47 protein-coding genes (2 of these 47 only partly in view) are annotated in these 57671 nt (G+C 67.4%); 22 read left to right on the top strand and 25 right to left on the bottom strand.

Translation table 11 applies throughout. From position 1 onward, the window contains the following. On the top strand, positions 1-976 hold the 3' portion of the coding sequence (galE, locus tag ACP2AH_RS05405; RefSeq protein WP_425104877.1) for a UDP-glucose 4-epimerase GalE. The gene continues 41 nt to the left of window position 1, outside the view; 976 of the gene's 1017 nt are visible here — the last part of the coding sequence; the start codon falls outside the window, past its left edge; it ends in the stop codon at positions 974-976. Between the two features lie 33 nt (positions 977-1009). Here the strand turns inward: galE and ACP2AH_RS05400 are convergent, their stop codons facing one another. Further along, entirely contained in the window at positions 1010-1480 is a 471-nt protein-coding gene (locus ACP2AH_RS05400; RefSeq protein WP_425104876.1) for an Lrp/AsnC family transcriptional regulator, read from the bottom strand. Between the two features lie 129 nt (positions 1481-1609). Here ACP2AH_RS05400 and ACP2AH_RS05395 point away from each other — a divergent pair, with 129 nt between their 5' ends. Next, positions 1610-3979, top strand: coding sequence for a transketolase (locus tag ACP2AH_RS05395; RefSeq protein WP_425104875.1), 2370 nt, complete (start codon positions 1610-1612; stop codon positions 3977-3979). A 99-nt stretch (positions 3980-4078) separates the two neighbouring features. After that, positions 4079-5098, top strand: coding sequence for an NAD-dependent epimerase/dehydratase family protein (locus tag ACP2AH_RS05390; protein WP_425104874.1), 1020 nt, complete (start codon positions 4079-4081; stop codon positions 5096-5098). A 130-nt stretch (positions 5099-5228) separates the two neighbouring features. On the opposite strand, the gene wecB is transcribed toward ACP2AH_RS05390, so the two are convergent. From wecB to ACP2AH_RS05340, 10 genes are all read right to left on the bottom strand, one after another. Beyond that, complete coding sequence (gene wecB / locus ACP2AH_RS05385; RefSeq protein WP_425104873.1) at positions 5229-6374, bottom strand: non-hydrolyzing UDP-N-acetylglucosamine 2-epimerase; 1146 nt, start codon at positions 6372-6374, stop codon at positions 5229-5231. A 4-nt stretch (positions 6375-6378) separates the two neighbouring features. After that, positions 6379-7542 carry an NAD-dependent epimerase/dehydratase family protein gene (locus ACP2AH_RS05380; protein ID WP_425104872.1) on the bottom strand — a complete coding sequence of 388 codons (1164 nt, stop codon included), beginning with the start codon at positions 7540-7542 and terminating at the stop codon, positions 6379-6381. Beyond that, positions 7520-8383 (bottom strand): dTDP-4-dehydrorhamnose reductase family protein, encoded by an 864-nt coding sequence (locus ACP2AH_RS05375; RefSeq protein WP_425104871.1) that lies wholly within the window; start codon positions 8381-8383, stop codon positions 7520-7522. Before ACP2AH_RS05375 ends, ACP2AH_RS05380 begins: the two co-directional genes overlap by 23 nt. Before the next feature lie 31 nt (positions 8384-8414). After that, positions 8415-9437, bottom strand: a complete 1023-nt coding sequence (locus ACP2AH_RS05370) for a polysaccharide biosynthesis protein (RefSeq protein WP_425104870.1) — start codon at positions 9435-9437, stop codon at positions 8415-8417. A gap of 61 nt (positions 9438-9498) precedes the next feature. Further along, the gene (locus tag ACP2AH_RS05365) at positions 9499-10677 is read right to left on the bottom strand and encodes a glycosyltransferase (RefSeq protein WP_425104869.1); all 1179 of its coding nucleotides are present in this window, start codon (positions 10675-10677) and stop codon (positions 9499-9501) included. A 28-nt stretch (positions 10678-10705) separates the two neighbouring features. Beyond that, on the bottom strand, positions 10706-11830 hold the full coding sequence (locus tag ACP2AH_RS05360) for a glycosyltransferase (protein ID WP_425104868.1): 1125 nt from the start codon (positions 11828-11830) through the stop codon (positions 10706-10708). A gap of 64 nt (positions 11831-11894) precedes the next feature. Further along, complete coding sequence (locus ACP2AH_RS05355) at positions 11895-13196, bottom strand: O-antigen ligase family protein (protein ID WP_425104867.1); 1302 nt, start codon at positions 13194-13196, stop codon at positions 11895-11897. Positions 13197-13388: 192 nt separating this feature from the next. After that, the gene (locus ACP2AH_RS05350) at positions 13389-14519 is read right to left on the bottom strand and encodes a glycosyltransferase (RefSeq protein ID WP_425104866.1); all 1131 of its coding nucleotides are present in this window, start codon (positions 14517-14519) and stop codon (positions 13389-13391) included. A 65-nt stretch (positions 14520-14584) separates the two neighbouring features. Then, positions 14585-15832 carry a hypothetical protein gene (locus ACP2AH_RS05345; RefSeq protein ID WP_425104865.1) on the bottom strand — a complete coding sequence of 416 codons (1248 nt, stop codon included), beginning with the start codon at positions 15830-15832 and terminating at the stop codon, positions 14585-14587. Next, the gene (locus ACP2AH_RS05340; RefSeq protein WP_425104864.1) at positions 15829-17664 is read right to left on the bottom strand and encodes an ABC transporter ATP-binding protein; all 1836 of its coding nucleotides are present in this window, start codon (positions 17662-17664) and stop codon (positions 15829-15831) included. The genes ACP2AH_RS05345 and ACP2AH_RS05340 overlap by 4 nt, the downstream gene beginning before the upstream one ends. 272 nt (positions 17665-17936) lie before the next feature. Between ACP2AH_RS05340 and ACP2AH_RS05335 the strand changes: the two genes are divergently transcribed. Further along, positions 17937-18695 carry a class I SAM-dependent methyltransferase gene (locus ACP2AH_RS05335; protein WP_425104863.1) on the top strand — a complete coding sequence of 253 codons (759 nt, stop codon included), beginning with the start codon at positions 17937-17939 and terminating at the stop codon, positions 18693-18695. A gap of 12 nt (positions 18696-18707) precedes the next feature. On the opposite strand, the gene ACP2AH_RS05330 is transcribed toward ACP2AH_RS05335, so the two are convergent. Further along, positions 18708-20672, bottom strand: a complete 1965-nt coding sequence (locus ACP2AH_RS05330; protein WP_425104862.1) for a polysaccharide biosynthesis protein — start codon at positions 20670-20672, stop codon at positions 18708-18710. A 151-nt stretch (positions 20673-20823) separates the two neighbouring features. Next, positions 20824-22107: a glycosyltransferase family 4 protein gene (locus tag ACP2AH_RS05325; RefSeq protein ID WP_425104861.1), complete on the bottom strand. Its 1284-nt coding sequence runs from the start codon at positions 22105-22107 to the stop codon at positions 20824-20826. 53 nt (positions 22108-22160) lie between these two features. On the opposite strand from ACP2AH_RS05325, the gene ACP2AH_RS05320 reads away from it, so the two are divergent. Beyond that, entirely contained in the window at positions 22161-23075 is a 915-nt protein-coding gene (locus ACP2AH_RS05320; RefSeq protein WP_425104860.1) for an NAD-dependent epimerase/dehydratase family protein, read from the top strand. On the opposite strand, the gene ACP2AH_RS05315 is transcribed toward ACP2AH_RS05320, so the two are convergent. The 3 genes from ACP2AH_RS05315 to ACP2AH_RS05305 all read right to left on the bottom strand — a co-directional run bounded on the left by ACP2AH_RS05315 (position 23062) and on the right by ACP2AH_RS05305 (position 25727). Continuing rightward, positions 23062-23643: a sugar transferase gene (locus tag ACP2AH_RS05315; RefSeq protein ID WP_425104859.1), complete on the bottom strand. Its 582-nt coding sequence runs from the start codon at positions 23641-23643 to the stop codon at positions 23062-23064. The genes ACP2AH_RS05320 and ACP2AH_RS05315 overlap by 14 nt on opposite strands. A 114-nt stretch (positions 23644-23757) precedes the next feature. Continuing rightward, positions 23758-25254, bottom strand: a complete 1497-nt coding sequence (locus ACP2AH_RS05310) for an O-antigen ligase family protein (RefSeq protein WP_425104858.1) — start codon at positions 25252-25254, stop codon at positions 23758-23760. A 56-nt stretch (positions 25255-25310) separates the two neighbouring features. Further along, positions 25311-25727, bottom strand: a complete 417-nt coding sequence (locus tag ACP2AH_RS05305; protein ID WP_425104857.1) for a hypothetical protein — start codon at positions 25725-25727, stop codon at positions 25311-25313. 394 nt (positions 25728-26121) lie between these two features. On the opposite strand from ACP2AH_RS05305, the gene ACP2AH_RS05300 reads away from it, so the two are divergent. The 7 genes from ACP2AH_RS05300 to ACP2AH_RS05270 all read left to right on the top strand — a co-directional run bounded on the left by ACP2AH_RS05300 (position 26122) and on the right by ACP2AH_RS05270 (position 34020). Continuing rightward, positions 26122-26967, top strand: a complete 846-nt coding sequence (locus ACP2AH_RS05300; protein WP_425104856.1) for a tyrosine-protein phosphatase — start codon at positions 26122-26124, stop codon at positions 26965-26967. A gap of 163 nt (positions 26968-27130) precedes the next feature. After that, a complete protein-coding gene (locus tag ACP2AH_RS05295) occupies positions 27131-27715 on the top strand; it encodes a polysaccharide biosynthesis/export family protein (protein WP_425104855.1) in 585 nt (194 codons plus the stop codon). 48 nt (positions 27716-27763) lie between these two features. Then, positions 27764-30136, top strand: coding sequence for a GumC family protein (locus ACP2AH_RS05290; RefSeq protein ID WP_425104854.1), 2373 nt, complete (start codon positions 27764-27766; stop codon positions 30134-30136). A 2-nt stretch (positions 30137-30138) separates the two neighbouring features. After that, positions 30139-30903 carry a hypothetical protein gene (locus ACP2AH_RS05285; protein ID WP_425104853.1) on the top strand — a complete coding sequence of 255 codons (765 nt, stop codon included), beginning with the start codon at positions 30139-30141 and terminating at the stop codon, positions 30901-30903. Beyond that, on the top strand, positions 30900-32549 hold the full coding sequence (locus ACP2AH_RS05280) for a hypothetical protein (protein WP_425104852.1): 1650 nt from the start codon (positions 30900-30902) through the stop codon (positions 32547-32549). Before ACP2AH_RS05285 ends, ACP2AH_RS05280 begins: the two co-directional genes overlap by 4 nt. A 139-nt stretch (positions 32550-32688) precedes the next feature. Continuing rightward, positions 32689-33489 carry a polyphosphate kinase 2 gene (gene ppk2, locus ACP2AH_RS05275; protein WP_425104851.1) on the top strand — a complete coding sequence of 267 codons (801 nt, stop codon included), beginning with the start codon at positions 32689-32691 and terminating at the stop codon, positions 33487-33489. A 42-nt stretch (positions 33490-33531) separates the two neighbouring features. After that, positions 33532-34020 (top strand): hypothetical protein, encoded by a 489-nt coding sequence (locus ACP2AH_RS05270; protein WP_425104850.1) that lies wholly within the window; start codon positions 33532-33534, stop codon positions 34018-34020. 72 nt (positions 34021-34092) lie between these two features. Here ACP2AH_RS05270 and ACP2AH_RS05265 read toward each other — a convergent pair whose 3' ends face one another. Next, the gene (locus ACP2AH_RS05265) at positions 34093-34872 is read right to left on the bottom strand and encodes a DeoR/GlpR family DNA-binding transcription regulator (protein WP_425104849.1); all 780 of its coding nucleotides are present in this window, start codon (positions 34870-34872) and stop codon (positions 34093-34095) included. A 518-nt stretch (positions 34873-35390) separates the two neighbouring features. Between ACP2AH_RS05265 and ACP2AH_RS05260 the strand changes: the two genes are divergently transcribed. The 6 genes from ACP2AH_RS05260 to ACP2AH_RS05235 all read left to right on the top strand — a co-directional run bounded on the left by ACP2AH_RS05260 (position 35391) and on the right by ACP2AH_RS05235 (position 42604). Continuing rightward, positions 35391-35918: a TRAP transporter small permease subunit gene (locus ACP2AH_RS05260; RefSeq protein WP_425104848.1), complete on the top strand. Its 528-nt coding sequence runs from the start codon at positions 35391-35393 to the stop codon at positions 35916-35918. After that, complete coding sequence (locus ACP2AH_RS05255; protein ID WP_425104847.1) at positions 35918-37255, top strand: TRAP transporter large permease; 1338 nt, start codon at positions 35918-35920, stop codon at positions 37253-37255. The genes ACP2AH_RS05260 and ACP2AH_RS05255 overlap by 1 nt, the downstream gene beginning before the upstream one ends. A gap of 44 nt (positions 37256-37299) precedes the next feature. Next, a complete protein-coding gene (locus tag ACP2AH_RS05250) occupies positions 37300-38427 on the top strand; it encodes a C4-dicarboxylate ABC transporter (RefSeq protein ID WP_425104846.1) in 1128 nt (375 codons plus the stop codon). Between the two features lie 135 nt (positions 38428-38562). After that, entirely contained in the window at positions 38563-39978 is a 1416-nt protein-coding gene (locus tag ACP2AH_RS05245; RefSeq protein WP_425104845.1) for an NAD(P)/FAD-dependent oxidoreductase, read from the top strand. After that, complete coding sequence (locus ACP2AH_RS05240) at positions 39975-41210, top strand: NAD(P)/FAD-dependent oxidoreductase (RefSeq protein WP_425104844.1); 1236 nt, start codon at positions 39975-39977, stop codon at positions 41208-41210. Before ACP2AH_RS05245 ends, ACP2AH_RS05240 begins: the two co-directional genes overlap by 4 nt. Continuing rightward, complete coding sequence (locus ACP2AH_RS05235; RefSeq protein WP_425104843.1) at positions 41210-42604, top strand: FGGY family carbohydrate kinase; 1395 nt, start codon at positions 41210-41212, stop codon at positions 42602-42604. The genes ACP2AH_RS05240 and ACP2AH_RS05235 overlap by 1 nt, the downstream gene beginning before the upstream one ends. A 6-nt stretch (positions 42605-42610) precedes the next feature. On the opposite strand, the gene phnF is transcribed toward ACP2AH_RS05235, so the two are convergent. Then, complete coding sequence (gene phnF, locus ACP2AH_RS05230) at positions 42611-43387, bottom strand: phosphonate metabolism transcriptional regulator PhnF (RefSeq protein WP_425104842.1); 777 nt, start codon at positions 43385-43387, stop codon at positions 42611-42613. Positions 43388-43391: 4 nt separating this feature from the next. After that, the gene (locus ACP2AH_RS05225; protein WP_425104841.1) at positions 43392-44570 is read right to left on the bottom strand and encodes an alpha-D-ribose 1-methylphosphonate 5-triphosphate diphosphatase; all 1179 of its coding nucleotides are present in this window, start codon (positions 44568-44570) and stop codon (positions 43392-43394) included. 118 nt (positions 44571-44688) lie between these two features. Here ACP2AH_RS05225 and ACP2AH_RS05220 point away from each other — a divergent pair, with 118 nt between their 5' ends. The 4 genes from ACP2AH_RS05220 (at position 44689) to ACP2AH_RS05205 (ending at position 48305) form a co-directional block, all read left to right on the top strand. Then, on the top strand, positions 44689-45546 hold the full coding sequence (locus ACP2AH_RS05220; protein ID WP_425104840.1) for a PhnD/SsuA/transferrin family substrate-binding protein: 858 nt from the start codon (positions 44689-44691) through the stop codon (positions 45544-45546). A gap of 69 nt (positions 45547-45615) precedes the next feature. Next, a complete protein-coding gene (locus tag ACP2AH_RS05215; protein WP_425104839.1) occupies positions 45616-46479 on the top strand; it encodes a phosphonate ABC transporter ATP-binding protein in 864 nt (287 codons plus the stop codon). Continuing rightward, a complete protein-coding gene (gene phnE, locus ACP2AH_RS05210; protein WP_425104838.1) occupies positions 46472-47284 on the top strand; it encodes a phosphonate ABC transporter, permease protein PhnE in 813 nt (270 codons plus the stop codon). The genes ACP2AH_RS05215 and phnE overlap by 8 nt, the downstream gene beginning before the upstream one ends. 70 nt (positions 47285-47354) lie before the next feature. Continuing rightward, on the top strand, positions 47355-48305 hold the full coding sequence (locus tag ACP2AH_RS05205; RefSeq protein WP_425104837.1) for a dicarboxylate transporter/tellurite-resistance protein TehA: 951 nt from the start codon (positions 47355-47357) through the stop codon (positions 48303-48305). Positions 48306-48312: 7 nt separating this feature from the next. Here the strand turns inward: ACP2AH_RS05205 and treY are convergent, their stop codons facing one another. From treY to ACP2AH_RS05175, 6 genes are all read right to left on the bottom strand, one after another. Continuing rightward, positions 48313-50829: a malto-oligosyltrehalose synthase gene (gene treY / locus ACP2AH_RS05200; protein WP_425104836.1), complete on the bottom strand. Its 2517-nt coding sequence runs from the start codon at positions 50827-50829 to the stop codon at positions 48313-48315. Further along, positions 50826-52601 (bottom strand): malto-oligosyltrehalose trehalohydrolase, encoded by a 1776-nt coding sequence (gene treZ / locus ACP2AH_RS05195; protein WP_425104835.1) that lies wholly within the window; start codon positions 52599-52601, stop codon positions 50826-50828. Before treZ ends, treY begins: the two co-directional genes overlap by 4 nt. After that, positions 52598-54661 (bottom strand): glycogen debranching protein GlgX, encoded by a 2064-nt coding sequence (glgX, locus tag ACP2AH_RS05190; protein WP_425104834.1) that lies wholly within the window; start codon positions 54659-54661, stop codon positions 52598-52600. The genes treZ and glgX overlap by 4 nt, the downstream gene beginning before the upstream one ends. Before the next feature lie 88 nt (positions 54662-54749). Further along, positions 54750-54998 (bottom strand): hypothetical protein, encoded by a 249-nt coding sequence (locus tag ACP2AH_RS05185; RefSeq protein WP_425104833.1) that lies wholly within the window; start codon positions 54996-54998, stop codon positions 54750-54752. Positions 54999-55190: 192 nt separating this feature from the next. Continuing rightward, on the bottom strand, positions 55191-56666 hold the full coding sequence (locus tag ACP2AH_RS05180; protein WP_425104832.1) for a methyl-accepting chemotaxis protein: 1476 nt from the start codon (positions 56664-56666) through the stop codon (positions 55191-55193). Between the two features lie 58 nt (positions 56667-56724). Then, on the bottom strand, positions 56725-57671 hold the 3' end of the coding sequence (locus tag ACP2AH_RS05175; protein WP_425104831.1) for an ATP-binding protein. Its footprint extends 1228 nt past the window's final position; only the last 947 of its 2175 coding nucleotides appear in the window; the start codon falls outside the window, past its right edge; the stop codon is at positions 56725-56727.

The raw sequence follows: 57671 nt of genomic DNA, 5'->3' as shown, positions 1-57671 counted from the left end.
GCATGTCCTCTTCGCCTGCCTCGCGGCGGGCCATGAGGTGGTGGTGCTGGACGATTTCTCGAACAGTTCACCCGCAGCGGTGACGCGTGTGCGGGAACTGGCCGGTGGCGAGATCACCCTGTACCGGGGCGACGTGCGCGACGGCAAACTCCTGGCGGACATCTTCGCCCGTCACGCCATCACGGCCGCCATGCATTTGGCCGGCAAAAAAGCCGTGAATGAGAGCGTGGCCGACCCGCTCGACTATTACGGCGTCAATGTCGGCGGCGGCATGAGCCTGATGCGCGCCATGGCGGCGGCGGGCGTGTTCCGTCTGGTGTTCAGCTCCACCGCCTCGGTCTATGGCGAGCGGGTCGAGATGCCCCTCACGGAAACGAGCCCGCTCGGCGAGCCGGCAAATCCCTATGGACGCTCGAAAATGATGGTCGAGCGTGTGCTGACCGATCTGTGCCGGGCCGACCCGCGCTGGTCCGTCGGGGTGCTGCGCTATTTCAACCCGGCCGGCGCGCATCCGAGCGGGCGGATCGGCGAAGACCCGCTGGGGCCGCCCTCCAACCTGATCCCCTACGCCGCGCAGGTCGCAGTGGGGCGGCGGCCGGAGCTTCTGGTGTTCGGCAACGACTACCCCACCCCCGACGGCACGGGGGTGCGGGACTATATCCACGTCATGGACCTCGCGCAGGGGCATCTCGCCGCCCTGGACTATCTCCGGACCCGGACGGGGCATCATGTCTGGAATCTCGGCGCTGGCCGCGGCCATTCGGTGCTCGAGGTCATCCACGGCATTGAGCGCGTGACCGGACGGCCTCTTCCATGGGCTGTGGCGCCGCGCCGCGCCGGCGATATCGCCCAATACTGGGCCGATCCGAGCCTGGCAGAACGCGATCTTGGCTGGCGCGCGACGCGCGGCCTCGACGACATCCTGGCGGATCATCTGCGCTGGCAACAGCAGAATCGCGAGGGGTATGCCGGCTGAGCATCAGAGAGTGAGAGCGGTGCCCCCGGCCCCTCACTCCACCGGTAGCGCCTGCGCGTGTTTCACCTGGCTCAGCGCGAAGCTCGATTCGATGGAGGCGACGCCGTCCAGCCGCGTGAGCGTCCGCTTGAGGAAAGCCTCATAGGCCGGCAGGTCCTTGACCACGATGCGCAGGAGATAATCCCGCTGCCCGGTCATCAGATAGCACTCGACAATTTCCGGCCAGCGGGCGATGGCCTTGGCGAAACGGTCGAGCTCGTCCTCGCGCTGGCGCTCCAGCCGGATGGAGGCGAAGACGCTGACCGGCAGGCCGGCCTTGTCCTGGTCGACCACCGCGACATAGCGCTTGATGACGCCCGAGGCTTCAAGGTTGCGCACCCGCCGGGCGCAGGGCGAGGGCGAGAGCCCCACCGCCTCGCTCAGCTTCTCCATCGTCATATGCGCGTCCTGCTGCAACAGGGCGAGGATCTTGCGGTCGATGGCGTCTATTTTCGCCTCTGGCATGAATTACCCTTTGTGGGCCTTAACTCAGCGATTTCAGCCACAATAGGCTTCCCGAACGATCCAGAATAGCTCCAAACACCTGCATTCCGTGCCTAGGCTCGATCCATGGATGAGCCCGGAGCGCCGACCATGGCTGCAAGCGCCGAACGCCGTGCCGACGACCTCACACTTCTCGCCGAGCTGGAGCGCAAGATTCTCTGGCTGGCGACCTGGACCATTCACAACGCCAACCATGTGCGCCCCAATGCGGACGGGCTGAAGGTGGGCGGTCATCAGGCTTCCTCCGCCTCGCTCGCCACCATCATGACCGCGCTCTATCTCAAGGCGTTGCGGCCGCAGGACCGGGTGGCGGTGAAACCGCATGCGAGCCCGATCTTCCACGCCATCCAGTATCTCTTCGGCAGGCAGACGCGGGAGAAGCTGGAGAATTTCCGTGGCTTTGGCGGTGCGCAGTCCTATCCCTCCCGCACCAAGGACATTGACGACGTGGATTTCTCCACCGGCTCGGTCGGCCTCGGCGTGGCGCAGACCTTGTTCGCCTCGCTGGTGCAGGACTATCTCGCCGCCAAGGGGCTGGGGAAGGGTCCCGAGGGCAAGATGGTCGCCCTCGTCGGCGATGCCGAGATGGACGAGGGCAACATCTTCGAGGCGCTGCTGGAGGGGTGGAAGCACGGGCTGCGCAACACCTGGTGGATCGTTGACTATAACCGCCAGAGCCTCGACGCCGTGGTGCGCGAGGGGTTGTGGGAACGGTTCGAATCCATCTTCCGCAGCTTCGGCTGGGATGTGGTGATCCTGAAATATGGCCAGTTGCAGCAGGCGGCATTCAAGGAGCCGGGCGGCGCGGCGCTCAAGCGCTGGATCGACACCTGCCCGAACCCGCTCTATTCGGCGCTGACGTTCCAGGGCGGCAAGGCCTGGCGCAAAAGGCTGATGGACGAGATCGGCGACCAGGGCGAGGTCACCGCGCTGATCGAGCGGCGGACGGACGCGGAACTCGCCGCACTGATGGGCAATCTCGGCGGGCATGATTTGCCCTCGCTGATCGAGGCTTTCGAGCAGGCGCGCACGCATGACCGCCCGGTCTGCTTCATCGCCTACACCATCAAGGGCTTCGGCCTGCCGCTCGCCGGCCACAAGGACAACCATGCCGGGCTGATGACCCCGGCGCAGCTGGAGGGCCTGCGCGCCAGCCATGGCGTGCGCGAAGGCCATGAGTGGGAGCGTTTCGAGGGCCTCACCCCCCCGCCGGCCCACTTGCAGGCCTTTCTCGACGCCGTGCCGTTCCGCGCCGGGGGCACCCGCCGCCATGAACCGCCCAAGATCGAGGTGCCGACGACGCTCGACGTGCCGTTGCAGCCCGCCATGTCCACCCAGCAGGGCTTCGGCCTGCTGCTGAACGAGATCGGCAAGCGCGAGGATGATTTCGCCCGCCGCGTCGTCACCACTTCGCCGGATGTGACCGTCTCGACCAATCTCGGCGCCTGGGTCAACCGGCGCAAACTGTTCGCGCGCGAGGAACTGGCCGACACCTTCAAGAAGGAGCGCATTCCCTCGACCTATAACTGGGAATTCGGCCCCGCCGGCCAGCACATGGAACTCGGCATCGCCGAGATGAACCTGTTCACCCTGCTCTCGGCGCTCGGCCTGTCGCATTCGCTGTTTGGCGAGCGGCTGCTGCCTATCGGCACGCTGTACGATCCCTTCATCGAGCGCGGGCTCGATGCGCTGAACTATGCCTGCTACCAGGATGCCCGCTTCATCCTCGCCGCCACCCCTTCCGGGGTGACGCTGGCGCCGGAAGGCGGCGCGCATCAGTCCATCGCCACGCCGCTGATCGGCATGGCGCAGGACGGGCTGGCGAGCTTCGAGCCGGCCTTTGTCGACGAACTCGCGGTGATCCTGCGCTTCGCCTTCCAGCATGCGCAGGCGGAAGATGGCGGCTCGACCTATCTGCGCCTCTCCACCCGGACCATCGAGCAGCCGCGCCGGACGATGGATGCGGCGCTGGCGGCGGACATCGTCAGCGGCGGCTATTGGCTGCGCCGGCCGGGACCGAATGCGCAGGTGGTGATCGCTTATGCCGGTGCGCTGGCGCCGGAAGCGATCGAGGCGGTGGGGCTGATCGCCGAGGACCGGCGCGATGTCGGCCTGCTCGCTGTCACCTCGGCCGACCGGCTTCATGCCGGCTGGACGGCGGCGCAGCGTGCCCGCGAAGGCGGCAATGCCGGCGCGAAGGCACATGTGGAAACGCTGCTCGATGCCGTGCCGCCGGGCTGCGCGATCATCTCCGCCGTTGACGGTCACCCGGCGGCTCTGGGCTGGCTCGGCTCGGTGCATGGCCACCGCGCCCGGGCGCTCGGCGTGGAGCATTTCGGCCAGACCGGCACCATCGCCGATCTCTACCGGCATGTCGGCATCGACGCGCAGGGCATGGTGCGGGCAGTGCAGGCCATGGTGCCGGGCCGGCCGATCCGCCATCTGCGCGCGGTGGGCTGATACCCTCTCGCCGCCTGCGCTTCCCATCCCCACCGACGCGGCGTAACAAGGCGACCGGGCAACGCCGCGACCGCCCTGTCGCGGCAGCGGGGAACGGGCGTGGCGCAGCGGCGCATTTTCATAACGGGTACCGCCGGCTTCATCGGCTTCCACCTCGCGCGCCTGCTGCTGGCGCAGGGGTGGCGCGTCCATGGCTATGACGGCCTGACGGACTATTACGATGTCCGCCTCAAGCAGCGCCGCCACGCGATGCTGGCGCAGAACGAAGCCTTCGCCGCCACCGAGGCGATGCTGGAGGATGTCGACACGCTCCAGCGCACGGTCGAGGCGTTCCAGCCGGATGTCATCGTCCACCTCGCCGCCCAGGCCGGCGTGCGTTACAGCCTGGAAAACCCGCGCGCCTATATCGAGGCCAACATCCTCGGCACCTTCAATGTAATGGAATGCGCGCGGGCGGTGCCGGTGCAGCATCTGCTCATGGCCTCGACCTCCTCGGTCTACGGCGCCAATGAGGATATGCCGTTCCGTGAGACCGACAAGGCCGACACGCCGCTGACCATCTACGCCGCCACCAAGAAGGCGACGGAGGCGATGGGGCATTCCTATGCCCATATTTACGGCCTGCCGACCACCCTGTTCCGCTTCTTCACCGTCTATGGCCCCTGGGGCCGGCCGGACATGGCGCTGTTCAAGTTCACGCGCGGCATTCTCCAAGGCACGCCGATCGACATCTACAACCATGGCGACATGTGGCGGGACTTCACCTATGTCGACGACCTCGTGCGCGGCATAAGCCTGCTGATCGACACGGTGCCACCGCTGCCCGGCGCGCGCGGCGAGCCGATCCCCGGCGACAGCCTGAGCCCGGCGGCGCCGTTCCGCGTGGTCAATATCGGCAATTCCGACAAGGTGCGGCTCAGCGATTTCGTCGAGGCCATCGAGGCCGAGATCGGCACCAAGGCGATCCGCAACTATCTGCCGATGCAGGCTGGCGACGTGCCCGCCACATGGGCCGATGCCAGTCTTCTGCACGCGCTCACCGGCTTCCGCCCGCACACCCCGTTCCGCGAGGGCGTGGCGCGGTTCGTCGCCTGGTACCGGGAGTATTACGCGGTGTGAACCGCCCATGCCGGGTGAGAAGGGCGCGGGCTACCCGTCGTTGCGACGCGCGGCACTGGCGCACGCAGGACCTCGGCAAAGGCCTGCGAATAGCAGACGCGGCCGGTGCGGCGGCGAACACGGAACGCACTCACAACAGATCATTCCCGCGGATGCCGTCCCATGCATTCGAGAGCGGCGCGGTGCCCAGGATGAGGCTCGCCACACGCTCGGAAGTGTTGGTCACCTGATAATCCTCCGGCACCGGCGTGGGCAACCCCTGCTCGGCGCGCGCCGCGAACAGGCGGGTGGCGACCTCGACGCCGCGCAGGATCGCCGCGCGGGAGAGGCCGGTGACCATGATCGAGCCCGTATCCAGCGCCTCCGGCCGCTCGATGGCATCGCGCGGGGTGATGGCGGGAAAGTCGAGCAGCGAAGCTTCCTCGGCGATGGTGCCGCTGTCGGAGATGGCGCAGAAGGCGTTCTTCTGCAGGTGATTGTAATCATGGAAGCCGAAGGGCTTCATGAAGCTCACCCGCTCATCCGCCACCAGCCCGGCCGCTTCCAGCCGCTTGCGGGTGCGCGGATGGGTGGAGACGATCACCGGACGGTCATAGCGCACCGCCAGCTCCGACAAGGCGCCGACCAGTTCGCCAAGGCGTTCGCGGCTGTCGACATTCTCCTCGCGGTGCAGCGAGACGATGAAATAGCCGCGCGGAGCAAGCCCCAGCCGCCGCAGCACGTCGGAGGCCTCGATGCGCGGGCGGTAATGCTCCAGCACTTCGCGCATTGGCGAGCCCGTGAGATAGATGCGCCGGTGCGGCAGGCCTTCCGAAATGAGATGCCGGCGGGCATGCTCGGTGTAGACGAGGTTGAAGTTGGCGATGTGGTCGACCAGCCGACGGTTGGTCTCTTCCGGCACATTGCCGTCAAAGGAGCGGTTGCCGGCTTCCATGTGGTAGACGGGAATCTTCATCCGCCGCGCCATCAGGGCGGAAATGGCGGAATTTGTGTCGCCGAGGATCAGCACCGCGTCCGGGCGCTCGGCGGCGAGCACCTTCTCGCTCTCGATCAGGATCTTGCCCAGAGTCTCGCCCAGCGAGCCGCCGCCGGTGCCGAGGAAATGGTCGGGCCGCCGCACGCCGAGATCCTCGAAGAACACCTCGTTCAGTTCGTAGTCGTAGTTCTGGCCGGTATGAACGAGGCGATGGTCGCACAGGCCATCCAGCCGCGCCATGACGCGCGAGAGCCGAATGATCTCGGGCCGCGTGCCCAATATCGTCATGACCTTGAGCATCGTCTCACCCCAGAACCGGATCGGCATAGGTATCGGGCGCGGCGGGGTCGAACACCGCCTGCGTCCAGAACAGCGTCAGCAGCGGCTTGTCGCCGACATTCTCGATGCTGTGCGTGTGCAAGGTGGGCATGTCGACGGCCGCCGGCTGGCGCCCGTCGACGCGGTACTCCCACACGGGGCCATCCGGCACGCGGCGGATGCGGATGACCGCCTCCCCCTCCAGCACCAGAAAGCGTTCCACCTTGTCGAGGTGGAAGTGATTGCCGCGGGTGATGCCCGGCTCGGTCCAGCTGAGAAAGGTCTGCCCGCCGCCGCCGCCCTTGGCCGCCTCGAAAAGAACGCCGCGCGCATCGGCGTTAAGCGTGAGCGGGCGGGGAAATCCCTCGGGGTAGAGTGCGGTTCGGTAGCTGTTGAACAAAGCGAGATCGAACGGGTCCGACAGGTCCGGGAACAGGTTGGCGCCATAGGCGGTGTGCATGTCCTGCAGCCGCGCCAGCAAGTCGCCGACGCCCATCGGGCGCGGCGCCGGCCGAAGCTCCCCGGTGACACCCTCGGCGACGGCGGCGATCGCCGCTTCCACCGCCGCGCCGGCGTGCAGAAGCTGCACCCGCCCTTCCGGATTGACGCTCGGCGTCTCGCCGCGCATCACCTGGTGGATGAAGGTGGCGGTCACATTGTTATAGAACGGCCGCGCGCCCTCGCCGAAAATGTGCGGCAGCACGAGATCGGTGAAGCGCGGCGCGGCATTGGCAAGAATGTCGCCGGCCCGGCGCTTGGAGCGGCCATAGGGCGTGTCGGACGCCGCATGGGTGGAATTGGCGTAGACGATATGGGCCGTGCTGCCGCTCGCGCGGCAGGCCTCGGCAAGGCGGGTGGCGATGTCGACATTGCCGGCCTCGACTTCCGCCTCGGGGCCTCGATTGACCCCGGCGAAATGGTACACAGCCGCCGCACTCTCCAGCGCCCCCGCGAGGCGGGCCGCATCGTTGAACGCCGCGCGGTCGAGGGGCACCAGATCATAGGGCGCCGGCTCGCCGCGGCACCGGGCCGCGCAGTTGCGGGCGTGGAGACGGACAAGGCAGTGCCAGCCGAGCAGCCCGCCGGCGCCGGTGACGACAACGCGCCGGGCTCCCCCCGCCAGGGCATCAGCCGCGCTGTGCATAGACATCCCGCAACTCCCGCACCATTGTTTCCCAGTCGGGGGGCGTATAGCCCGTCGCCGCACGAAAACGATCCGACCGCAGCGAGCGGTCGAGCACCGGCTCATCCTTCGGCAGGATCGCGGTCGACCTGCCATAGACCTCGGCGACGATGCGCAGCAGCGCGTCCTTGCTGATCGGCTCGGCCGAGAGGTGATAGAGCCCGCGCAGCTCCGGATTCGGCAGAACATGACGCGCCAGGACCCGCGCGAACTCCACGGTCGTGACCCCGGAAAAGATCGCGCGGGTGAAGCCGTAGACCGGCCCCTCCTGCGCGAGGAACCAGTCGATCAGCGAATGACAGCTGGCGAGTTCATGGCCGACCAGGGAGGTGCGCAGGGTGATCGCATGGGGGTAGTCCACCTCGCCGAGCAGCTTGCTGCGCCCGTAAAGATCGGTCGCATCGGGCCGGTCGGCTTCGGTGTAATGGCCGCGCGCGCCGTCGAACACACAATCCGTGCTGACATGGACCAGACGCGCGCCGGTTTCCCCGCACAATTGCGCCAGCTGATGCGGCAACAGCGCGTTGATCGGCAGGGCCACCAGCGGGTCATCCGCTTCGGCGAGCTGCTTCACCACGCCGACGGCATTGATCACCGCAGCCGGCCGCAGCCGGGCAAGCAGCGCGCGCAAAGCGTCGAGATCCTGCACATCGGCGATGCGCACATAATGATCGGGGGAAAGACGCGGGAAACTCTCGGCGGAGAACGGGGGGCGGGCCACTCCGTAGACCTCCATACCCTCGGCCGGGAGCACCCGCGCCAGCGCATTGCCAAGCATGCCGCTTGCGCCGACGACGAGAACCTTCATCGGCAACTCGCCCCCCACGCCTTTGCGCTCCTCACGCCGTCCATGCCTCGATCTCGGCCTCGACCTCGGGAAGCGTCAGCAAGAGTTTCTTCACCTCGGCGACGCTGAGGCGGTCCGTGTTGTGGGAATGGTAATCCTGCTGGTCGACGGTCTCGGTGTCGCCCTCGACGAAATAATGCCGGTAGTTCAGGTCGCGCCCGTCCATGCTGACGCGGAAATAATCGCCCATATCCTCGCTCTTGATGAGCTCCTGGGCGCTGACCAGCGTCTCGAACAGCTTTTCGCCATGCCGCCAGCCAATCACCTCGACCGGGTGGTCGGGACGGCCGAACAGTTCCGTCAGCGCGGTGACCAGATCGGCGATGGTGGACGCTGGCGCCTTGCGCACGAACAGGTCGCCCTGGCGGGCATTCTCGAAGGCATGGTGCACCAGCGCCACCGAGTCGCGCAGCGGCATCAGGAAACGCGTCATGCTGGGTTCGGTGACGGTGATCGGCAGGCCCGCCTTGATCTGGCGGATAAACAGCGGGATCACCGAACCGCGCGAATACATGACATTGCCATAGCGCACGAGCGAGATGGTGGTCGGCGCCTCCGGGCCGATGGAACGGGCGAGCGCCTGCGCCAGCTTTTCCATCATCGCCTTGGAGATGCCCATGGCGTTGACCGGGAACACCGCCTTGTCGGTGGACAGGCAGACCACGGAACGCACCCCCGCCGCCACCGCCGAACGCACCACATTCTCCGAGCCGAGAATGTTGGTGCGCACCGCTTCCAGCGGAAAGAACTCGCAGGAGGGCACCTGCTTCAGCGCCGCCGCATGGAAGACGCGGGTGGCGCCGGCCATCGCACGGTCGACACTGTCCCGGTCGCGCACATCGCCGATATAGAAGCGCACATTGCCGCTGCGCAGCGTGCCGCGCAGCATGTCCTGCTTCTCCTCGTCCCGGCTGAACACGCGGACTTCCGGACAGCCCCGACGCAGCAAATCCTGCAGCATCGTCCGCCCAAACGAGCCGGTGCCGCCGGTGATCAGGATACGCTCATTCTGCATGCCGCCGCCTTTCGTGGCGCCCTGTTTACTGCACCGTGCCGGCCGACGCCACCGCCTTCACTTACCCTAGGGCCGCCCCCAGGGCGGCGCGGAACAAGCGCCGATTGGCGAGGATATCGCCCTGCCGGCGTGCCTCCTGCCGGACATAGGCGGCGGCCCGGGCACGGCGGGCCAGCGCGTCCTCAGCCGGTTCCGCCGCCAGCGCCTCGATGCGGGCGGCGAAGGCGGCGGGATCGCCAAGCGGCAGGTCGTCGCCAACACCCGCTTCGGCGAGCCCGCGCCAGGGCGTGGTGTCGGCGATCAGCACCGGCGTTCCCGCCGCCAGCGCTTCGGCGATGACATGACCGTAATTCTCGCCACGCGTCGGGAAGAAAAACAGGTCATGCGCGGCGAAGGTCGCTGCCACCTGCTCCGGCCGCAGCGGGCCGAGCCACTCGACGGAGAGTGACGGTCCCACTTGCTGCGCGAGCCGCCGGCACAGCGCGATATAGGCGGCATCCTCGGCGGGCCCGGCAATGCTGAACCGCACCGGCACACGGACCCGCGCGAGCACTTTCAGCGCGTAATCGAGGTTCTTCTTCGGCGAGAGGCGGCTGAGGAAGACGATCCGCAACGGCTCGCCGGGCCGCCGCGGCGTATGGGGAGGACCGTGCGCGCCGAGCGGCGCCGGCAGATCGCAGGCCACACTCAGCCGCGCCTGCGGCCCGAGGACGGCGCGGATGTCGCGCGCCTCGAAATCCGACGACGCCTGCCAGTGAATGGCACGGAAAAGGCCGGCCGCCTTGCCGGCGGCGAGATAGAAGCGCTTCTTCAGGGGCTTCAACGCCAGCGCGCCAGCGGAGAACTCACCGCGCGGCGCCAGCACCGTCGGCCGCCGGGGGATCAGGCCGAGCCGGCGCGCCAGCAGCGGCACGATGGTGAAGCGGGGCGAGAAGAAACTGTTGAGATACAGGAGGTCGTGCGGTGTCTCGGCGATCAGGCGGGCGATGGCCCGTGCCCCCTGCCGCGGCGGCGAGGCGTAGAGCACCCGCGCCGGCCCCACCGAGAGCCAGCGGTCCGTCTCTATGCCGGGATAGGCCCCCTCATCTCCGAGATCGCGATCGGTGGAGACGATGCGGAAGTCGAACTCGTCCGAGAGATGCTCGACCAGATGGGCGACGCTGTGAATGGGGCCACCGGCGCGAAAACCGGGGAGATAATGGCCGGTGGTCACGAGGACGACAAGGCGGGCCGGGGCCATGCCTGATCTCGGCGATGGAGCATTCGCCTCACGAAGTTGCGGCATGCCGGTCTTCCTCCGCCTCAAGCCGCTGCAACAGGCGGCAGAAGCGACTCGCCATTTCCTGAGTGTTGAATTCTTGCTCGGCCACGCGTGCCGCAGCCACAGACCAGCCGTCATCCACCTCGGTTACGGTCAGCGCTTGCGCGATGGCGCGCGCCAGGACAACCGGGTTTCCTCTCTCGAAGTTCACGCCGCAACGCGCACGGTGGAACGCCGCGATTTCCGGCATGTGCCGCCAGCGCTCGTCATGCACCACCACCGGCAGGCCATACGCCATGGCATGCAGCAGGCTGAGGCCAACCCCGCCGGGATAAACGAACAGCCGGCAGCGATTGGCGATGGCGGCAATGGCGCGCTCGTCGGTCATACCCCCATGCCAGGCAATACGGCCCTCGAGGCCGAGCCCGGCCGCCTTTTCCTCGAGGGACGACCGCTCCTCGCCATCGCCGATGATCTCAAGCCGCACATCCGCCAGTTCCGGACGAGCCAGCGCATCGAGCAGGGTGCCAAGCTCGGCTTTTTCCGTGAGACGGCCGATGAAGAGCAGGGAGCGCGGGCGCTGTCCGGGCACGTAGGGCGCCCGCACGGCTAATATCGGCTCGACATTGATGCCGTTATTGAGCGCGTCGACCGGCCGAAGGTCACCGCGCCCCAACCCGTTGCGATACGCGTCGACCTCATCGTCGGTGTAGAACAGGATGGCGTGGCTGAGCTTCATGAGCAGGAGGCGCAACAGGAAGCGATGCGTGCGACTGGTGCTGCTCCAATACTGCCCCCACCACACGGTGCGCGCACCGCGCCAGCGCGCCCAGGCCAACATGAGCATGTTCGACACATTGCGCGGCGCGCCCGAGAGGACGACGATGTCGCCCGGTCCGACCGGCGTCGTCAGAACGCCGGGCTGCCAGTCGAGGCCCGGCAGCAGGGCGCGCATGGCCGGCAGCCGCCGCTCCCAGGCAAAACGCTCCTGACGTTGCGTTAACACCCCGAGTTCGACGGAGGAGTGCCACACCTCGGTGGGGCAAGCGAGGCGCTCCGCGACCCGCGCGAACAGATCGACGCGGTAGCTCGGCAGCGTCGGCTGAAAGATGATCACACGCGAGGCGTTCATAGGCGCATTATCTTCCCGGCCTGGCAGAGCGCGCGCCACCTGATGGCGAGGGAGCGGGCCGAGTTCACCATGTCTGCCGCTCCAAACGCGGTCGAACTTGCATCGCCGCGCGCGACACCTGGAACATCTTCTCGCGCGTCTGATCGCCGAAAGACAGAAGCAGGCCGATCGCGCACCACATGAAGGTGGAGCCGTATAGCGACCCAGAGAACTGCGCGCCGATCAGATATTGCAGGAACAGCAGCGCCGGCCAGCCATACTGTGGGTAGCGCCGGAACAGGACGGCGGCACGGTAACACAGGGCCACCAGCACGCCGATGAACAGCACCGTCACGAAAAAGCCGAGGGCCATGAAGGATTCGACGATGACGTTGTGCGGATAGCCTAGTGTGGAGGGATCCTCCATCGCCCCGCCGAGCCACGGGTTGGTCCAGAACACCTCGAGGGCGCTGGCATAGAGGTCGAGCCGCGAGGATTGCTGGGCATGCTCTTCAAGCGACATGCCGAACAGCCGGCCAAAGGCATTGATGTTGTGCGCTTCCTGCAAATACATCGACAAGGGCACCACCGCCAGCGCGCCGACGACTAGAAATGCCATCACCGCGAATTTGTAGCGGAAGCTCACGAAGCACAGAAGAAACAGGAAGCAGGCCAGGACGGCGAGAACCGGACCGCGCGAGTTGGCCGCCAGCAGCACGTAGGCGCCAATGGCCATCCCGAAAAGCAGGAACAGCCGCCGCGAACCGCGCGCCCAGGGGCGATGGAACAGCAGTGCCCATGCCGACAATACCACCAGCATCGCGCCGAGATGGCCCAGAGCGATAGGGTTCAGGGCCTCGAGCCGCATGCGCCCCGATTCATACTCCATTCCCGCCTCATTGCTCACCGTGCCGGTAGCCAGAAATATAGACAGGAAGCAGCCGGCGAAGGTGGCGACATAGAGCCAGCGGAAATAGTCGTCCGCCTGCTCGGGACGGCTGCTCCGCATCGCCAGGCCGAGCATGGGCACCAGGCAGCCGCCAATCGCCCAGACCCAGTAATAGGAAACCTCCTTGCCGAGGAAGAGAGGCTCATAGAGCGTGTCGACATAGAGGCGGACCACATACGCCCCCCAGAACAGGGCCAGCAGCAGAAGCAGGACCGACGCGCCCCGCCCCCGGCGGCTCGCGATTCCGCCGACGATCAACAGCAGCGCCAGACAGAAGTTGAGCGCGCGCATCGCCAGCGATATCGGCGTGTTCGGGAGATCGAACAGGGTGGCGAACGCCGCCACCAGCGGGTAGCCGGGGAACGACATGATGACGACCGCGAGGTAGATGTAATCGACCTTGGGGTGAGCCCGTCGCCCGGGCAGCACCTCCGTCATCCGATGCTGCCGCAGTCCCACATTCATCCCATCACGCTTCCACCTCTCGCCGCTCCGGCCCTCGGGCGTTATCAGCAATGCCTCCAGCCAGGGCGCTGCCGGCGAGAACCGGACGCCGTGGTCTTTGATAACACGATTTCATCCGCGGTGAGCCCGTTGATCACCGTGCTCAGGCGCGGCCGGCTCACGAGATCACCGCGGCGGGACTCGGCCGTCTACATAGTCGAGGAAAGGAACAATCTGCGCCTCGAAGTTCATTTCGGTTTGGTGGTATTGTAGAGCCGCCTGTCGCTTGCGCTCGAGAGTCGGGCGATCCGACAGCGCGGCGGCTAGCTGATCTGCTGCCGCCTCCGGGTCCGTCGCGTCAAAGGCAAAACTTACATCGGCCGGCAAATAGGAAAGCCCCGGATTGCCGGTGTGGGCCACCACGAGTCCGGCGGCGATATACTCGCAGATCTTGTTGGAAGCGGCAGACACGAAAACCGACCGGTCCCGAGCGACGTTCAGATCGGCGTCGGCCAAGGGCGCCCAGAAAAGCCCGGCATCGTAATCGCCGATCACAGCGAGCAACTCGCGTTTCGGAAGAGGCCCATGCACCCGATAGAGCGGATGGGCACAAAGTCCCCGCGCGGCGTCGAGGGCAACCGAAAGCTTGCCAGGACTTGCATGAATGTACCAGTCGAGCGAGACACCGTGGGCACACAGCCGCTCGATAAACCGCCCGAGGCGCGCCGGGCTACAGATCTCCAGCATCAGCAGAGCGGAGCCCGTCAGCACAACCCTTGCGGGCCCCGCGTGGGGCGCAAAAGGCCGTTGCGGCTGGCGCAACGCCGCGTTGCGCGCCACGAAAGCAGGCGCGACCATGCGCGGCCAGAGGTCCTTCTGCCACGCAACTCTCATTTCACAGACGTCGAGGTAAGCATCAATTACTCCCGCCAGAGGCTTTAAGGCCCTGACATATCGGCGCGCACCATGGAAATCGACGAAACTCGCCGCGACATACGCTCGCTTTACTGGGAGAAAACGGTAGAACACTGCGGGAACGACATACTCATGCTGGGTGATGATCCAGTCCGGTCTTTCCCGAATGAAAGTGGCCAGCAACGCATGATAGTTTGCACGGACAAAGGGAACTTTCGCGCGCCAGCCGAGGCTCTTAGACACCAGAACATGGCGTAAGCTGCGACCTTCGCTCCGCGCGTCATTGTAACTGACCGACGAAATGAATACGACTTCGTGACCCATATCCCGTAGACCACGCGCAATATAGTACATATGCGGAAAAATGTTAGGGTCATGCTGCGATATAACGATTATCTTCATACGACACTCCGCACATTATCATTGATTATAATCACGGATGGGTAAAATTACATAGCAATTTATCTTCAATTATCAGAATATATGAAATTCACAAAATACTTCAGCATAATTTGATCTGAGATCTCTTCATTTAACAAAGTCTGTCTCGCGGAGTCGCAAATACCGGCCTCCTGCAGCATCATCAATGCGCGCAGGCGATCAACAATAGCACCCGCCTCCAAGGATGGGCATGACACGCCAAAAGGCAGCTTCTGAAGCAGGGTCGAGACCTCTGTATAGGCAGGCGCGTGGTGGAAGATGGCAAGGCCAGCCGTAGCATAGGCGGACAGCTTACTTGGAAAGGAGGTCCGCGCGACGACCTCAAAGCGAGGATCGAACCAATAGGGGAGATAGCCGACATCCATCTCGGACATGATGCTCATCGCCTCCTGGAAGCTGCGCTCGCCCAAGTAGTTCACCCATGATGGCCGCAGGGCCCCGGTGAGGGGAAACCGGCCGATGAAGTTCAGTTCGACCTTTCGGCCACCAACGTTGCAGTTCACGCCATCTAGCGCAGACACCAAGGCATTCCACTCCTCCTTGGAGTAGAGTGAACCAGCGAAGACCATGCGACATGATCCGCTCAGGCACGCAGAACGTCGGAGTGGAATGTGCCTCGCATCAATTCCATGACGAACGATGGTCGAGCCTATGCCGTATCTCTGCTTATAGAGGCTCTGCATATTCATGCCGATGACGGCGACCGCGCGCGCATTCCTAAGCAGGCGCCCAAAGGCCTGCATCACCTCCGCCTTGAACGAATGATCAACATCGAGATTCGTCAGGAAATACGACGGATCGTCCCAGACCATCACTCGAAGGTCGTGCCCGAGCGCCGCCAGCCTATCGGCGATCAGAATGACTTCCGCGCTCGATGCCGTGACCCAAACGGCCCGCGCATCTGCGGCATCCGCCGCCGCCGCGACCGCAGAGACGCGCGCGTCGAGCACAGAGCGTCGAAAGTAGCGCAGTCGCATTGAGTGAAAATGGGGTATGCGGCTCGACGCGGCCCGAACAAGGCGGCCGAAACGGCCGCCTGCGCGCATCAATCCCCGTTCCATCAGGAATGGCGGCTCCCACCACGCAGAGATCTCGCCGGCCGAACGGCTGGCCAGGATTTCGTTGAGGAAAATCGCTCCCACGCCATTGCTAGTGAGATCGACCGGGGTCATCAAAAGGACGGGACCACAAGAGAGAGAGCGAGCCGCCGCGCCGTCGGCAGACCCTCGATCCGGCAAGGCGGTACCTGCGCCTCGGACCGGACGGCCGCTCATGGCGTCACCTTCTCCTGAACGACGGCGCGCCCGCCTTCCAGCCGGACCAACATATCGCATCCCTCAAGCGTCGACAGCCGGTGCGCGATGATGAGGATGGTGAGTCCCCGGTCCAGTCGTTCAATCGCCTGCATGACCGCCGCCTCGGTCTCGTTGTCGAGCGCGCTGGTCGCCTCGTCGAACACCAGGACCGAGGCCTGCTTGTAGAGCGCGCGGGCGATGCCGATGCGCTGGCGCTGGCCGCCCGACAACTGGATGCCGCGCTCGCCCACCCGCGTCTCGTAGCCCTTGGGCAGCGCCTCGATCACCTCCGTCAATTCCGCCTGCTCGGCCGCGCGGCGCACGCGCGCGTGATCAATCTCCGCAGGCCGTACGCCGAAGGCGATGTTTTCGGCGATGCTGGCATCCGCCAGGAAGATGGCCTGCGGCACATGCGCGATGTGGCGCTGCCAGGCATGGCGGTTGGCCGCGGTCAAGGTGACGCCATCGACCCGGATTTCGCCGGATGTTGGCTCAAGTAGCCCGATGAGGATGTCCATCAGGGTCGACTTGCCGCTGCCGGTCTTGCCGGCGATGCCGACGCGCGCGCCGTGAGGAATGGTGAGGCTGATATCGATCAGGGCCGGGCGGGAGCCCTCGGCGTAGCGATAACCGACCCGGTCAATGGCGAGGCCTTGTTTAAAGGTGAGCGAAACATCGGCGGAAGGCGCCGGCGGCATCGGCCGCTGCATCAGTTCGGCGATGTCGAACAGCACCTGTCGATTGCCGATCGTCGTCGCCCAGCCCGAATAGATCTGCTGCAGCAGCGGCAGCAGGCGTTGCGCGCCAAGCGCGAGGGCCCCCAGAACCGGCAGGATCTGCGTCAGGCCGCCCGCGTCCAGCGTGGCGACGCAAGCCACGACGGCGACGACGACGACACCCAGCGCCTCGACGACGTAGCGCGGCGACAGGGACGCCAGTGCGGTCCTGGTGCGGGCGTCGCGTATGTCCGCTTCCGCGCGGTCATAAGCCTCGGTGAAAACGGGTTGCGAGCGATCGAGCAGGATGTCGCGGATTCCCCCGATCCCTTCCTGCATGACCTTGAACCGCGCCCCCTGGGCGCGGGCGACAATCACGCTGTTGCGGCGAAGCTGTGCGCGGCTGGCGATGGACGTGCCGACATAGACGGCGGCCAGTGCCACCCCGGAAGTGAGAGCGACCCGGGGGTCTATCCACACCAGTCCCGCCACAATGAACAAAGCGAGGATCAACGCCACCAGCGCCTGCATGGCCGGCAGCAGGACTTCGCCGGTGACCTGCTGCGCCTTGTTCACCGCCGCCAGGATTTCGCTGGAGTTCTGCCGCGTGTGCGAAAGATAGTCCTGGTGCAGCGTCATGGAGAACAGCCGCGAACCGAGTTCGCAGGCGGCATCGAAGCCGAAGCTCACCGTGTTCTTCAGCAGCAGCAGCCGGATCGCTGCCGCGAACAGGACGCACAGACAGAAAAGCGCGGTGACGGCATAGGTCCACTCCGCCGGTGTGTCGGCGCCAATCGCCGACAGCAGCCCCGGCAGAGCCGGGAAACGCGCGATCGACTGAGGCTCGGCGACGATGGAGAGGAAAACGACGACCGCGCCGAGATTGAACAGCTCGGCGAAGGCGCCGATCAGCATGAGACACAAGAGCGGCAAAAGAGCCCGGCGCCGCGCGGGACTCAATTCGCGGTAGAGTTCGCGGCCAGCCTGCAGCAGCGTCCTTTGGGATTTTGATCCAGTCACGCCTGCAATTACCGTTCCTTGACCGCGGGAAGCTAGGCGGCGCCCGATCGGTCTCGCCAGGCCGATCAGCCACACGCCCGAGTGCTCCCCTTTGGAAGGGAGCGGGCGTTCAGCGGCGCAGCCGGGAATCGCGCCGGGACAGCGCTCCCAGGCACTTGCCTAGGCGTGGTTCTGACATGGCGGGGGGCGAGAGGCAATCTCTCACTCCAGTACCTCGTTCCGCACAGGAAATGTCTCCCCTTGGTTAAGCCTTCCTTGCCGTTGCGTGCATTTCACCGCATTTTCGCGCAGGACATTGCCGCACTTCGAGCGGCTCCTCATTGCCTCGGCACACTGAAACAGGATGCATGACCCGCATGTCCATTCCCAGCAGCACTAGCCTTCCCTCACGAGTGATCGGGTTCGTCCACAGAGCGTATCAGAAGCTCCGTCGTGAGGCGGCGTATCACCGCACGGCGGCGGATTATGCGCGCCAGGGGCAGGGATGGAAGATCGATTGGAACTGGAAGGCCACCCACTACAACCGCATCGCCCTTCTCAACGTACTCGCCGCCCGCAACCCGACGGGCGCGTACCTGGAAATCGGCTGCTTCAAGAACGACCTGTTCGATTCGATACCCCTGGCGGTTAAGGTCGGTGTCGACCCCGTCCAGGGTGGTACGGTGCGTGCGACCTCAGATGCGTTCTTCGCCACCAACACCCAGAAATTCGACCTGATCTTCATCGACGGCCTGCACACCTACGACCAGGTTCATCGCGATGTCGCCAATGCCCTCAAGGCGATCAGGCCCGGCGGCTGGATCGCCATGCACGACATGCTGCCCAGCAATGTGATGGAACAGCACGAGCCCTATTCGGAAATCACCGCCTGGGTCGGCCAGGGCTGGAAGGTGGCTTTCGAGCTGCTGCAGACCGAGGGGGTCGACTTCAAGATCGTGAAGATCGACCACGGGGTCGGCGTGATCCGGGTGCTGGAGCCGGGCAGCGAGCTCGCCGATCTCAGCGGCCCGCTGGGCGGGCCCCAGTTCCCCTACTTCTACGCGAATTACAACCGCCTGCCCCTGGCAACATGGGACGAGGCCTTGCCCTGGCTGCGCACCGCCTGAGGTCACGTCGGCTCAGGCGGCGCCCGAAAGGCCGGCGCCTTCCTTCAGCGCCGGCTGCGACTGCATCGCCAGCCAGCGCAAATCGCCGATCGCTTCCGCCGGCTCATAGCCGGTGGGGGCTTCGCGCAGAAGGTCGCGCAGCGTCGGCAGGTCGTGCGCGTCACACGCGTTGGCGAGCCGCTGCAGCAGCGCGTCGAGCGCCGGCCAGTCCATCGCCGCCTCCGTCGCCGTCATGATGCGGGGATGCTCGGTGGGCTGGGCGTCGCTGCCAACGAGCAGTTCCTCGAACAGCTTCTCCCCCGGCCTCAACTCGGTGAACCGGATTTCGATATCGCCCTTTGCCGGGACGGCGCCTCCCCCTCCCGCGCGGGGCACAACCGGGTTGAGACCGCTCAGCCGCACCATGCGCGAGGCCAGATCGACAATACGCACCGGCTCGCCCATGTCGAGGATGAACACATCGCCGCCCCGGGCCATGGCGCCCGCCTGAATGACCAGCTGCGCCGCTTCCGGTATGGCCATGAAATAGCGGGTGATGTCGGGATGCGTGACCGTGACGGGCCCGCCGGCCTCGATCTGCTTGCGGAAGAGCGGGATGACCGAGCCCGACGAACCGACCACATTGCCGAAGCGGACAATAGAGAAGACCGTCTCGCCCGGCAGCCCGCTCAAGGCCTGGCAGATCAACTCGGCGATGCGCTTGGAGGCGCCCATGATGTTGGTCGGCCGCACCGCCTTGTCGGTCGATACCAGGACAAACGCCTTCACCCCCACGGCCCGCGCCGCCTCCGCCAGCGCCAGCGTGCCGAAGACATTGTTGCGCACCCCCTCCACGGGGTTCCGCTCCACCAGCGGCACGTGCTTGTAGGCGGCGGCATGGAAGATGGTGTCGACGGCAAAATGGCGCAGCGCGCCTTCAAGGCGCGGCCGGTCGAGCACCGAGCCGAGCAGGGGCACGATCACCGTTTCCGGTGATTCCGCCTCGGCAAGGCCCCGCAACTCCTCATCGATGCCATAGAGCCCGAACTCCGACAGATCGAGCAGCACAAGTCGCGCCGGGCGCTGACTCAGAATCTGCCGGCACAGCTCGCTGCCGATCGAGCCCCCCGCCCCCGTCACCATCACCGTCTTGCCACGGATATTGGCGTCGAGCAGGTCTTGGCGCGGCGGCACCAGGTCGCGGCCGAGCAGGTCCTCGATGGCGACCTCGCGGATTTCGCTGAGTTCCGCTCGCCCCGAGACGATGTCGGAAAGCCCGGGAACGGTCTGGACGCGCAGCCCCAGCGGCTCCAGCCGCTCCAATATATCGCGGCGCTGGCGCCGTGTGGCACTGGGGATCGCCAGCAGCACGCATTCGACGCCGTGTTCCGCCACCAGGCCCGGCAGGCGCGCCGGCGAGTAGACGCGCAGCCCGCCAATGTCGCGGCCCTGCAGCTCTGACGCGTCGTCGACGAAGGCGACGGGAGCGTAGTCGCCGCCATGTTCGAGGGTCGCGAAAAGCTGGCGGCCGGCGCTGCCGGCGCCGAAAATGATCACCCGCGCCTTCAGGCGTGCCAGGCGCTGGCGATACAGCGCGCGAAGGCCGAACCGCGCGCCGCCGAGGAAACCCATCGCGAGCAGCCAATAGATGGCGGGCACCGAACGCGGCAGGAACAGGCCGAAGCTCTTCGCCGCCAGCAGCAACAGCAACCCCGAGACGGCAAGGCCGAAGGCGAGCACCTGCACCGTGCGCCCGGCGACATGGCGCACAACGGCCCGGTAAAGCCCCATCAGGCGAAACAACAGCAAGGTGAAGGGCAGGACGAGCGCAAAGGCAAGCCAACTGGACGGCGCCAGCACCGGCGAAAACCCGTCGAGGCGCAATGCCATGGCCAACCCGAAGCTGACCGCCAGCAGCGCCGCGTCCACCAGCATCAGCACGGCCCGCTTCCGCGACCGGCTGAGTCCGATGAGATAGTTGAGAAAGCGTCCTGTCATCGCCTTCCCTTTCCATCGTATCCATCGCGGCGAAAGGAGGGGCGAGGATATCCGCCCTGCGGCCCCACGCCTTCATCTGCGCTCATTGCCGCCAAAAGTTTACTCTCTTCTGCCTGCACGTCCGACACACCGTCACATGACGCCAGAACATTTAACAATCCCCACCGGCCGGGCGGGATCGGCTCGAATGTCTGCGCGCCCGCCGCTCGGTCCGACGACCAGCCGCATCGTGCAAGGCACACTCAAGAGCGCCATAGACCTGTTCGGGCGAATAATGGGCCTCGAAGTAGCGGCGGCCATTGCCCGCATAGGCGGCCCGCGCCTCGGGTCCGGTGTCCATCATCCGCGTAATGGCATCGGCAAGGGCTTCAGGCCGACCGGCCGGAACGGCGAGCCCGGCCTCGGCCTCCTCGATTATTCGCGCACCCTCCCCCGAAAGCGAGGCCAGAATGGGTTTGCCGCAGGCCATATAGCACTGGACCTTGTAGGGGACCGTAAGGCTAAAGATCGGAATGTCCTTCAGGCTCACCAGCATTGCATCCGCATGGGCGAACAGCTTCGGCATCTCGGTCTCTGGAAAGCGCCCGAGGAAGTGGAAGCGATCCTCCAGACCGCGTTCGGCGATGAGCTTCTGCGCGCGCGCCTGATCCCGGCCGCTGCCCACGATCACCCAGCACAGATCGTGGCGCGCGCGCAGGAGACCGGCGGCAGCGATCAACGTATCAAAGTCCTGGCTTTCGCCGATGTTTCCCGCGAACATCAGGCGGAACCCGTCCTGCGGCACGATGCCCGCATATTCAGGGGCGTCCTGCGGTGCCATCGGGAGATAAGAGTCGGGTGCGGTATTGGGCAGGAGCCGTATACGCTCCTCCGGGACGCCAAAGCGCGCGATCATGCTGTGAAACGCCGCGCTCTGGATCATGACGATATCGGCCCGGCGGTAGAGCCAGCCACACAGCGCGTTTAGGAGGCCCACCACCGCCCGGTTATGGATGCCGAGCGTATAGGTGACGCTCTCCGGCCATATGTCCTGAACCCAATAGACACAGGGGGTTCCCGTCCGCCAGCGCAGAAAAAGGCCGGCGAAAGCCTGCAGCAAGGGCGAGGGCATTGAGACGAAGGACACATCCGCCGCTGGCGCGAGCCGTCTGGACAATGTCCAGCTCGCCGCCACGGGAAAGGCGAGATAGTTCAGCAGAAGCGCCGCCGCCGTCTTCCCGCGGGCGAGAGTATAGACCCGACTGATGCGCATGCCCTCCCACTCTTCCTCACGGCGCGAGGCATTTGAATACCCCTCGAAAAAAACACCGGCAGGATAGTTTGGAACGCAGGTAAAAACGTGAACATCATGACCGCGCGCGACAAGATCGCGAGCGATCGCGGTATTTGAGAACTGCTCAGGAAAAAAATACTGAGATATGAAAGCTATTTTCATAGGGATGCGAGGCTTCGCATGTTTCCTGCACTTAGGCCAGAATAATGAGAGACATGACGCGCGAAAATGAGAAAGTTAGGCTCGCGGTCACGGGAGCCACAGGCTTTATCGCGCGAGGTCTGCTGGCGGAGGCGCCCTGCACCGACCTGGAATACCGTGCCGTCTCCCGGCATCCGCGCCCCGCCTGGCTGCCGCCCGCAACCGACTGGACCCGCATTCCTTGCTACAGCGATCCGGCGGCGCTCGAAGGCGCCTTTTCGGGGTCCGATTTCATCCTGCATCTTGCCGACGACCCTTCGCGCCTTGCCGCGCGCGATCCGCAAACCGGCCTGCGCAACGCGGACGCCATCATTGCCGCGGCCCGTGAAACACGGATTAAGGGCATCATCCTTGCCAGCAGCGTGTATGCGCGCGAGGGCCGGGGTGCGTATGGTGCCGCCAAGCGGGCACTCGAAGAGCGGTTTATCGCCGCCGGCGACCTGAAGACCGTGATCCTGCGCTTGCCACCGGTCTATGGCCCCGGTTGCAAGGGAGGCTTCGCGGCGCTGGCGCGTCTTGCGGGAAAGCCGATCCCGCTCCCTGTGGGCGCGGCGCGGGCACCACGCGCCTATCTCTCACGCACCAATCTTGTCGCGTTGTTCCGTGCCATCGCCTTGGCGGAGCCCGAGCGCTGGGATGCCGCTGCGGGCCGCGTTTTCGAACCCTGGGACGGACAAGCGATCTCGACGCGCGAACTGGCCATTATGATGGGAGCCCAGCGCGGACGCGCGCCACTGCTGCTTCCCGTGCCACCCCTATTCCTGCGGGCCATCGGCTCTGCCACCGGCCGGCGCGATCTGGTGGGGGGAATCGTCGACGGGCTGGAGATGGCTCCCGTGCAGGAACTCACGACCGCCTTCGGCTGGCGTCCCCTTGAGCGGATGCCGCAAAGCCTTGCCTTTCTCGCCGAGGGCGTCAGCAACGCATAGCCGCATCGCCACGGCCGGCGCCCCGTGCGGTTTTGACGAGATAGCCGAGATCCGACGCGAGCGTCATCTCTCCGAGATAACCGGCATCCGCTTGCGCCAGCTCCACCGGCGTCGACATGTCGATCCCCGCGATCTGCGCCGGGCCGGTGATGCCCGGCCGCACCCCATAGACGCCCCGCCGGGCACGCTCGGAAATCAGCAGCTCCTGGCTCGGCAGGCAGGGGCGCGGGCCGACAAAGCTCATATCGCCCCACAACACATTCACCAGTTGCGGCAGTTCGTCGAGTTTGGTCCTGCGCAGGAGTGCGCCGAGCCGCGTGATCGCCGCCGGCGGCACCTCGTGACTGGGATGGTTGCCGGTATTGGTCGTCATGGTTCGCAGCTTGTAGAGCACGAACGGACGGCGATTTCGCCCTACCCGTGTTTGCCGGAACAGCCCCGGACCCGGGCTTTCCAGCCGGATGGCAAGAATGCAGCCAAGACAGACGAGACCCGCCGGCACGATCAGCGCCAGCGCCAGCGCCACATCGAGCAGGCGCTTGCCCCGCTTGGCGTAAACATCAGACATGCGCGACAACCTTTGGGCCGGGCGGACGCACCTGGAAGGGAGCCCTGGCACGGCGGGCGGACGGGGGCTGCGCGCGATCCGGCGCTTTATCGCTCCAAGGCGCGGCCCGCTTGATCATGTCCGCGCTCCCGCGCCGGGGGACCGCATCGGCCGGCGTGCCGGCGCGGCGCGCGTGGGGACGGCGGGAACGGTGGGTGTGCGCGCCTGCCGCGTGATCCGCGCCAGCGCTGCGGCCGGCGTCATCAGCGCGCAGCAGGCAGCGAAATAAGCGAGCATGGCGGCGGTGCGCAGGGGATAATCGACGAAGGAATGCAGCAGCAGCAGCAGCACCGCCAGCGAGGCGCATTGCTGCAGCACCAGGAGCCGCGTCGCCCCCGTCTCCTCCGGGGCGATCCACAGCCGGTACACGCGCGCGCCGAACCAGACGAGAAACAGCGCCACGAGCAGCCCGCCGGCGAGGCCGGTTTCGAGGAAGAACTCCACCCAGTCGTCATGGGCGCGGTTGACATATTGCGGGCCGAGAGTCGCCGCGCCTTCATAGACCGGGAACACGGCGGTGAAGGTGCCAAGCCCGGTGCCGAAGGGCAGAGCTTCCAGCGCAGCCTGAAGCGTCGTCTCGTTGAGATTTGCGCGCATCTGGTCGACAAGGCCGCCGCCGAAACGGCCGAGAAAGCGATCGGCGCCGAGCTGGCCGACCAGCAGCACCAGCCCCACCAGCACGGCGAGCACGAGGCTGCGCACCCGCCGGGGGGCGGCGGCGCGCCCGCGCAGCACGGCGAGGATCAGCGGCGCCATCACCACCACACCCGCCAGCCCCAGCAGCAGCAGCAGGATGCCGGCGCGCGAACGGGCGAGCGCGATGCCGGCCATGATCAGCAGGCCAAGACAGAACGCCCCCGCGAGCCAGATCACCTTGGGCGTGCTCGGGCCGCGATGCCCCAGAACACGGTCGCCACGTCCGACGAACCAGGCAACGCCAAGGAGGAAGGTCACATAGAGCTGCGCGGCGAAATGGTTGCGGTTGGCGAAGAAACCCACCGATTCCGAGCGGTTGCTGATCTCGAAGAAGCGCAGCGCGCTGGCCGGCCCCTGCATCACCTGCAGAATGCCGAGGAACAGCGCCAGGAAGCCGAAGACCACCGCCCAGCCGGAAAAGCGCAGGCGGCGCTCCTCGTCGAGCAGGGCGACCAGAAGAAACAGCGCCAGCGGCGGCAGCACGGCAGGGAGCGCGGCGAGACTCGCCGCCGGGTCGACGGAGGAACTGCCCGTCCAGGCGACGCCCTCCAGCCCCTGTCCGCCAGCGGCAACAAGGCGGGCCGAGAGGCCGCCCCAGCCCGGCGCGCCGAACAGCGGAAAGAACTGCGCCAGCGCGAGGAGCAGGCCGACCACCGCGATCGCGGCGCCGCAGGCGAGACCGAAGCTTAACCGCGGGCGGCCAGGGGGCACGGTCAGGCGATCAAGCCAGAGCCACGCCGCCAGGGCAAGGAAGGGGAGGGAAAGGAACTGCAGCAGCACATCGGCGAGATAGCCCGTGCGCGTGGCCCCGCCGAGCACGATGCTCGCGAACAGCAGGAGGACAGACGCACCATACGCCCCCCCCCCCATCGCCATGTGGCTTCAGAAACAGGGCCAATTGCCTCTTTCACGCGCCTCGTTCGTCGCCCCGATCACGGGCTGACCGGGAAGATGATCCCATTCTTGCTGTCATTGTTGGAGAGGGCAATGGCCGCCGCGATGCCGCCGCCGACGGCGACTGTGCCGATCACCAGCCCGGTGGAACTGTCCAGCGCCACGCCGCAGCCGGGGACGCGCAGGGTCTCGGTCGTGGAAGAGGGCACGGTCACGGTGCGCTCATTGCCGAAATCGACCACGGCGCTGCCGGGGCCCTGCACCGCCACCTTGTCGCCGCCCTTGAGCGAAGCGCCGACGACGCCCGGGGCAAAGCCCTGGCCCTTGTCGACCAGCACAGTACCCACCGCCTCGGCCAGCGTGCCTGTGGTCTGGCAGGCATCCGCCGCCGCCGAACCGATCATGCCAAGCGAGACGAGCCCCGCCACCGACGCATACGCCACAAAACGCTTCATTTCGCCCCGCTTTACGATTGGTAACCTCTGGCACGCCAACCTTGCTGAATGTTACTGGGTTTGTGCCCTGAAATCAAAACCGCAGGGATGACGTGGTTTCCAGTTTGTCTCTTATCCCGCTGCTGCGCGCGAGGAATGCCGAGATTCCCTTACAAACGCACGATCTTCGCCCCAGCTTCGCCGGTACCGCCCCCTGTGGGCAAAACCGCCGTCCTCGCCGGGGTGCGTGCCTGCAAAAGCGGGCCGCGCGCATGCGCTCCTTGCTGAGCCCCCTCCCCCGCCCTATCTGCACACCTGTGACGCGGCGGCGCCGGCCGTTGGCATGGTGTGCGGGGTGCGGCCGATTGACCGCCCGCAAGGACGCTCCCGCTGGCCGCATGCACAGATGGGCCCCATGATCGACCTGCACAATCATATCCTGCCCGGCATCGACGATGGCGCGGCCGACTACGCCGTCTCGCTTGAAATGGCGCGGCTGCATGTCGCGCAAGGGGTGGAGATCGTCGCCTGCACCCCGCACATCCTGCCGGGCGTCTATCACAATGAAGGCCCCAAGATCCGCCAGGCGGTGGACGATCTGCAGCGCGTGCTCGACGAGGCCGGGGTGCCGCTCATCCTCATTCCCGGCGCCGACAACCACATCGTGCCGGATTTCGCCGGCGAGATCGGCCGCGGGCGGCTGCTGACCCTGGGGGACACGCGCTATGTGCTGGTGGAGCCACCGCACAATGTCGCTCCGGCGCGGCTGGACGACTTGGTCTTTACCATTCTTTTGGCGAATTATGTGCCTATCGTAACCCACCCGGAGCGCTTGAAGTGGATCGAGGAGAAGTATGATCTGATCGAACGCATGGCCGCGCGCGGTGTGTGGATGCAGATTACCTCCGGTTCGCTCACCGGCCGTTTCGGGCGCCGGCCCAAATACTGGGCAGAGAAGATGGTCAGCGAGGGAAAGGCGCATATCCTCGCCAGCGACGCGCATGATACGGTGAAGCGCCCGCCGGACCTTGCGGAAGGCCGTCGGGCGGCCGAAGCACTGGTGGGATCGGCGGAAGCCACGCGCCTGGCGGTGCAATGCCCGCGCGATATCGTTTTGGACAGGGCGCCGGCCGAATGTGCGTCGACAGGGATGGGGTTCAATGAGGCTGGGCGGAACGAGAGCGACGATTTCCGCACGCATCGCGGCGCTGATGGTGGCGGCGGTCTGCTTGGCCGGCTGCGTCGCCTCGTCGGGCGATAATCCTTCGCCCTCCGCCTCGGCGGCGAACTATGCGGATTCGGCCGACGCGACGCCTGCGACCCGCTCAAGTGCTGCGACGACCCGCCCGGCGGCGACGCCCGCGGCTGCGAGTACCCCGGTGGCGGCGCAGCCGGCAAACCTCCCGGCGGGCGAGGCGGCAGCGGTGAGCGCCTTGACCGCCGTTAGCACGCCCGGCTCGGACGGCTACCGCGTCGGCCCGCTCGATGTGCTGAACATTACGGTATTCAAGGTCGAGGACCTGACCAAGACGGTGCAGGTGTCGGAAAGCGGCAGCTTCGCCTTTCCGCTGGTGGGCGAAGTTAAGGCGGCCGGCCGCACGGTGAGCGAGATCGAGAAGGACCTCGCCGCCAAGCTCGGCGGCAATTACCTGCGCAACCCGCAGGTGACGGTGCTGGTGAAGGAGTATAACAGCCACCGCATCACCGTGGACGGGGCGGTGAACAAGCCGGGCGTATTCCCCATGCAGGGGCCGATGTCGCTGCTGCAGTCCATCGCCATGGCCGGCGGCATGCAGGAAGTGGCGGAGGGCACGATTTTGGTGTTCCGCCGGATGGACGGCAAGACGGCGGTGGCCAAGTTCAGCGTCGCCGATCTGCGCTCGCAGAAGGCCAGCGACCCGGACCTCCAGGCAGGCGACATCGTCACCGTGCCGAGTTCCGACCTTAAGATCGGCATGAAGTACATTTTCCAGACTGTGCCGCTGTTCAATGCGTTCATGCTGTTGTAGCCCAACCAGAGCGAGCAGCGGGATGCGCCTCAAGGGAAGCATAAACGGATGATGGGCGAGGGGGCGGAGAGCGGACGGCCGGGCGGCGATCGTAACCTTCCGGTTGTGCAGGAGAGCCGGAACCTTCCCGCCGCGCGCGACAACTATGGCTATGGCTACGGCGCCGCCGCCTATGTCGGGCCGGAAACCCATCACGAATCCGAACTCGCCGCCGCGCTGCACTATGTGATCGGCATCGCGCTGAAATGGCGCACGCTGATCCTCAGCAGCGCCGGCGCCCTCGGCGTCATCGCGCTGGTCTACAGCTTCCTCGCCACCCCGCTCTACACCGCCAATGTCCGTATCCAGATCGATAGCGAGGCGAGCAAGATCGTTGACGGCGGCGTGCAGGCGCCGACCGAACGCGGCGGCGCCGAGTTCCAGAAGACGCAATATGAAATCTTGAAGAGCCGCGCCATGTCCGAGCGGGTGGTGGCGGCGCTGGGCCTCGATCAGAACGCGGACTTCACCGCCTCCTCGCCCGGCCTGATCGGCAGCCTGTTCGGTCTGTTCTCCGGCCCGTCCGATGAAACCGAAGCGGCGGCGGAGCAGGAGCGCAATCACCGCCGCGCCGTGAACCGCGTGAAGGGCGATGTGGATATTCGCCCGGTGACCGCGTCGCGACTGGTCGACATCAAATACACCGACGTGTCGCCGGCGCGCGCCGCCTCCATCGCCAATGCCTATGCCGACGCCTATATCGCCTCCAATCTCGACAAGCGGTTCGAGGCCAGCTCCTACGCCAAGGTGTTCCTCGAAGACCAGATCAAGCAGCTGAAGCTGCGGCTTGAGGAATCCGAGCGGGCGGTGATCGCCTTCTCGGAAAGCGAGAACATGGTCCAGACCAATGACAAGGTCTCGATCGCCGAGAGCAATCTCGCTGCCGCCAATGCCGCGCTCGGCCAGCTCATCTCCACCCGCATTCGCGACGAGGAGAACTGGAAGCAGGTCGACGCCGCCACCGGCATCAACCTGCCGCAGCTTCTGACCAACAATGTCATTGACGGGCTGCGCACCCAGCGCAACGAGCTCAGGCGGCAATATGAGCAGGGGCTGGAGACCTTCAAGCCCGGCTATCCCGCCATGGTCGAGATCTCCAACAAGATCGCCGAGATCGACCGCCAGCTCGCTGCCGAAGTCACGGCCATCCGCAGCTCGCTGAAAGCCGCCTACGAATCCTCGTCCAATCAGGAAGCGCAGATGCGCCAGCGGATCGAGGAACTGCGCGGCGAGGTGCTGGATCTGCAGAAGAAGAGCGTGCGCTACGGCATTCTCCAGCGCGAGGTCGATTCCAGCCGCAACCTCTATAACGACCTGCTGCAGCGCTATAAGGAAGTCGATGTCGCCAGCGGCGTCGGTACCAACAATGTCTTCATCGTCGACCGCGCCCTGCCGCCCGTCGGCCCCTCCCACCCGCGCACGATGCTGCTACTCGCGGGCGGGCTGATGCTCGGGCTGATCGGCGGCTTCGGCGCGGCCTGCCTGATCGAACTGCTCGACGACCGCATCCGCACCCCCGAGGACGCGGAGAAGGCCACCGGCCTGCCGATCCTCGGCATCGTGCCGCGCGCCGAGTTCCCCAATGGCATCGTCGCCGAATTGAGCGATCCACGCTCACCCGTCGCCGAAGCCTATCGCTCGCTGGCGACCTCGCTGCAATTCGCCACCGAGACCGGCCTGCCGCGCACGCTGGTCGTCACCAGCGCCGGCGCGGCGGAAGGCAAGTCGAGCACCGCCATCGCGCTCGCGCGCCATTATGCCATTACAGGCAAGCGGGTGCTGCTGATCGACGCCGATCTGCGCCGCCCCTCGGTGCACAGCAAGCTCGGCTACGACAATTCGGTGGGGCTGAGCAACTGCCTCACCGGCATGTCGACCCTGCATGATGTGGTGCAGGCGACCGATCTCGACACGCTCGATTTCCTCGCCTCCGGCCCGCTGCCGCCCAATGCGGCGGAAATTCTCGGCGGCACCCATGTGTTCTCGCTGATCTCGGTCGGGCTGGAGATTTACGACCTGCTGATCTTCGACAGCCCGCCCATGCTCAGCATCGCCGACGCCCAGCTGCTCGGCGCCGCCGCGCAGGCGACCATCTTCGTCACCGGCTCCGGCGACGGGCGCCGTGCCATTGCCCGCAACGCGCTGCGCCGGCTGCAGATCGCCCGCGCCGCCACCATCGGCGTCGTGCTGACCAAGTTCGACACCCGCAGCGCCCATTACGGCTATGGCTATGGTTATGGCTACGGCTATGGCTACGAATATGGGCAGGGCACCGACACCGGCAGCCCCAGCCCCGGCACGCGCGGGCTCGAGGGCGTGAAGGCGCTGCTGCCGAAATTCGGCCGCCGCGATTCCAAGACCGACCACTCCGAAGCGGCCTGACCATGGCGGAGCCCGACGCGCTCGACGCCGCGCTCGCTTTGTTCAAGGACCCGGTCAGGGCCCGCAACCTGCCCGGCCGGCCGCTGCCGCCGGATGTCGGCCGGCTGCTCGCCATCGCCGTCGGCGAGGAAGAGGCGCTCGCCACCGCCAGCCGCCGCAGCGGCTTCACCCGGCAACCCTTGCAGGAGGCCGCCGGCTTCTTCATCGAACAGGCGCTGCTCTGTCGCGACGCCGACAGCTACCGCGTGCTCGGTGGCGGGCCGCAGTCCACCCATGAGGAGCTGCGCCATAATATGGCGCTGCTGATGCGCTGGCTGCATCCCGACCTGCAGGCGCAGCGCCGCGGGCCGCTCGACCGCGAAGTGTTCGCCGCCCGCGTCTCCCGCGCCTGGGAGGACCTGAAGACGCCAGAGCGGCGCGAGGCCTATGAGCTGCGCCGCCCGCCCGCGCCGAGCGCCGGCACGCGTGCTGGGGCGGGGCGCCCCCCGGGATCGAATGGCACCCGCACCAATGGCGCAGGGCCGGGAGGCGGCAAGCCGGGCGCCGCAAGGCCCAATGCGGCCAAGGTGCCTTCCGGCAAGACGCGGGCGTCGAAGGCCGGGACGCGCGCGCCGAATGGCGGCGGGCCGGGGACGAACGGCTCCCGTCCCGGCGGCGCCGGCGCGGGCAGCGGCCTTTCGCGTCGGCCGCTGCCGCTCAGCGTCCACCGGCTTGAGGAACCCTCGCTGTGGGTTCGGCTCTGGGGCCTTCTCTGGGGCCGCCGATGAGCCGACCGACGCACCGGCGCCAGCGGTCGCCGCGCCCGCACGCCTCCTGGCTGCAGATCTCCTGGCTTCGCCCGCGCTTCACCGGGCTGCGGAACGCCCGCCTCGCCATGACGGTGCATCCCGTGCGCAGCGCGGCGCTCGCCGCCGGCCTGGTGGCCCTCGCCGTGCTCATCGCCACCACCTCGCTGCCGATGGCGCTGGCCGAGCGCCACCCGCAGCTGGCGCTGTGGCTCTATCCCGACCATCCGCAGGCGCTGCTGACCCTGGCGCGGGAAGAACGCGCCCGGCTCGCCGCCGCCACGACGCGGGCGCAACAAGAGGCCTCAGCCCGGGAAGCCGCTGCGCAGGAAGCCGCCGCCCGGCAAGCGGCGGCGCAGGCGGAGCAGCAGGGCAAGATTGCCCAGGAGAACCCCGACCGCGACAGCGAAGCCGCCGCCGTGGATGAGGCCCCCCCGGCCGAGGACGCGCTGGCGCAGGCCGAGCGCGAGCACGCCGCCTCGCTCGCCGCACCGGCGCGCGACGATGCCGCCGAGGACGCACCGGACGAAGCCGCGGCCCCCGCCCTACCGCCCGCGGCGGCGGAACTGCCCGCCATCCGCGCCGGCCTGCGCGACCTCGCCGCCCGCATCGCCGCCGCCGCGCCGCTGGAGCCCTCGGCCTACCGCCTGCTCGGCGACACCACGGACGATCTCAATGCCAGCCGCCAGGCGATGCTGGACGCGGTCGCCCGCTCGCGCCGCGAGACCGTGGCCGCCTTCTGGCTGATGCATCAGGATTACGAGCGCAAGGACTATCAAGGCGTGGTGGCGCTGGCGGCGGTGCTCATCCAGACCCGCCCTGCGCTCAACGAATACACGCTGAGCTATCTCAATTCGCTGGCGCTGGAGCCGGAAGGGCGCGCCGCGCTGGTGGCGGCGCTGGTGCGTAACCCTGGCTGGCGCCCGCTGTTCCTGCGCAGCATGGGGGCCAAGCTCGCCGCCTCGGACGCGCCGCTGGCGCTGATCCAGGCGCTGAAGGAGGCCGGCAGCCCGCCGAACGAGGCCGAGCTGATCCCGCTGCTGCGGGCGCGGATGGCGGCGGAAAAGCGCGCCGAGGGCGCCTATAATATCTGGCTGCAAATGCTGCCGGCGGAGGAGGTGCTGAAGGTCCGGCCGGTGAACAACCTCGATTTCGCCCGCGACCCCAGCACCCTGCCCTTCAACTGGAACCTGCCGCGGCCGATGAACGCCTTCATCGATCTGCAGGCGCGCAACGACACGGTGGACGGGCGCGTGCTGCGCATCCGCTTCGGCGTCGGCCGCATCCGGCTGGGCGCGATCGAGCAGGTGACCTTCCTGCGACCCGGCCGCTACCAGTTCTCCGGCGAGCAGAAGGGGGTGATGTCCTCCAAGCGCGGCATGGTCTGGCAGCTGCTGTGCTATCCCGGCGGGCCGGTGGCCGGCCAGTCGACCCTGCTGATGGGCGCGCCGCGCGTGTGGCGGCCGTTTTCCTTCGACATCACCATTCCCAATAATGGCCGCTGCGATGCCCAGCGGCTGCGGCTGTTCCACGATTCGCGCTCGACCTCGGAGCAGTTCGCCTCCGGCGAGATCCAGTTCCAGTCGCTGCAGATCACGCCGGTGGAACCCGCGACATCCGGCGGCTGAGCCCCGGCCGCTGGCCCGCGGGCGCTTTGCCCGCTCTTGCCTAAGATCAAGGCCCGGGCCCGTGCAGCGTCTAGGGTATGCTCGTAGGGCCGGCGCCCGTTCTGGCGACGCCGGGCGTCATCCGTGCGGGACAGACCCCATGAGCAAAACGAGCGACGAAGCGCCCGCCCCTCTCTCCCGCAAGGTGTATGAGCGCGAACTCAAGCGCCTGCATGGGGAGCTGGTCGCGCTGCAGGAATGGACCAAGGCGACCGGCGCCAAGATCTGCATCCTGTTCGAGGGTCGCGACGGCGCCGGCAAGGGCGGCGTCATCAAGGCCATCACCGAGCGGGTGAGCCCGCGCGTGTTCCGCGTCGTCGCCCTGCCGGCGCCGAGCGAGCGCGAGAAATCGCAGATGTATGCCCAGCGCTACCTGCCGCATCTGCCGGCGGCGGGCGAGATCGTGATCTTCGACCGCTCCTGGTACAACCGCGCCGGCGTCGAGCGGGTGATGGGCTTCTGCACCGAGGCGGAGGCGGAGAAGTTCCTCGACACCATTTCCGCCGTCGAGCGCGTCATCGTCGAATCCGGCGTGATCCTGTTGAAATACTGGCTGGAAGTGAGCCCGGAGGAACAGACCCGCCGGATCGAGCAGCGCATCCACGACCCGCGCAAGATCTGGAAGCTCTCGCCGATGGACCTCGAATCCTATGGCCGCTGGTACGATTATTCCCGCGCCCGCGACGCCATGTTCACCGCTTCCGACAGCGCCTGGGCGCCCTGGTATGTCGCGCGGTCCGACGACAAGAAGGGCACGCGGCTCAACGTCATCAGCCATTTGCTGTCCAAGGTGCCCTATGAGGCGCCCAAGCGCGACAAGATCACCCTGCCGAAGCGGCAGAAGCCCAAGGGCTATGTCGAGCCGGAGGATGTGCGCCACCACGTCCCCGCGATCTTCTGAACGCCATCCGCCACCGGCGGCAACCCACCGAGGAGCGAAACGATGACCGAGACCCCCGGCCTGCATGAGAAGCTCGGTGACGAGAGCTTCATGTCCGCCGCCGATCTGCGCACCTATATGGACAAGATCGCGCTGGCGAAGATGAACGAGGCGGTAGAGGCTATGGACCATGCCCGCCACGCCAAGGAGGAACTCGCCAAGCGGCTGGCCGAACCCATCGACCTGACGCCGCAGAAGCTGCACGAACTCGCCGAGACGCTGCTGGTGAAGATGCGCGCCGCCGCCGAGCGCGGCGAGACCGAGATCATGGTGATGCGCTTTCCCAATTCGCTGTGCACCGACCATGGGCGGGCGATCAACAATGCCGAGCCCGGCTGGCCGGAAACGCTGACCGGACGCCCGCGCCAGGCCTATGAAATCTGGCGCGACCACCTGAAAAGCACCGGCTACGGGCTTTCCGCCCTCATCGTGGAATGGCCCAACGACATGCCCGGCGATGTCGGCATGTACCTGACGTGGGGCAAGCGATAGGGGACTGAGGCAAGCGATAGCGGGACGACACCCGCCGAAGGGCCGCACAGGAGGGGGGATTCCGTCGTCCGCTCACTCCGCCTCGGCGACGATCAGTTCCACCCCGGCCTCGGTGAGGGCGCGCCTCATCGCCTCGGAAGGCGGCACATCGGTCACCAGCCGGTCGATGCGCGCCAGCGGCGCGACCTCGAACACCGCACCGCGCTCGAACTTGCTGTGGTCGGCCAGCACGGTGACGCGGTCGGCGCGCTCGATCATCGCCTTCGCCACCTCCGCCTCCTGCAGGTCGAAATCCATCACCGCATGGGCGTCGATGGCGCCGATGGTGAGCACGGCGTGGCGGGTGCGGAACTTGCCGATCTGCTCCAGCGCCAGCGGGCCGAGGCTCTCCCCGGCGTCGGCGCCATAGGCTCCGCCGAGCAGAAACACCTTGTGGGTATGCGGTGCCGCCAGCGTCGCGGCGATGCGCGGCGCATTGGTGATGGCGACCAGCGCCGGCCGCGTCGCCAACGCCTCGGCGAAGGCGATGGTGGTGCTGCCGGTGTCGATGAACAGCGAATCCTCGGGGCCGAATAGCTCGCGGGCCGCCAGGGCGATGCGTTTCTTGCCCGCCGCGTTCTGCACCATGCGCTGCGCGAAGGGGCGCTCTTCCTCGGGCTCGGCGCCCGGCGCGGCGAGCGCGCGCGCGCCGCCATGGTAGCGGCGCAGATGCCCCGTGGTCTCCAGCCGCGCCAGATCGCGCCGCACCGTCTCGCGCGAGACGCCGAGCCGATCGGAAAGCGCTTCCACGGTCAATTCGCCCGCAGCGGCGACCAGCGCGACGATGTCCTGATGGCGCGAGGAAAGTGCCAAGCCTGTCTCCCAACGAGCCGCGCCCCGCGCCGCCCCATGCCGCCCCTGCCCGTTCGGCCATCAAGGCATTCAGGATCGGTTATGCCAGAGCGGAAAGGCGGTCAATACGGCCAAGTTTGACCGAATGGGCGGCGTTAATCCAGTGGATTCCGCGCGAAACATCGATTTGGTCAATGAATCCGGGCCGCGACCGACCGTTCGGACTTTTTGTTCACAAATTCAGCGACTGAACGGGCAATTAGGTCAAAAATCGGGCTTCCCTTTGCGCTCCGTTACGTTAGAGTGATCGCAAGCGCGAAAAAATCAAGCAAGCACAACATTAGTGCAATGCAGCGCGAGGGGACTGAATTGAACCGGGCAGCACCTGCCGGGCCCATGCCCGGCCGACGGCGGCAGCGCCGCACCCCGCATCGCCCTGCGCTGGCCCCGGCCGGCGCGGCGTGGCTGCGGGCGTGGGTCCTGTCGCCCGGCAAGGGGCGCCCGGCCAGCCATGGAGACACCGCGTGCAGGTGGAAGGCGTGAAGCGGAGCGGGGGCGGCTGGCGGCTGATCGCCGCCTATGTCCGCGTGACGGACAAGCTCTCGGACTATGTCGGCTATCTCGCCGCGTCGCTGGTCTTCGCCATGGGCGGGGTGCTGATGTTCGACGCGGTGACCCGCAACCTCATCAAGATGCCGGTGCACTGGGCGGTGGAACTCACCCAGTTCATGCTCGCCGCCTATTACTTCATGGGTGGCCCGTTCACGCTCAAGAACAATGAGCATGTGCGCATGGACCTCTGGTATTCGACCCTGTCGGAGCGCGGCAAGGCGAAGATGGACCTCGCCACCGTCTGGTGCCTCATCTTCTATCTCGGCGTTCTGCTCATCGGCTCCATTTCCAGCCTGCAATACGCCATTGCCACCAATGAGAAGCGCTTCTCGATCTGGAATCCCTCGGTGATTCCGATCAAGGCGCTGCTCACCGTCTGTCTCATTCTGATGCTGATGCAGGCCTTCGCGCTGGTGTTCAAGCATATCGCCACCCTGCGCGGGGAGAAGCTCTGATGTCCTATGAGACGATCGCGCTCCTGATGTTCGCGTCGATGGTGCTGGCGCTGATCAGCGGCCAGCTGGTCTTCGCCGGCATCGGCTTCGTCGCCTCCGCCGCCGCGCTGCTGCTCTATGGCCCCGGCGCCATCGACCTACCGTTCAACCAGGTGTTCAAGCTGTTCAACTGGTACGCGATGCTGACCCTGCCCATGTTCATTTACATGGGCTACGTCCTCGCGGAATCCGGCATTGCGGAGGATTTGTACAGAGCGCTGCATGTCTGGTTCGGGCGCTTCACCGGCGGCCTCGCCATCGGCACCATCTTCCTCATGGTCATCATCTCGGCGATGAACGGGCTTTCCGTCGCCGGCATGGCCATCGGCGCCACCATCGCCCTGCCGGAAATGATCCGTCGCGGCTATGACAAGGTGCTGATCTCAGGCGTCATCCAGGGCGGCTCCTCGCTCGGCATCCTCATCCCGCCCTCGGTGGTGCTGGTGCTCTACGGCATGATCGCCCGCCAGCCGGTGTCGAAGCTGTGGTTCGCCGGCGTCGGGCCCGGCCTTTTGATGGCCGCGCTGTTCATTCTCTACATCTATGTCCGGGTGAAGCTGAACCCGAAGCTGGCGCCCAAGCTCACCGACGATGAGCTCAACATGCCGCTGCGCGAAAAGCTGGCGCTGGCGCGGGCGGGCATAATTCCCTTCGCCATCTTCTTCTTCATGACCGGCCTGTTCGTCTTCGGCGTCACCAGCCTGGTGGAAAGCTCGGCAGTCGGCGCCACGGCGGCGACGCTGGCGGCGCTGGCCAAGCGCCGGCTCAACTGGCCGGTGCTGCGCGACACCGCGCTGAAGACGCTGAACGTCTCCTGCATGTTCATGTGGCTGATCCTGGCCGCGCTCGCCTTCGGCACCGTGTTCGACGGGCTCGGCGCGGTGAAGGCGATCGAGTTCCTGTTCGTGAAGCAGTGGGATCTCAATCCCTGGACCATCATCATCATGATGCAGCTGAGCTTCATCATCATGGGCATGTTCCTCGACGACACCGCCATGCTGGTCATCGTCGCGCCGCTCTACATCCCGCTGGTGAAGGCGCTCGATCTCGGCTTCGACAACCAGCTGATCTGGTACGGCATCCTCTACACGATTACCTGCCAGATCGCCTACATCACCCCACCCTTCGGCTATAATCTGTTCCTGATGCGCTCGCTGGCGCCGAAGGAAATCTCGCTGGTCGACATCTACAAGTCGATCTGGCCCTTCGCCGCGATCATGATGTTCACCATCATCATCCTGATGGTCTTCCCGCAGATCGCGCTCTGGCTCCCCGAACATATGAAGGTCAAAGGCTGATCAACGGCCTTGTCCAACCTTTCCCCCTTCCAGAGGAGAACAAGATGACCGACGACATCAAGAAGCCCGCCGCGACGACGCCCTTCCCGAAAAAGGTCGATCCCGCCGCAGACGCCATTCTCGCCACCCGCCGCAGTTTCCTCGGCAAGGCGGCGCTGGGCACCGGCGCGGCGCTCGCCGGCTCGACGCTCGCCGCCCCCGCCGTCATCGCCCAGGCCGGCACCATCAAGTGGCGCCTGCAGACCTATTCCGGCGCCCCGCTCGGCGCGCATGTGATCAAGCCGCAGATCGACGCCTTCAACGCCGCCGCCAATGGCGCAATGGAGATCGAGCTCTATTACGCCGACCAGCTGGTGCCGACCTCCGACCTGTTCCGCGCCTTGCAGTCCGGCACGATCGACGCGGTGCAGTCGGACGAGGCCACCATGGCCTCGCCGGTCGATATCGCTGTCTTCGGCGGCTACTTCCCCTTCGCCACCCGCTACAGCCTCGATGTGCCGGCGCTGTTCCGCTATTACGGCCTCAAGGAAATCTGGGCCGAGGCCTATGCCGAGGTGCCGAACGTCACCTGGCTCTCCACCGGCGCCTGGGACCCGCTGCACATCTTCACCGTCAACAAGCCGATCAAGAGCCTCGCCGACATGGCGGGCCTGCGCGTGTTCGGCGTGCCGACCGCCGGCAAGTTCCTCTCCAAATACGGCCTCGTGCCGGTGACCATCCCGTGGGACAACGTGGAAGTGGCGCTGCAGACCGGTGAGCTCGACGGCGTGGCCTGGTGCGGCTTCACCGAGGCCTATGAAGTGGGCTGGGCGGATGTGTGCAACTACGCGCTGACCAATTCGGTCACTGGCGCCTGGTTCGGCAGCTACTTCGCCAACACGCCGAGCTGGGAGAAGGTGCCGGCGCATCTCAAGGAGCTGTTCCTGATGAGCATCGACCAGTCGCACTATTACCGCGATGTCTGGTACTGGGGCGGCGAGGCCAAGCTGCGCGTCGAGGGCAACAAGATGGAACTGACCGCCCTGCCGCCGGCCGAATGGGCGCAGGTGGTGGCCGATTCCAAGGGCTTCTGGGACGAGGTGTCGTCGTCCAGCCCGCGCGCGGCCAAGGTGGTTGCCGCCTTCAAGAAATATGACGAGACCATGCAGAAGGCCGGCTACCCCTATCGCTGAGCCTGCCTCCCGCCCCTCGCCCCGCCGCCTTCGCGGCGGCGGGGCCCCGAGCGCCCGCCCCCCCAGCGCTCACTGTCACCTGCCAGCCGGGCCCGACCGCCCCGCTGCGGCCGTGCCGACCAGGAAAGGAGCCGCATGCTCCCCGCAACCGCCCCCACCCTCTCACCCCCCCGCGAGATCTTCGACGTCGCCGTCATCGGTGCCGGCGTGGTCGGCTGCGCGGTGGTGCGCCGTCTTGCGCTCGCCGGCGCCAAGGTGGTGCTGATCGAGAAGGGCAGCGACATCCTTTCCGGCGCTTCCAAGGCCAACAGCGCCATTCTCCATATCGGCTTCGACGCCCCGCCCGGCAGCCTGGAGCTGGAGCTGATCAAGGCGGGACGCGCGGAATATCTCGCCATCGCCGGTTCGCTCGGCCTCTCCGTGGTGAAGACCGGCGCGCTGGTCTGCGCCTGGAACGACGTTGAGGCGGAAAAGCTGGAGGCCATCGCCGCGCAGGGCCGGGCCAATGGCATCGCGGCGCTGGAGCTACTTTCCGGCAGCCAGGCCCGCGCCACCATGCCCGGCCTGTCGCAGCGGCTGGTCGCGGCGCTGGAAGTGGCGGACGAGCACATCATCGACCCCTGGACCGCGCCGCTCGCCTATCTCTCCCAAGGCGTAAAGCTCGGCGCGCTCTTCCTGCGCAATGCCGAGCTGACCGAGGGCCGCTATGACGGGGAGTGGCGGCTTTCCACCACCGCCGGCGCGTTGCGCGCCCGCGCCGTGGTCAACACCGCCGGGCTCTATGGCGACATCGTCGATGCCCGCCTCGGCCTCGAACCGGAATTCGAGATCCGCCCGCGCAAGGGCCAGTTCGTGGTGCTTGACAAGGCGGCCGCCGCGCATGTGCCGCGCATCGTGCTGCCGGTGCCGACCGAGATCACCAAGGGCGTCGTCGTCTGCCCCACCGCCTTCGGCAATGTGCTGGTCGGCCCCACCGCCGAGGAACAGGACGACCGCGTCCGCGCCACGGTGGAGAAGGACACACTCAAAGCGCTGCTGGCGCGCGGGGCGGAGATCGTGCCGGCGCTGGCGGGCATCCCGGTCACCGCCGTCTATGCCGGCCTGCGCCCGGCGAGCGAGAGCAAGGCCTATCGCGTCTTCTGCCGGCCGGAGAGCCGCGCCGTCACCCTCGGCGGCATCCGCTCCACCGGGCTCAGCGCCGCGCTCGGCCTGGCGCAGCACGCGCTGCGGCTGATCGAGGGTTTCGGCCTCGGCCTCGCGCCGGTGGAAAGCGCGCCGCCGGTGCACCTGCCCAACCTCACCGAGACGCTGCCGCGCGACTGGCAGCAGCCGGAGCATGGCGAGATCGTCTGCCATTGCGAGTTGGTGACCAAGCGCGAGATCGAGGCAGCGCTCGCCTCCGATGTGCCGCCGGGCGATTTCGGCGGGCTGCGGCGGCGCACCCGCGCCGGCATGGGCCGCTGCCAGGGCTTCTACTGCAATGCCCGCCTCGCCGAGATGACGCGCGGCCATCTGGCCGAACCGCTGGCCGTGGGGGGCGACGCATCATGAGCGAAGCGGATGTCCTCATCGTCGGCGGCGGTCCGGCCGGGGTCGCGGCGGCGCTGGAGCTGCGCCGCCAGGGCGTCGCCCGCGTCGTCCTGCTGGAACGCGAGCCGCATCTCGGCGGCGCCACCCGCCATTGCAGCCATTCGCCCTTCGGCATGCGCGAATTCGGCCGGGTCTATCTCGGGGCCGCCTATGGAAGGCGGCTGGAGACGGAGATCGCCCGCGCCGGGGTCGAGCTGCGCACCGGCCATTCCGTAGTGCGGATCGAGCCGGGCGGACAGCTTCAGGTCACCTCGCCGCGCGGGGTCGAGACGCTCGCGGCAAAGCGACTGCTCATCGCCACCGGCACGCGCGAGACGCCGCGTTCCGCCCGCCTCATCTCCGGCGACCGGCCGGTGGGCGTGGTGACGACCGGCGCGCTGCAGGCCTATGTCGCCTTTCACGGGCTGATGCCGTTCCGCCGTCCGCTCATTGTCGGCTCGGAACTGGTCAGCCTGTCGGCCGTGCTGACCTGCAAGAGCCATGGCGCGCGTCCGGTGGCGATGATCGAGCCCGGCCCGCACCCGCTCGCCCCGGCGCCGCTGATGGCCTTTCCCCGGCTGATGGGCATGCCCTTCCATGCCGGGGCGGAACTCGTCGATATCCGCGGGACGACGCGGGTGGAAGAGGCGACGGTGCGCCTCGCCGACGGCACGGCGCGCGTTTTCGCCTGCGACGGCGTGCTGTTCACCGGCCGCTTCACCCCGGAATCGGCGCTGCTGCGGCAGTCCACGATTGGCGTCGACGCCGGCAGCTCCGGCCCGGCCATCGACCCGTTCGGCCGCACCGCCGACCCCCATGTCTTCGCCGCCGGCAATCTGTTGCGGGCGGTCGAGACCGGCGGCTGGTCGTTCCGCGAGGGTCGTGCCGTCGGCCGCGCCATGGCCGAGGATCTGGCGGAAGATCGGGCGCGCGGCAGCGCGCCGGGCGACCTCATTCCCGTCACCTTCGACCCGCCGATCAAGCTGGTGGTTCCCGGCCTGATCCGGCGCGGGGCGCGCGCGACGCCCGCCTTCCCCGATTTCCAGCTGCGCTTTCTGCGCCGGGCGCGCGGGCGGCTGGCGCTGCTCATTGACGGGCGCGAGACGTGGTCGGCGCGTGGGGCCTGGATGCCCGAGCGGCGCATCCTGGTGCCAATCCCGCGTGACGCGCTCACCGCCGACGCCGTGCATCTCCGCTTCGAGGAGGCCGCCTGATGCGTGTCGCCGCCATCGATCAGGGCACCACCTCCACACGCTGCCTCGTCGTCGAGGCGGATGGGACAGCGCGGGTGGCCGGCAGCCTGACCCATGCCCAGCGCCACCCCGCGCCGGGCTGGGTGGAGCACGACCCGGCCGAACTCCTGCGCAATATCCGCGCCCTCATTGCCGCCGCCGGCGCGGTGGACGCCATCGCCCTCGCCAACCAGGGCGAGAGCTGCCTCGCCTGGGACGCGGTGAGCGGGGACGCGCTCTCCCCCGTCATCGTCTGGCAGGATGCGCGCACGGCCGACAGCCTGGCCGCCCGCCCGGCGAAACAGGCGGCGCGCGCCAAGGCGATCAGCGGCCTGCCGCTCGACCCGTATTTCTCCGCCTCCAAGCTCGGCTGGCTGATGGAGAACGTGCCCGCCGTCGCCACCGCGCGGGCGACCGGGCGGCTGCGGCTCGGCACCACCGACGCCTATTTCCTCGACCGGCTCACCGGCACCTTCGCCACCGACCTTGCCACCGCCTCGCGCACCGGCCTGCTCGACCTTTCCACCGGGCGCTGGAGCGCGGAATTGTGCGATCTCCACGGCGTGCCGCGCGAGTTCCTCCCCCCGATCCGTGCCGTCGATGCCGGTTTCGGAACGGTCGACGGCGTGCCGCTGCGCGTGTCCATCGTCGACCAGCAGGCGGCGCTCTATGGCCATGGCTGCAGGGCGCCGGGGGATGCCAAGATCACCTTCGGCACCGGCGCCTTCCTGCTCGCCATCGCCGGCGGGGAGCGGCCCGCGCCGGAGGGGCTGCTGCCGACCATCGGCTGGCAGCGCTCCGGCGAGGCGCCGGTCTTCGCCATTGAGGGCGGGGTCTATGACGCCGGCGCGGCACTGGAATGGCTGCGCCGGCTCGGTCTCTACAGCGACACGGCCGAGCTCGACGGCTTCACCGGCCCCTCCGCCCTCAGCCGCGGGCTGGTGTTCGTGCCGGCGCTGTCCGGCCTCGCCGCGCCCTATTGGGACCGCAAGGCGGCGCCGCTGTTCATCGGCATGGAGGCGGCGACCGAGCGGCGCGACATGGTGCGGGCGGCGCTGGAAGGCATCGCTCTGCTCACCGTCGGGCTGATCGAAGCGGCGGAGGCTGCCGGCGCCCCGATCACCGTGATTTCCATCGATGGCGGCCTATCGCAGAGCAGCTATTTCGCCCGCTTCCTCGCCGCCGCCAGCGGGCGGGCGGTGAAGGTGCCGGCGCAGCATGAAATGACCGCGCTCGGCCTCGCCGCGCTGTGCGGCGTCGATGTCAGTGCCGCGCGCGGCGCCGATCGCCATTTCGCCCCGGACGGTTCGGTGAGCCCGCAGGACCACGCCCGGTTCGCCGAGGCGGTGGCGAAAAGCCGGGGCTGGCGAGCGTAACGCCCCTCAGAACACGAAATCGACCGAGGTGAGCAGCCAGCAGCCGCGCGCCCATTCGATGCGGTTGCCGGACGCGTCGGTATTGATGGAGCTGGTGCGAAACACCGGCGTGCCCGGCGTCAGCGCCAAAAGGCTCGCCTCCTCCGCCGTGGCGAAGCCGCCGCTGATGCGGGTCTCGGCGCGGCGATATTTCTGGATGCCATGGGCGATGAACACATCCGTCACCGACTGGCGGCGGGAATAGACGGTGGCGAAGTCCGGCAGCAAGGCGGCGGGAAACACCTTGGTGCTGATATAGATCGGCTGTCCATCGGCTGAACGCACGCGGCGCAGCCGCACCACCGGCGCGCCGGGCGGCAGATGCAGCTGCTCGGCGGCAGCCGCGTCCGCGAATTCCTCTTCCAGGAGCGTCGTGGTGGTGGTGACCACCTTGCCGTCGGCGCGCAGGCTTTCGGCGAAGCGGCTGCCGTCGCGCACCACCAGCGCCGAGGGCAGGCTGCGCACGAACGCCCCCACCCCCTTGCGCGCGGTGAGGTGGCCTTCCTGCTGCAATTGCTGCAGCGCCCGGCGCAGCGTGATGCGGGTGACGCCGAGCTTTTCCGCCAGATGCACCTCGCCCGGCAGCTGGCTGCCCGGCCGCAAATAGCCGCTCTCGATCAGCGAGAGGATGTAGTCGTAAATCTGCTGCCAGATCGGGGTGTCGCGGCGCGGGCGGAACACCAGCCCGTCAAAGCCGGACACATCGCTCGCCCCCCCGGCCTGTGCCTTCACGCTCCGGTTCACGCCCTCACTCCGCCGCCTGCGCCACGCCCGCGACCGGCCGATGCTCCATCGCCCGGCGCGCATAGACGATACGCCCTTCGACCAGCGTCGCCACCACTTCCGGGTGCGCCATGTCCGAGGCGTCGACCAGCAGAAGATCCGCCCGCTGCCCCGGTGCCAGCCGGCCGCGATCGTCCAGACGGGCGACGCGGGCGGGATTGGCGGAGATGAGCGGCCAGTGCCGCGCCAGCGCGTCGCGGTCGCCCGCCGCCAGGGTGAAGGCGGCATAGAGCGGCGAGGGGTAATGATAATCGCTGGTCAGCACGGTGCAGCGCCCGGCGGCCACCGCCTCCCCCGCGCTCAGCGCGCCATTATGGCTGCCGCCGCGCACCACATTGGGCGCGCCGAGGATCACATCCTCGCCGGCGTCGCGGGCGGCCTGCGCGGTTTCCGGGTTCATCGGGAATTCCGAGGCCACCGCGCCCAGCACGCGGAAACGCGCGCGCTCCTCCGGCGAATTCTCGTCATGGGCGAGCAGCACATTGCCGTTCGCCCGCGCGCTGGCGGCGAGGCTCTCAATGGCGGCGGGCACGGCCTCGCGCACGCCCCACACGCGGTCCAGCAGCGCGCGGTAATCCTCCTGGCTGAGGCCGGAGCGCTCCGCCATCTGGCCGATCTTGCGGGCGATGGTGCCCTTGAGCACCGAGCCGGTCGTGTGGTCGTTGAAGGCGAGGATAGGCGCGGGGTCGAGCGCCAGCCAGCCGCGCACCTCTTCCATGGCTTCCAGCGCGAAGGTCTCCCAGCGCAGATGCAGGCGGGTGTCGCAGGCGAGGCCGCGGCGAATGTCCATCAGCGTGGTGATGAAGGCGCGCGCCGCTTCCACCGAGCGCAGGCCCGGCTCCCAGGAGATGGTGACGCCGTGAAAGGCGGTGGTGATGCCGTTGGCCACCAGCTGCCGGTCGGTGTCGCGCAAGGCGAGCGTGGTGTCGAAGCGCACGCCCGGGCGCGGCATGATGTGGCGCTCGAAGGCATCGCCGTGAATGTCGACGATGCCCGGCAGCACCAGGAGGCCCGACGCGTCGATCACCCGCGTGGGCACTCCGCTGGCGGCGTCATCGGTCAGAAGCGCCCCGCGCAGCCGCAGCGGCTCGTCGCTCCACCGGCCGTCCACCAAGGCCAGACCGTTCTCGATACGCACACTCATCGCCGCACACTCATGGCCGCCTCGCCATCCCCTTGGGTCACTGTCACGTATGCGTCATACGCTGTCTATACAGATAATCGCAGTCCACAGTTCCTGTCTATACAGCAAGGGGCACAAAATGTTTCGCAGGCTTGTTTCCGCTCTCGCCATCACCGTGGTGACCGCCTTCGCCGCAAGCGCCGAACCCGTGCGTTTCGCCGTTACCGACATTGAGGGGCTGGAAGCGCTGCAGCAGGAGTTCGGCGGCTTCCAGAAGGAGCTGTCGAAGCTCACCGGGCTCGACATCGAGCTGATCCCGGTCAGCTCGCGCACCGCCGCCGTTGAGGCGATGAATTCCGGCCATGTCGAATTGGTGCTCACCGGCCCGGCCGAATATGTCGTCATGAAGCAGCTCAGCGACCCGCGCATCGTCGTCGCCTGGCAGCGCCCGGATTATTTCGCGCAGATCGCCGTGCTGGCCAACGGGCCGATCCGCTCCATCGACGACCTAAAGGGCAAGAAGGTCTCCTTCGGCTCGGTCGGCTCCACCTCGCAGCACCTCGGCCCGGCGCAGGTGCTGGCCGATTTCGGCATCATGTATGGCAAGGATTATGAGGGCGTCATCATCTCCCGCAACGTCGCGGCGGAAGCGCTGCTCCGCGGCGACATCGCCGCCATCGGCCTGAACTATGGCCATCTCAATGCCATCCGCAAGGCGTTCCCCAATGCCGCCTTCGCCGTCGTCGCCCGTGGCCGCGACCTGCCGAACGACATCCTCGTCGCCCGCAAGGACATTCCCGAGGAGGTGTTCGTGAAGGTGCGCGAAGCCTTCCTCAAGCACGGCAACGAGCTGATGAACGCCGTACTCAAGGGCGAGGACAATCAGAAGTTCAAGGGCGGCGTCTTCATCACCGACGTGAAGGACAGCGATTACGACTATGTCCGCTCGATGTACCGCACCATCGGTATCGAGAGCTTCGGCAGCTTCATCAACTGATCCGCTTTCCCGGTGCCGGACGGGCCCTGCCCCGTCCGGCGCTTCTCTGTTTCCGCGATGGAGGCCGCCATGGAGCGCGTTCCGACCGGGCACGTTCCCGTGCCGCATCTCGCCGGCCTCAGCCCGGCCGACACCGGCAATCCGCCGCTCGGCCCGCTGGTGAAGGCGCCGGCGCCGGTGCTCGCCCCGCAGATCATCGGCGCGCGCGGCCTGGCCAAGACCTATCCCAACGGGCAGCGCGTGTTCGCCGGCGTCGATCTCGACATCCGCGCCGACCAGCGCGTGGCGCTCATCGGCTCCAATGGCGCGGGCAAGTCGACCCTGCTCAAATGCCTGATCGGCCTTTTGCCGACGACGCTGGGCGAAATCACCACGCTGGGCGAGCGCTTCCTCGTCGCGCCGAGCGGCGCGCAGCTCGCCCGCCTGCGCCGGCAGATCGGCTTCGTGTTCCAGAATCACGGGCTGGTCGGGCGGCAGAGCGTGCTCACCAACGTGATCCAGGGCAAGCTCGGCCTGCCCGGCAGCTGGCGCGCCTTCCACCACGCGCTCGCCCCGCAGCACTGGCGCGAGGAGGCGATGGCGGTGCTGGCCGAGGTGCGCCTCGCCGACAAGGCCGGCGCCCGCGCCGACCAATTGTCCGGTGGACAGGCGCAGCGCGTCGCCATCGCCCGCGCGCTGATCCGCCGGCCGCGCCTGTTGATCGCCGACGAGCCCGCCGCCAGCCTCGACCCGGCGGTGGGGCGCGACATCATGCGCATCTTCTCCGATCTCGCCCGCGATCACGGCATCACCCTCGTCTACACCACGCACGACATGCAGCACGCGCTCGACTATTCCGACCGCATCGTCGCCCTGAAGGATGGCCGGGTGCATTTCGACCGGCCCACCGCGCGGGTCACCGCGCGCGACATGGAGGGCGTGTTCCATGGCTGACGCCGCCACCGCCCAGCGCGCCCTGCCGCCCTCGCGGCTTCCGTCGATGTCGCCGCTGACCTTCACCCTCATCGTGGTCGTCGCGGCCCTCTTCCTCGCCTCCATGGGGCAGGTCGCTCCCTCGCCGGAAAAGCTCGCCAACGGCCTGCCGCGCATGGCCGAGCTGGTCGGCCGCATGCTGCCGCCCAACACCGACCCCGGCTTTCTCCAGCGCATGGGCTGGCGCATTCTGGAGACGCTGCAGATCGCTCTGGTCGGCACCGTGTTCGGCGTGCTCATCAGCCTGCCCATGGGTTGGCTGGCCGCGCGCGGCATCTCCCCGCTCGGCGCGCTGCGGCATTTCCCGCGCGCGCTGATCTCGCTGTTCCGCACCGTGCCCGATCTCGTCTGGGCGCTGCTGTTCGTCTCGACGCTGGGCCTCGGCGCCGTGGCGGGGACGATGACCATCGTCGTCGACACGATCGGCTTTTGCGGCCGCTTCTTCGCCGAGGCGATGGAGGAGGCCGACAAGAAGCCGCAGGAGGCGCTGCACGCCATCGGCGCCAATCGCGTCTCCGTGCTGTTGGGGGCGATCCTGCCCGACGTGATGCCGACGCTGATCAACTCCTCGCTGTTCGCGCTGGAAAAGGCGGTGCGGGCCTCGGTGGTGCTCGGCCTCGTCGGCGCCGGCGGGATCGGGCAGGAATTGAAAGTGGCGTTCGACCTGTTCCAGTACCGCAACGCCTCGGCCATCATCCTCGCCATCTTCGTCATCGTGCTGGCGATGGAATTCCTCACCGACCGGCTGCGGGCGAAGTTCCAATAGGCGCGCGCGGAGGGTGCTTTCCGCAGGTCGAGGGGGTAAGTGTCGCGCCTCAAGCGACAGGTGCCCACTCGTGACCTCCCTCCTCCTCCATATGCGCCCCATCTTCTTCGGCACCGTGCTCGGGATTGGCGGCCTCGCCAATGGCTGGCGGGTGGCGAGCCGGCTGTGGGGCGCGCCGGTGCTGATCGGCGAAGCGCTGGCGGTCACCGCCTTCGCCCTCTGGGCGCTGTGGAGCGTGCTCTACGCGCTGAAATGGCGGTTCCACCCCGGCGCCGCGCGCGAGGAGATACGCCACCCCGCGCAGGGGCTGATCGCCGCGCTGGCGCCGGTCTCCACCCTCATCGCCGCCATCGCCATCGGCCCGCATGTGCCGCTGCTCGGCTGGGGCCTGTTCATCGTCGGGGCGGCCGGGGTCGCGCTCTATGCCGCCTGGAGCGTCGGCGGGCTGTGGCAGGGCGGGCGGGCGCCGCAGGAAGTGACGCCGATCCTCTATCTCCCCACCGTCGGCGGCGGGCTGGTCGCCGGCATCGCCTGTGCCACTTTCGGCCAGCCGGCGCTGGGCTGGATGTTCTTCGGCATGGGGTTGTTCTCGTGGCTCTCCATGGAATCGGTCTTCCTCACCCGGCTGTTCCAGCACGGGCTGCCCGCCACCGCCCGCGCGAGCCTCGGCATGGAGCTGGCACCGCCGGCGGTGGCCTGCGTCGCCTATCTCTCGCTGGCGCCCGGCCCGGCGGACCGGGCGGCGCTCGCCCTGTTCGGCTATGGCTGTTTTCTCGCGCTGGTGATGGCGCGCCTCGTGCCGTGGCTGCGCCAGCAGCCCTTCGGCCCCGGCGCCTGGGGCTACACCTTCGGGGTGGCGAGCCTGCCGCTCGCCGCGCTGAAGCTGGTGGAACAGGGCGCCGGCGCGCCGGTGACGCAGATGGCGCTGGCGCTGTTCGTCGCCGGCAATCTCATCATCGGCTGGATCGCGCTGCGCAGCCTGGTCGGCGTCGCCGGTTTCATCAGGAGCAAGGTCGGCTGAACCTCGCTCAGCCCGCCGACCCGCGTTCCGCTAGCAGGAACGGTGCATCCGGCCCCAGCGCGTCGAGCACCCGCCAGCCGGGCGCGCGGAGTTCGGCCGGCACCCTCACCTCACCCGCATCGGCCAGAAGGCGGGTCGGCACGACGACGCGCACCGCCTCCTCGCCGCGCCAGCGCTCGAAGCCGAACCAGCCGACGCGGTCGGGCTCCATGTCGAGCGGGCGGTAGTCCCCGCCCGTCAGTGCGCCATTGCGGCGGCGAAGGGCGAGCAGCGCCCGCGTCAGCCGAAAATACTCGGCATCGCCGGCCTCCGCAGGGTCCTCGCCGCGCAGCGCCGCCTGCCGCGCCGCCCAGTCGACCGGGCGGCGATTATCCGGGTCGACCAGCGAGAAATCGCGGAATTCCGTGCCCTGATAGAGGTCCGGCGTGCCCGGCAGCGTGTGCTGGAGGATGAGCTGGGTGAGGCCGACCAGCCGCCCGGCCGGCGCGATGTCCGCCACCAGCGCCTCCATCCGGGCACGGAACCTGGCCGCCTCCGGCGCCTCGATCAGCCCGGCGGCGAAGGCGAGGCAGGCGTCCTCATAAGGCGCGTTCGGCGTTTCCCAATTGCTGTGGCGCTTGGCCTCGCGCAGCGCCTTGGTGATGTAGCCCGCCATGCGCTCGGCGCTGATCGGCCAAGCCGAGACCAGCGTTTGCACGATCATATGCGCATCGAGCGGGTCGGGCATCGCCATGCCCGCCTCCTCGCGCAGCAGCGGCGCGACAAGCTCCCGCGTCTCCTCGGTGAAGGCGAGCCAGTGCTCGGGACGGTGGCTGAGCGCGGCGAGCCGCGCGCGCGGGCCGGGGCCGCGCTTGGTGTCGTGGGTGGCGAGCGGGATGAGATCGCTGAGGCCTGCCTGCGCCCGCGCCGCGTTCAGCGCGTGCATCTCCTCCGCCGTGCGGGAGGGATGGTCGAGGCTGCCGCCCACCTCATTGGCGCAGAGCAGCACGGGGTAACGGTACAGCTCCGTGTCCTCGAACCCCTTGGCCATGGCCGGGCCGCTGAGCTGCTGGAAGCGCGAGCGGAACTCGTGGTCGCTCGGTCGCTCGGGACGCTCCACCCGCTGCAACAGCAGCGTAGCGGCGGCCGTGGTGAGCGGGTTCTCATTGGCCTCGATGCGGGCGCGGATCTCTTCCCAGATCGCCACATCCTCGGGCTCATGGCCTTGGGGCGTCGCATAGGAGCGGTAGACCGGGCAATGGGCGAGCAGCGCCACCACGGCGTCCCGGATCGCGGTGTCGGTGAGGTCGCCGGCCTGCATCGCCTCGTCCAGCCCCTCGCGGGCCAGTGTCGCCAGAATGTCGACCTCGGCCTTCAGGCTCGCTTCCAGCACCTGCCGCTTCGCCGAAGCGAGCCGCTCGGGGAGCGCGCCGATGAGCAGATGGCGGGTCCGCAGCGCCTCCTCGAAGCGGCGATAGCCCTCGGGGTCGACGCAGAGCGCGTTGATGTCGTTCAGCCGCTCATAGCCGGTGGTGCCCTCGATCGGCCACGGGCGCAGCACCTCGCCCGGCTCCAATATCTTCTCGACAAGGAGCGGCACGCCCGCATCCACCGCGGCCCGCAGCCTGTCACAATAGAAGGCGGGGTCCACCAGCCCGTCGATATGGTCGATGCGCAGGCCGTGAACGAGGCCGCGGCGGATCAGGTCGAGCGGCAGGCGGTGGACGAGGTCGAACACCTCGGGATCCTCCACGCGGACGCCGGCAAGGTCGGTAATGTTGAAGAAGCGGCGGTAATTGAGATCATGCGCCGCCGTCCGCCACCAGGCGAGGCGCCAGTGCTGGGCCTCCAGCAGGGCGGCGAGGTCCGCCTGCGCCAGCACCGCGTCGAGCGCCTCCCGCCCGCTTTCGCCAAGGCCGGTGAACACCACCCGCGCCGCGCCGAGACCGGCATCGCTGGGCGAGGCTTCGACCCGCTCGAACACGGACGCGGCGGCCTCAAGTCCCGCCGCACGCAGCAGCGCGGCCACGCTCGCCGCGCGCAGCGGGAAGCGGTGGTCGGCATAGGCGACATTGATCCGCCCGAGCGCGTAATCGGCCTCCAGCGACAGGCTGCCCGCCTCCAATGTCGCTTTGAGCGGATCGCCAAGCAGCGGCAGCAGCAGCCGGCCGCTCTCCCATTTCACATCGAACACGCGGGCGGCAGGCGAACCCGGCCCGCCTTCCAGCATGTCGTTCCAGAACGGGTTGTGGCTGGACGCCGCCATGTGGTTGGGCACGATGTCGAGCAGCACACCCATACCCTGCGCGGCCAGCGCGGCGGCGAGGCGCGCGAACCCTTCCTCCCCGCCCAGCTCCGGGTTGATGCGGGTCGGGTCGGCGACGTCATAGCCATGGGTCGAACTGGGCACCGCCATGGTGATGGGCGACGCGTAGAGATGGCTGATGCCGAGCTCGGCGAGATAGGGCACCAGCCCCTCGGCATCGGCAAAGGTGAAACCGCGATGGAACTGCAGGCGGTACGTGGCGCGAAGCGGCGGGTTCATGCGGGCGCGAGGCTCCAGACGGCGGCGGCGAAGGGGCCGAGGGTGAGCTTGCCCTCGGCTTCATGGATCACCCCGCCGGTGCTGGCCCCGGCCGGCATGCCGGCAATGCCGGTCATCGGGTCGAGCGTCGCCGACTGCCGGCCGCCATTCAGCACCATCACCAGCGTGCCGGCGCCATAGTGCCAGGCGACGCGCAGCGCCTCCCCGGTCCGAACCAGATCGCCGCCGCGATAGAGGCTGGCGGTGAGCGGCCAGACCAGCCGGCGGCGCTGCTCGGCCAGACGGTGGAAGGCATCGAGCTCCGCCCGCGCCTGCGGAGTGCGGAAATCCTCCGCCTTCAGCTTGGCGGAGATGAAGGTCGCTTCGCTCAGCGGGTCGGGGAAGCTCTCGCCATGGGCGTCGAAGAAATCGGCGAACTCGCTGCGCCGGCCGTTGCGCACCGCCTCAGCGAGATCGCCCTCGAAATCGCAGAAGAACGGGAAGGGCTGCGACAGCAGCGCCTCCTCGCCCTGGAAAAGCAGCGGAATCGCGGGCGAGAGCATCAGCACGAAGCGCAGAAAAGCCAGCCGCTCCGGCGCCAGGCTCGCGGCCAGCCGGTCGCCGAGCGGTCGGTTGCCGATATGGTCGTGGTTCTGGGCGAAGGCGACGAAGGCGTCGGGGGCGAGCTCCGTGCTCACCGTGCCGCGCGGATGCCCGCCCTCGCCGGGATAGGGCTCGCCCTGGAAGACGAAACCCTCGCTGAGCGCCCGGCCGGCGGCGGCGACGGGGTCGCGCGCATAGGGCGCGTAATAGCCCGTGCGCTCGCCGCTCGCCAACACATGGAAGGCATGGTGCCAGTCGTCATTCCATTGCGCGTCGTAGAGATGATCGTCGCGCGTCATCCAGCCGGCGATGTTGTCGTGGTTTTCCAGCACCAGCCAGGCATCCGGCTTCACCGCCCGGCAGGCCGCCGCAATTTCGCGCAGGAAGGTCTCGGCGCCCGTGGTCGCCAGCGCATGCACCGCGTCGAGGCGCAGACCGTCAAAGCCGAATTCGGCGAGCCAATAGGCGGCGTTCTCGCTGAAGAAGGCGCGGACGATGGGGTTTTCGAGGTCGATCGCCGGGCCCCAGGGGGTGTCGATATCCTCGCGGAAGAAGGATTTGGCGTAGAGCGGAAGGTAATTCCCGCTCGGGCCAAAATGGTTGTAGACGACGTCGAGCATCATGCCGAGGCCGCGCTCATGCGCGGCGTCGATCAGTGCCCGCAGGTCCTCGGGCGAACCATAGGCGGTGTCGGGCGCGTAGAGCAGCACGCCGTCATAGCCCCAGTTGCGGCGCCCGGCGAAATCGGCGACCGGCAGCAGCTCGATGACCGTGAAGCCGGCGTCGCGGTAATGGTCCAGCCGGTCGATCAGCGCGCGAAACGTGCCCTCCGGCGTGGCGGTGCCGACATGCACCTCGGCGATGATGGCCTCGTGCCAGGGCCGCGACGGAGCGGGCGCGCGTGAAGGAACCGGCGCGGGGACGAGGCTCCAGCCGTCGGCATCCTCCGCCTGCCCGCGCGAGGCGGGATCGGGCACGGCGAGGCCCGCCTGCCCCTCTCCGAGGCGGAAGCGGTAGCGCGTGCCAGCCGCGAGCCCATCGACAGCGGTGGTGAAGAAGCCGTCCGCGCCTTTCTCCATCGCCACCGGTCCCGCGCCGTCGATCTCAAGGCTGACGGTGTCGGCCTCAGGGGCGAACAGGCGGAAGCGTGTGGTGGCGCCCTCGATCAGCGGGCCGAAAGTGCCGGTCATGCCCGCCATTCCCACACGATGAGAGTACGGGCCGGCACGCCGAAGGTGCCGCCGCCGTCGACGCTCGCGCCCTCGAGATCGTCGCCCGTGGCGAGGATCGCTTCCCAATGGCCGGACTGCACCGGCGGAGCGACAAAATCGACATCGACATGCGAGGCGTTGAGCATGATCACCAGCGAGGGCTCCTCGGGGAGAACCGGCGCGAGCCGCAGGGTGATGCATTTGGAATGCGGATCGGCCCAGTTCTCCTCGGTCATCCGCGTGCCGCCATTGTTGAACCAGGCGACATCGGGCTGGCCCATCTCATTGCGCGAGCCGGTGAGGAATTCCGGCCGCGACAGGCAGGAATGCGTCTTGCGGATCTCGGCGAGGCGGGCGACGAATTCCGGCAGCTCCGGGTCGTCATTCGACCAGTCGACCCAGCCGATCTCATTGTCCTGGCAATAGGCGTTGTTGTTGCCGCCCTGCGAGTTCGAACGCTCGTCGCCGGCCAGCAACATGGGCACGCCCTGGCTGAGGAACAAAGTGGCGATCAAATTGCGCTTCTGCCGGCGGCGCAGAGCGTTGATCGCGGGGTCGTCGGTCTCGCCTTCGACGCCGCAGTTCCAGCTCTTGTTGTCGTCATGGCCGTCGCGGCCATCCTCGCCATTGGCCTCGTTGTGCTTGTCGTTATAGGTGACGAGGTCGTGCAGGGTGAAACCGTCATGGGCGGTGATGAAATTGAGGCTCGACCACGGCCGGCGCCGCCCTTCCGAGAAGATGTCCTGCGAGGCGGCGAAGCGGGTGGCGAAGCTCGGCAGCAGCCCTTCCGAGCCGCACCAGAACTCGCGCACCTTGTCGCGGTAGTCGCCGTTCCACTCGGAGAAGCCGGGCGGGAAGGCGCCGAGCTGGTAGCCGCCGGGGCCGACATCCCACGGCTCGGCGATCAGCTTGAGCCCGCCAAGGGTGGGGTCCTGGAGAATGGCGTTGAAGAAGGCGTGGCCGGAATCGAAGCCTTCCGGCCGGCGGCCCAGCGTGGTGGCGAGATCAAAGCGGAAGCCGTCAATGCCGTAGACCGAAGCCCACATGCGCAAGCTGTCCATCACCATCTGCAGCACGCGCGGATGGTCGGTGTTCACCGAGTTCCCGCAGCCGGTGAGGTCGTCATAATAGCGGCCATTGCCCGGCAGCAGCCGATAATAGGACGCATTGTCGATGCCCTTGAAGGACAGCGTCGGGCCGAGATGATTGCCCTCGCAGGTGTGGTTGTAGACCACGTCGAGAATGATCTCGATGCCCGCCTGATGCAGTCGGTCCACCGCCTCGCCAATGGCGTCGAGCCCGTCCTCGCCGAGATAGCGTGGCTCCGGGGCGAAGAAGTTCAGCGTGTTGTAGCCCCAGTAATTGGCGAGGCCTCGGTCGAGCAGATGCCGGTCCTGGGTGAAGGCATGGACGGGCAGCAGTTCCAGCGCGGTGACGCCGAGCTTGGCGATGTAGTCGATGAATTCGGGCTGGCCGAGCGCGGTGAAGGTGCCGCGAATGGATTCCGGCACCAGCGGGTGGCGCATGGTCAGCCCGCGCACATGGCCCTCATAGATCACCGTCTTGGCCCATGAGATGCGCGGGTGCTGCGTCGCCGCCATCGGCGTGCCGGCGACAACACGCGCCTTCGGCATGAAGGGGGCGCTGTCGCGCGCGTCCATGATCAGGTCGGCATCGTCGCCGGCGCCGATCGTGTAGCCATAGAGCGCGTCATGCCATTTGATGTCGCCCACCAGCATGCGGGCATAGGGGTCGAGCAGCAGCTTGTTGGGGTTGAAGCGGTGCCCGGCCTCCGGCGCCCAGGGGCCGTGGACGCGCCAGCCATAGACCTGGCCGCGGCCGACGCCCGGCAGATAGCAATGCCAGACACCATTGGTGCATTCATGCAGGTCGATGCGCTCCAGCTCGGTCTGGCCATAGCGGTCGAACAGGCACAGCGTCACCCCGACGGCATTGTCCGAGAAGAGCGCAAAATTCGTTCCTCTCCCGTCGACCGTCACGCCGAGCGGAAAGGCAGAACCGGGCAGTATCTTGCGCATGATGGGGTCACCAGAAGGAGGGAAAAGTCGGACATTCGCGCCGCAGGGCGGCGCGTGGCACATCCGGCAAGGTCACAAAAATGGAGCGTCAGCCCCAGCCCCAGTGGTTGGCGCGCATGAGGCGCACCGTGCGTTCAACCGCCCGGCGCAGGTCGAGCGGCGCCCCGCTTTGCGCCGCGGCGGCGAGCGCGCCGAGCGTGGTCTTGACCAGGGGATGGCCGGGGCAGGCGCTGCGGTTGCCGACAAACTCGTAAGCGTCGCGCAGCGTGCGCAGGCGACGGCCCTCGCGCGTGCGGAGCGGGCGTTCCAGATCAGCGTCCCAATAGCAATCGGACATGGGTGCTCTCATGTGTCGGATCGAGCACAAAACGCCAAATGCTGCGAAAAGGTTCCGCGTCAGGAGACGGAAGCGGCCGATCCTGCGGCACCCAAGTGGCGAGAGAACGCAAAAAAAGGGGCCGGCGGAAGCCGGCCCTTGGGAGGTTGTGCAGGAACGGGATGTCTCGCGGGTGCCCGGCCCGCTCGTCGCTCAGGCGGTCAGCACCTTCACTTCGTCGCGCAGCCGCCCGCCAAGCGCGGAGACGGCATCGGAAACCTGTTCGATCTGCCCCGCCGTGCCCCGGATCTGGCCGGAGATGCGCGAGACGCCATTGATGCTCTGCGTCACCGAGGCATTGGTGACGCTCTGTTCCTCCACCGCGGCGGAGAGGGTCGAGAACACGTCGCGCAGCGTGCCGACGCTGTGGGTGATCTCGCTCACCGCGCGCGCCGCGTCGCTGCTGGCCTGCTGCACCGCACCGACCTGGGTGCTGATCTCCTTGGTGGCGTTGGCGGTCTGCAGCGCCAGTTCCTTCACCTCGGAGGCGACCACCGCGAAGCCCTTGCCGGCTTCGCCGACGCGGGCGGCCTCGATGGCGGCGTTGAGGGCGAGGAGATTGGTCTGCGAGGCGATGCGCTCGATCATCGCCGAAATATTGCCGATGCGTTCGATGCTCTCCACCAGCCCGCCGACAAGCCCGTCGGCAGAGGTGGTACGCTCGGCCGCCTGCGCGGTCATGGCGGTGGCGTTGTGAATCTGCTTGCTGACTTCGCCGAAGGACACCGACATCTCCACCGCCGAGGCGGCGACGGACGCCGTCATCTCCTCGCTCTGGCGGCTGAGATGGTCGAGATCGGTGCTGGCGGCCTCCATGGCGGTGGAGGACTGGTTCATCTCCTCGATGACCGAGGTGACGCTGGCGGCGACCTTGACCGTGTCCGTCACCAGCGCCCAGGTCAGCATCGGCCCGTCATAATGGCCATCGGGCGTCATCAGCGCGGACACGGAGAGGTTGAGCGTCTCCGGCCCGACCTTGATCCGCGCCGTGTGCGGCAGACGCGAGGCGTCCGCCAGCATGTGGCGCTGCATTTCCGGCTTCTTGTGAAACACGTCGATGGAGGAACCGATCAACTCGGACGCCTTGATCGGCAGATGCTGCTCGATGCGCTGGAGGGTGTCGAGGCTGGTGCGGTTGGCGTAGTCGATGATGAAGCCGTCGAGCGAGCAGGTCATCACATTGATCGGCATCTGATCGACCATCTGCATCAGCCGCCGGATCTTGGCTTCGGCGATCAGCGCCGCCGTCTCCACGCTCCACATCACCTGCACATGCTGGCACTCGCCACGAGCATTACGCAGGGGCGAGAGGGCGAAGCGCAGCACCTCGTCGCCAAGGCGCACATCCCGCGAGAAGGGCTGAAGGTCGCCGCGCGCCGGGCGGTCGCCGGCCGAGGCGAGATCGAGGGTGAACAGGCTGAGCGAGGCCCCCACGATCTCCGGCGGCGCCTTGGGCAGCGCGTGCCGGATCGTCTCGTACAGCGCCTTCGAGCGCGCATTGGCGTAGTCGATCCCGCCCGTATGGGGGTCGCACATGAGGATGGCTGCGGGCAGGTCGTCCAGCAGGGCAGCGTCGAAGGCGCGCGCCGAGGAGCGGCGCTTGAGGGAATAAAGCGAGGCGGGGCTCATGCCGATCTCCGGTCGGGGGCGGTTCGCCGGTCCGATCGATCAGGACGGGCTCTTTTTGCTAGCCTGCGGAGCTTGCTTCAGGCTCGCTCCGGTTGCCCGAAATGGCGGCGTCATCCGCAGGTGCCGCCGGCACTTCCGGCAGGGCGATGGTGAACAGTGCGCCGCCCTCGACATTGGCGACGGTGAGCGTGCCGCCATAGTCGCGGATGATGCCGAAGCTGACGGAGAGGCCGAGGCCCGTGCCCTGCCCGGAAGGCTTGGTGGTGAAGAAGGGCTGGAAAATCTTGCCTATCGCCGCCGGCGGGATGCCGCCGCCATTGTCGCGCACGGTGACGACGACAAAGCCCTGCCCTTCCGCCACGCGGCGGCCGATGGCGATGGCGATGCGGCCGGCAAAGTCCGGCTCGTGCTGGCGGCGGGCGCGGATGGCGTCACGCGCGTTCAGCACCAGGTTGATCAGCACCTGTTCCAGCTGCTCCTGCCGGCAGGGCACGCGCGCCGAGCCGGCGCTGCCCGTGGCCGTCAGTTCGATGCCGTCGAGGCGGATTTCCGTGCCGAGCACCTGCAACGTTCCCTCCACCGCCGTTTCCGCCGAGGAGGGATCGATGGTGAGCGCGTCCTTGCGCCCGAAGATGCGCATATGGTCGATGATCGCCTTCATGCGCTCGACCTGGCGGACGATGCGCGCCAGCTTCTCGCTGGTGTGCTCGGCCGGCAGCCCCTTGCGCAGGCCCATCTGGGCATTGCTGGCCGCCAGCCGGATGACGCCGAGCGGCTGGTTGATCTCATGGGCGAGGCCGGTCACCAATTCGCCCAGCGCCGCCATTTTCGACATCTGGTAGAGCTTGTTCTCCTTCAGGCGCTTGGCGGTCTCGTCGAGCGCAAACACCACGGCGGGCGCGTTGGCAGCATCCGTGCGGCCCGGCCCGTTGGGGCGCAGCCGGGTAATGACCATGCCCACCTCGAACTCCTCGCCATCGCCGGAGAAATGCTCCATCGCCACCG

The sequence above is a fragment of the Ancylobacter sp. genome (assembly GCF_965249975.1).
Taxonomy (GTDB): domain Bacteria; phylum Pseudomonadota; class Alphaproteobacteria; order Rhizobiales; family Xanthobacteraceae; genus Ancylobacter.
This window is presented reverse-complemented; position numbering and strand designations above follow the sequence as displayed.

Coding starts and splice junctions, on each gene's coding strand:
- ACP2AH_RS05400 (WP_425104876.1), bottom strand. CDS start 1,480: ATGCCAGAGGCGAAAATAGACGCCATCGACCGCAAGATCCTCGCCCTG.
- ACP2AH_RS05395 (WP_425104875.1), top strand. CDS start 1,610: ATGGCTGCAAGCGCCGAACGCCGTGCCGACGACCTCACACTTCTCGCC.
- wecB (WP_425104873.1), bottom strand. CDS start 6,374: ATGCTCAAGGTCATGACGATATTGGGCACGCGGCCCGAGATCATTCGG.
- ACP2AH_RS05380 (WP_425104872.1), bottom strand. CDS start 7,542: ATGTCTATGCACAGCGCGGCTGATGCCCTGGCGGGGGGAGCCCGGCGC.
- ACP2AH_RS05375 (WP_425104871.1), bottom strand. CDS start 8,383: ATGAAGGTTCTCGTCGTCGGCGCAAGCGGCATGCTTGGCAATGCGCTG.
- ACP2AH_RS05370 (WP_425104870.1), bottom strand. CDS start 9,437: ATGCAGAATGAGCGTATCCTGATCACCGGCGGCACCGGCTCGTTTGGG.
- ACP2AH_RS05365 (WP_425104869.1), bottom strand. CDS start 10,677: ATGGCCCCGGCCCGCCTTGTCGTCCTCGTGACCACCGGCCATTATCTC.
- ACP2AH_RS05360 (WP_425104868.1), bottom strand. CDS start 11,830: ATGAACGCCTCGCGTGTGATCATCTTTCAGCCGACGCTGCCGAGCTAC.
- ACP2AH_RS05355 (WP_425104867.1), bottom strand. CDS start 13,196: ATGACGGAGGTGCTGCCCGGGCGACGGGCTCACCCCAAGGTCGATTAC.
- ACP2AH_RS05350 (WP_425104866.1), bottom strand. CDS start 14,519: ATGAAGATAATCGTTATATCGCAGCATGACCCTAACATTTTTCCGCAT.
- ACP2AH_RS05345 (WP_425104865.1), bottom strand. CDS start 15,832: ATGAGCGGCCGTCCGGTCCGAGGCGCAGGTACCGCCTTGCCGGATCGA.
- ACP2AH_RS05335 (WP_425104863.1), top strand. CDS start 17,937: ATGACCCGCATGTCCATTCCCAGCAGCACTAGCCTTCCCTCACGAGTG.
- ACP2AH_RS05330 (WP_425104862.1), bottom strand. CDS start 20,672: ATGACAGGACGCTTTCTCAACTATCTCATCGGACTCAGCCGGTCGCGG.
- ACP2AH_RS05325 (WP_425104861.1), bottom strand. CDS start 22,107: ATGAAAATAGCTTTCATATCTCAGTATTTTTTTCCTGAGCAGTTCTCA.
- ACP2AH_RS05320 (WP_425104860.1), top strand. CDS start 22,161: ATGACGCGCGAAAATGAGAAAGTTAGGCTCGCGGTCACGGGAGCCACA.
- ACP2AH_RS05315 (WP_425104859.1), bottom strand. CDS start 23,643: ATGTCTGATGTTTACGCCAAGCGGGGCAAGCGCCTGCTCGATGTGGCG.
- ACP2AH_RS05310 (WP_425104858.1), bottom strand. CDS start 25,254: ATGGCGATGGGGGGGGGGGCGTATGGTGCGTCTGTCCTCCTGCTGTTC.
- ACP2AH_RS05305 (WP_425104857.1), bottom strand. CDS start 25,727: ATGAAGCGTTTTGTGGCGTATGCGTCGGTGGCGGGGCTCGTCTCGCTT.
- ACP2AH_RS05300 (WP_425104856.1), top strand. CDS start 26,122: ATGATCGACCTGCACAATCATATCCTGCCCGGCATCGACGATGGCGCG.
- ACP2AH_RS05290 (WP_425104854.1), top strand. CDS start 27,764: ATGATGGGCGAGGGGGCGGAGAGCGGACGGCCGGGCGGCGATCGTAAC.
- ACP2AH_RS05285 (WP_425104853.1), top strand. CDS start 30,139: ATGGCGGAGCCCGACGCGCTCGACGCCGCGCTCGCTTTGTTCAAGGAC.
- ACP2AH_RS05280 (WP_425104852.1), top strand. CDS start 30,900: ATGAGCCGACCGACGCACCGGCGCCAGCGGTCGCCGCGCCCGCACGCC.
- ppk2 (WP_425104851.1), top strand. CDS start 32,689: ATGAGCAAAACGAGCGACGAAGCGCCCGCCCCTCTCTCCCGCAAGGTG.
- ACP2AH_RS05270 (WP_425104850.1), top strand. CDS start 33,532: ATGACCGAGACCCCCGGCCTGCATGAGAAGCTCGGTGACGAGAGCTTC.
- ACP2AH_RS05255 (WP_425104847.1), top strand. CDS start 35,918: ATGTCCTATGAGACGATCGCGCTCCTGATGTTCGCGTCGATGGTGCTG.
- ACP2AH_RS05250 (WP_425104846.1), top strand. CDS start 37,300: ATGACCGACGACATCAAGAAGCCCGCCGCGACGACGCCCTTCCCGAAA.
- ACP2AH_RS05245 (WP_425104845.1), top strand. CDS start 38,563: ATGCTCCCCGCAACCGCCCCCACCCTCTCACCCCCCCGCGAGATCTTC.
- ACP2AH_RS05240 (WP_425104844.1), top strand. CDS start 39,975: ATGAGCGAAGCGGATGTCCTCATCGTCGGCGGCGGTCCGGCCGGGGTC.
- ACP2AH_RS05235 (WP_425104843.1), top strand. CDS start 41,210: ATGCGTGTCGCCGCCATCGATCAGGGCACCACCTCCACACGCTGCCTC.
- ACP2AH_RS05225 (WP_425104841.1), bottom strand. CDS start 44,570: ATGAGTGTGCGTATCGAGAACGGTCTGGCCTTGGTGGACGGCCGGTGG.
- ACP2AH_RS05220 (WP_425104840.1), top strand. CDS start 44,689: ATGTTTCGCAGGCTTGTTTCCGCTCTCGCCATCACCGTGGTGACCGCC.
- ACP2AH_RS05215 (WP_425104839.1), top strand. CDS start 45,616: ATGGAGCGCGTTCCGACCGGGCACGTTCCCGTGCCGCATCTCGCCGGC.
- phnE (WP_425104838.1), top strand. CDS start 46,472: ATGGCTGACGCCGCCACCGCCCAGCGCGCCCTGCCGCCCTCGCGGCTT.
- treY (WP_425104836.1), bottom strand. CDS start 50,829: ATGAACCCGCCGCTTCGCGCCACGTACCGCCTGCAGTTCCATCGCGGT.
- treZ (WP_425104835.1), bottom strand. CDS start 52,601: ATGACCGGCACTTTCGGCCCGCTGATCGAGGGCGCCACCACACGCTTC.
- glgX (WP_425104834.1), bottom strand. CDS start 54,661: ATGCGCAAGATACTGCCCGGTTCTGCCTTTCCGCTCGGCGTGACGGTC.
- ACP2AH_RS05185 (WP_425104833.1), bottom strand. CDS start 54,998: ATGTCCGATTGCTATTGGGACGCTGATCTGGAACGCCCGCTCCGCACG.
- ACP2AH_RS05180 (WP_425104832.1), bottom strand. CDS start 56,666: ATGAGCCCCGCCTCGCTTTATTCCCTCAAGCGCCGCTCCTCGGCGCGC.